Source organism: Nostoc favosum CHAB5714 (assembly GCF_020829495.1).
Lineage (GTDB): Bacteria > Cyanobacteriota > Cyanobacteriia > Cyanobacteriales > Nostocaceae > Nostoc > Nostoc favosum.
Window position 1 is genome coordinate 1 of record NZ_JAIVFQ010000004.1, and the last position, 57,671, is coordinate 57,671.

Annotated in this window: 59 protein-coding genes and 2 pseudogenes (1 of these 61 running past the window's edge); 34 read left to right on the plus strand and 27 right to left on the minus strand. The window is 42.1% G+C overall.

Going from position 1 to position 57,671, the window contains the following annotated elements; genetic code table 11:
- The first annotated feature begins 678 nt into the window (after nt 1–678).
- A complete protein-coding gene (locus tag LC586_RS04245) occupies nt 679–1,398 on the plus strand; it encodes a PPC domain-containing protein (protein WP_229483246.1) in 720 nt (239 codons plus the stop codon).
- 419 nt (nt 1,399–1,817) lie between these two features.
- Here LC586_RS04245 and LC586_RS04250 read toward each other — a convergent pair whose 3' ends face one another.
- Together LC586_RS04250 and LC586_RS04255 are read right to left on the minus strand one after the other, a co-directional pair.
- Nucleotides 1,818–2,948, minus strand: a complete 1,131-nt coding sequence (locus LC586_RS04250; protein ID WP_229483247.1) for an aldo/keto reductase — start codon at nt 2,946–2,948, stop codon at nt 1,818–1,820.
- Nucleotides 2,949–3,123: 175 nt separating this feature from the next.
- Nucleotides 3,124–3,621, minus strand: coding sequence for a bifunctional nuclease family protein (locus LC586_RS04255; protein ID WP_012406891.1), 498 nt, complete (start codon nt 3,619–3,621; stop codon nt 3,124–3,126).
- Between the two features lie 340 nt (nt 3,622–3,961).
- On the opposite strand from LC586_RS04255, the gene LC586_RS04260 reads away from it, so the two are divergent.
- Complete coding sequence (locus tag LC586_RS04260; RefSeq protein ID WP_229483248.1) at nt 3,962–4,642, plus strand: riboflavin synthase; 681 nt, start codon at nt 3,962–3,964, stop codon at nt 4,640–4,642.
- 106 nt (nt 4,643–4,748) lie between these two features.
- On the opposite strand, the gene LC586_RS04265 is transcribed toward LC586_RS04260, so the two are convergent.
- Together LC586_RS04265 and LC586_RS04270 are read right to left on the minus strand one after the other, a co-directional pair.
- Nucleotides 4,749–6,314: a M23 family metallopeptidase gene (locus LC586_RS04265; RefSeq protein ID WP_229483249.1), complete on the minus strand. Its 1,566-nt coding sequence runs from the start codon at nt 6,312–6,314 to the stop codon at nt 4,749–4,751.
- Between the two features lie 90 nt (nt 6,315–6,404).
- Entirely contained in the window at nt 6,405–7,223 is an 819-nt protein-coding gene (locus tag LC586_RS04270) for a biotin--[acetyl-CoA-carboxylase] ligase (protein ID WP_229483251.1), read from the minus strand.
- 77 nt (nt 7,224–7,300) lie between these two features.
- On the opposite strand from LC586_RS04270, the gene pgeF reads away from it, so the two are divergent.
- Nucleotides 7,301–8,086: a peptidoglycan editing factor PgeF gene (gene pgeF, locus LC586_RS04275; RefSeq protein ID WP_229483253.1), complete on the plus strand. Its 786-nt coding sequence runs from the start codon at nt 7,301–7,303 to the stop codon at nt 8,084–8,086.
- 92 nt (nt 8,087–8,178) lie between these two features.
- Here pgeF and LC586_RS04280 read toward each other — a convergent pair whose 3' ends face one another.
- The 4 genes from LC586_RS04280 to csaB form a co-directional block, all read right to left on the minus strand.
- Nucleotides 8,179–8,562 carry an aspartyl protease gene (locus LC586_RS04280; RefSeq protein WP_229483254.1) on the minus strand — a complete coding sequence of 128 codons (384 nt, stop codon included), beginning with the start codon at nt 8,560–8,562 and terminating at the stop codon, nt 8,179–8,181.
- Nucleotides 8,559–8,876, minus strand: coding sequence for a hypothetical protein (locus LC586_RS04285; protein ID WP_229483256.1), 318 nt, complete (start codon nt 8,874–8,876; stop codon nt 8,559–8,561). The genes LC586_RS04280 and LC586_RS04285 overlap by 4 nt, the downstream gene beginning before the upstream one ends.
- Nucleotides 8,877–9,140: 264 nt before the next feature.
- Nucleotides 9,141–10,595 (minus strand): glycosyltransferase family 87 protein, encoded by a 1,455-nt coding sequence (locus LC586_RS04290; RefSeq protein WP_229483258.1) that lies wholly within the window; start codon nt 10,593–10,595, stop codon nt 9,141–9,143.
- Nucleotides 10,596–10,778: 183 nt separating this feature from the next.
- Nucleotides 10,779–11,825 (minus strand): polysaccharide pyruvyl transferase CsaB, encoded by a 1,047-nt coding sequence (gene csaB, locus LC586_RS04295; protein WP_229483516.1) that lies wholly within the window; start codon nt 11,823–11,825, stop codon nt 10,779–10,781.
- 156 nt (nt 11,826–11,981) lie between these two features.
- On the opposite strand from csaB, the gene LC586_RS04300 reads away from it, so the two are divergent.
- The 5 genes from LC586_RS04300 (at nt 11,982) to LC586_RS04320 (ending at nt 15,003) form a co-directional block, all read left to right on the plus strand.
- Nucleotides 11,982–12,281, plus strand: a complete 300-nt coding sequence (locus LC586_RS04300; protein ID WP_229483259.1) for a coiled-coil domain-containing protein — start codon at nt 11,982–11,984, stop codon at nt 12,279–12,281.
- A 137-nt stretch (nt 12,282–12,418) separates the two neighbouring features.
- Entirely contained in the window at nt 12,419–12,754 is a 336-nt protein-coding gene (locus LC586_RS04305; RefSeq protein ID WP_229483261.1) for a DUF2499 domain-containing protein, read from the plus strand.
- Nucleotides 12,751–13,035 (plus strand): DUF3593 domain-containing protein, encoded by a 285-nt coding sequence (locus LC586_RS04310; RefSeq protein WP_229483263.1) that lies wholly within the window; start codon nt 12,751–12,753, stop codon nt 13,033–13,035. Before LC586_RS04305 ends, LC586_RS04310 begins: the two co-directional genes overlap by 4 nt.
- A gap of 303 nt (nt 13,036–13,338) precedes the next feature.
- The gene (gene hisA, locus LC586_RS04315) at nt 13,339–14,112 is read left to right on the plus strand and encodes a 1-(5-phosphoribosyl)-5-[(5-phosphoribosylamino)methylideneamino]imidazole-4-carboxamide isomerase (protein WP_229483265.1); all 774 of its coding nucleotides are present in this window, start codon (nt 13,339–13,341) and stop codon (nt 14,110–14,112) included.
- A gap of 240 nt (nt 14,113–14,352) precedes the next feature.
- Nucleotides 14,353–15,003, plus strand: a complete 651-nt coding sequence (locus LC586_RS04320) for a Uma2 family endonuclease (protein ID WP_229483267.1) — start codon at nt 14,353–14,355, stop codon at nt 15,001–15,003.
- 663 nt (nt 15,004–15,666) lie between these two features.
- On the opposite strand, the gene LC586_RS04325 is transcribed toward LC586_RS04320, so the two are convergent.
- Together LC586_RS04325 and LC586_RS04330 are read right to left on the minus strand one after the other, a co-directional pair.
- Complete coding sequence (locus tag LC586_RS04325) at nt 15,667–16,746, minus strand: coiled-coil domain-containing protein (protein WP_229483268.1); 1,080 nt, start codon at nt 16,744–16,746, stop codon at nt 15,667–15,669.
- Between the two features lie 53 nt (nt 16,747–16,799).
- Nucleotides 16,800–17,783 carry a coiled-coil domain-containing protein gene (locus tag LC586_RS04330; RefSeq protein WP_229483270.1) on the minus strand — a complete coding sequence of 328 codons (984 nt, stop codon included), beginning with the start codon at nt 17,781–17,783 and terminating at the stop codon, nt 16,800–16,802.
- A 668-nt stretch (nt 17,784–18,451) separates the two neighbouring features.
- Between LC586_RS04330 and LC586_RS04335 the strand changes: the two genes are divergently transcribed.
- The 5 genes from LC586_RS04335 to LC586_RS04355 all read left to right on the plus strand — a co-directional run bounded on the left by LC586_RS04335 (nt 18,452) and on the right by LC586_RS04355 (nt 24,863).
- A complete protein-coding gene (locus LC586_RS04335) occupies nt 18,452–19,204 on the plus strand; it encodes a winged helix-turn-helix domain-containing protein (protein ID WP_229483272.1) in 753 nt (250 codons plus the stop codon).
- Between the two features lie 52 nt (nt 19,205–19,256).
- Nucleotides 19,257–20,573, plus strand: a complete 1,317-nt coding sequence (locus tag LC586_RS04340; RefSeq protein WP_229483273.1) for a sensor histidine kinase — start codon at nt 19,257–19,259, stop codon at nt 20,571–20,573.
- A 26-nt stretch (nt 20,574–20,599) separates the two neighbouring features.
- Nucleotides 20,600–21,268 (plus strand): phosphate signaling complex protein PhoU, encoded by a 669-nt coding sequence (gene phoU, locus LC586_RS04345; protein ID WP_229483275.1) that lies wholly within the window; start codon nt 20,600–20,602, stop codon nt 21,266–21,268.
- A 1,164-nt stretch (nt 21,269–22,432) separates the two neighbouring features.
- Nucleotides 22,433–23,062, plus strand: coding sequence for a Crp/Fnr family transcriptional regulator (locus LC586_RS04350; protein ID WP_229483277.1), 630 nt, complete (start codon nt 22,433–22,435; stop codon nt 23,060–23,062).
- 127 nt (nt 23,063–23,189) lie between these two features.
- Nucleotides 23,190–24,863 (plus strand): iron uptake porin, encoded by a 1,674-nt coding sequence (locus LC586_RS04355; RefSeq protein ID WP_229483279.1) that lies wholly within the window; start codon nt 23,190–23,192, stop codon nt 24,861–24,863.
- A 104-nt stretch (nt 24,864–24,967) separates the two neighbouring features.
- Here LC586_RS04355 and LC586_RS04360 read toward each other — a convergent pair whose 3' ends face one another.
- The gene (locus tag LC586_RS04360; protein ID WP_229483281.1) at nt 24,968–25,228 is read right to left on the minus strand and encodes a hypothetical protein; all 261 of its coding nucleotides are present in this window, start codon (nt 25,226–25,228) and stop codon (nt 24,968–24,970) included.
- A gap of 261 nt (nt 25,229–25,489) precedes the next feature.
- Here LC586_RS04360 and LC586_RS04365 point away from each other — a divergent pair, with 261 nt between their 5' ends.
- From LC586_RS04365 to LC586_RS04375, 3 genes are all read left to right on the plus strand, one after another.
- A complete protein-coding gene (locus LC586_RS04365; protein WP_229483283.1) occupies nt 25,490–26,092 on the plus strand; it encodes a DUF3318 domain-containing protein in 603 nt (200 codons plus the stop codon).
- A gap of 111 nt (nt 26,093–26,203) precedes the next feature.
- Nucleotides 26,204–27,748, plus strand: coding sequence for a hypothetical protein (locus LC586_RS04370; protein ID WP_229483285.1), 1,545 nt, complete (start codon nt 26,204–26,206; stop codon nt 27,746–27,748).
- Nucleotides 27,749–28,769: 1,021 nt separating this feature from the next.
- A complete protein-coding gene (locus LC586_RS04375) occupies nt 28,770–28,961 on the plus strand; it encodes a hypothetical protein (RefSeq protein ID WP_118167650.1) in 192 nt (63 codons plus the stop codon).
- Nucleotides 28,962–29,175: 214 nt separating this feature from the next.
- On the opposite strand, the gene LC586_RS04380 is transcribed toward LC586_RS04375, so the two are convergent.
- The 8 genes and pseudogenes from LC586_RS04380 to acpP all read right to left on the minus strand — a co-directional run bounded on the left by LC586_RS04380 (nt 29,176) and on the right by acpP (nt 35,471).
- Nucleotides 29,176–29,574, minus strand: coding sequence for a hypothetical protein (locus tag LC586_RS04380; protein ID WP_229483287.1), 399 nt, complete (start codon nt 29,572–29,574; stop codon nt 29,176–29,178).
- Nucleotides 29,575–29,929: 355 nt separating this feature from the next.
- Nucleotides 29,930–30,106 (minus strand): hypothetical protein, encoded by a 177-nt coding sequence (locus tag LC586_RS04385; protein WP_229483289.1) that lies wholly within the window; start codon nt 30,104–30,106, stop codon nt 29,930–29,932.
- A gap of 304 nt (nt 30,107–30,410) precedes the next feature.
- Nucleotides 30,411–30,821: pseudogene (locus LC586_RS04390) on the minus strand (type II toxin-antitoxin system VapC family toxin).
- Nucleotides 30,818–31,120 (minus strand): hypothetical protein, encoded by a 303-nt coding sequence (locus LC586_RS04395; protein WP_229483291.1) that lies wholly within the window; start codon nt 31,118–31,120, stop codon nt 30,818–30,820. Before LC586_RS04395 ends, LC586_RS04390 begins: the two are co-directional and overlap by 4 nt.
- 125 nt (nt 31,121–31,245) lie before the next feature.
- The gene (gene tkt / locus LC586_RS04400; RefSeq protein WP_229483292.1) at nt 31,246–33,273 is read right to left on the minus strand and encodes a transketolase; all 2,028 of its coding nucleotides are present in this window, start codon (nt 33,271–33,273) and stop codon (nt 31,246–31,248) included.
- Nucleotides 33,274–33,447: 174 nt separating this feature from the next.
- Nucleotides 33,448–33,594 (minus strand): hypothetical protein, encoded by a 147-nt coding sequence (locus LC586_RS04405; RefSeq protein ID WP_229483294.1) that lies wholly within the window; start codon nt 33,592–33,594, stop codon nt 33,448–33,450.
- A 112-nt stretch (nt 33,595–33,706) separates the two neighbouring features.
- The gene (gene fabF / locus LC586_RS04410) at nt 33,707–34,957 is read right to left on the minus strand and encodes a beta-ketoacyl-ACP synthase II (protein ID WP_229483296.1); all 1,251 of its coding nucleotides are present in this window, start codon (nt 34,955–34,957) and stop codon (nt 33,707–33,709) included.
- A gap of 259 nt (nt 34,958–35,216) precedes the next feature.
- Nucleotides 35,217–35,471: an acyl carrier protein gene (gene acpP, locus LC586_RS04415; protein ID WP_229483298.1), complete on the minus strand. Its 255-nt coding sequence runs from the start codon at nt 35,469–35,471 to the stop codon at nt 35,217–35,219.
- A 422-nt stretch (nt 35,472–35,893) separates the two neighbouring features.
- Between acpP and LC586_RS04420 the strand changes: the two genes are divergently transcribed.
- Both LC586_RS04420 and lpxD read left to right on the plus strand, forming a co-directional pair.
- Nucleotides 35,894–36,799 (plus strand): CoB--CoM heterodisulfide reductase iron-sulfur subunit B family protein, encoded by a 906-nt coding sequence (locus LC586_RS04420; protein WP_229483300.1) that lies wholly within the window; start codon nt 35,894–35,896, stop codon nt 36,797–36,799.
- Between the two features lie 413 nt (nt 36,800–37,212).
- On the plus strand, nt 37,213–38,265 hold the full coding sequence (gene lpxD, locus LC586_RS04425) for a UDP-3-O-(3-hydroxymyristoyl)glucosamine N-acyltransferase (protein ID WP_229483301.1): 1,053 nt from the start codon (nt 37,213–37,215) through the stop codon (nt 38,263–38,265).
- A gap of 676 nt (nt 38,266–38,941) precedes the next feature.
- Here lpxD and LC586_RS04430 read toward each other — a convergent pair.
- The 3 genes from LC586_RS04430 to LC586_RS04440 all read right to left on the minus strand — a co-directional run bounded on the left by LC586_RS04430 (nt 38,942) and on the right by LC586_RS04440 (nt 40,893).
- Entirely contained in the window at nt 38,942–40,177 is a 1,236-nt protein-coding gene (locus tag LC586_RS04430; RefSeq protein WP_229483302.1) for a BaiN/RdsA family NAD(P)/FAD-dependent oxidoreductase, read from the minus strand.
- 49 nt (nt 40,178–40,226) lie between these two features.
- Entirely contained in the window at nt 40,227–40,391 is a 165-nt protein-coding gene (gene rd, locus LC586_RS04435) for a rubredoxin (RefSeq protein ID WP_229483303.1), read from the minus strand.
- Between the two features lie 307 nt (nt 40,392–40,698).
- Nucleotides 40,699–40,893, minus strand: a complete 195-nt coding sequence (locus tag LC586_RS04440; RefSeq protein WP_100901319.1) for a hypothetical protein — start codon at nt 40,891–40,893, stop codon at nt 40,699–40,701.
- A gap of 421 nt (nt 40,894–41,314) precedes the next feature.
- Between LC586_RS04440 and LC586_RS04445 the strand changes: the two genes are divergently transcribed.
- Nucleotides 41,315–41,881: an SRPBCC family protein gene (locus tag LC586_RS04445; protein WP_229483518.1), complete on the plus strand. Its 567-nt coding sequence runs from the start codon at nt 41,315–41,317 to the stop codon at nt 41,879–41,881.
- A 109-nt stretch (nt 41,882–41,990) separates the two neighbouring features.
- Here the strand turns inward: LC586_RS04445 and clpB are convergent, their stop codons facing one another.
- Together clpB and LC586_RS04455 are read right to left on the minus strand one after the other, a co-directional pair.
- The gene (gene clpB, locus LC586_RS04450; protein WP_229483304.1) at nt 41,991–44,609 is read right to left on the minus strand and encodes an ATP-dependent chaperone ClpB; all 2,619 of its coding nucleotides are present in this window, start codon (nt 44,607–44,609) and stop codon (nt 41,991–41,993) included.
- Nucleotides 44,610–44,779: 170 nt separating this feature from the next.
- Complete coding sequence (locus LC586_RS04455; protein ID WP_229483305.1) at nt 44,780–45,211, minus strand: hypothetical protein; 432 nt, start codon at nt 45,209–45,211, stop codon at nt 44,780–44,782.
- A 184-nt stretch (nt 45,212–45,395) separates the two neighbouring features.
- On the opposite strand from LC586_RS04455, the gene LC586_RS04460 reads away from it, so the two are divergent.
- The 13 genes and pseudogenes from LC586_RS04460 to LC586_RS04520 all read left to right on the plus strand — a co-directional run bounded on the left by LC586_RS04460 (nt 45,396) and on the right by LC586_RS04520 (nt 52,580).
- Nucleotides 45,396–45,542, plus strand: a complete 147-nt coding sequence (locus tag LC586_RS04460; RefSeq protein ID WP_229483306.1) for a hypothetical protein — start codon at nt 45,396–45,398, stop codon at nt 45,540–45,542.
- A 120-nt stretch (nt 45,543–45,662) separates the two neighbouring features.
- Nucleotides 45,663–45,977, plus strand: coding sequence for a helix-turn-helix domain-containing protein (locus LC586_RS04465; protein ID WP_229483307.1), 315 nt, complete (start codon nt 45,663–45,665; stop codon nt 45,975–45,977).
- Between the two features lie 109 nt (nt 45,978–46,086).
- Nucleotides 46,087–46,461: a hypothetical protein gene (locus LC586_RS04470; protein ID WP_229483308.1), complete on the plus strand. Its 375-nt coding sequence runs from the start codon at nt 46,087–46,089 to the stop codon at nt 46,459–46,461.
- Between the two features lie 178 nt (nt 46,462–46,639).
- On the plus strand, nt 46,640–46,894 hold the full coding sequence (locus LC586_RS04475) for a TIGR02450 family Trp-rich protein (RefSeq protein ID WP_229483309.1): 255 nt from the start codon (nt 46,640–46,642) through the stop codon (nt 46,892–46,894).
- Between the two features lie 625 nt (nt 46,895–47,519).
- Nucleotides 47,520–48,386, plus strand: coding sequence for a ferredoxin:protochlorophyllide reductase (ATP-dependent) iron-sulfur ATP-binding protein (gene bchL, locus LC586_RS04480; protein WP_012410753.1), 867 nt, complete (start codon nt 47,520–47,522; stop codon nt 48,384–48,386).
- A 32-nt stretch (nt 48,387–48,418) separates the two neighbouring features.
- Complete coding sequence (locus LC586_RS04485; RefSeq protein WP_229483310.1) at nt 48,419–49,204, plus strand: DUF5331 domain-containing protein; 786 nt, start codon at nt 48,419–48,421, stop codon at nt 49,202–49,204.
- A 192-nt stretch (nt 49,205–49,396) separates the two neighbouring features.
- Complete coding sequence (locus LC586_RS04490; RefSeq protein ID WP_229483311.1) at nt 49,397–50,800, plus strand: ferredoxin:protochlorophyllide reductase (ATP-dependent) subunit N; 1,404 nt, start codon at nt 49,397–49,399, stop codon at nt 50,798–50,800.
- A 154-nt stretch (nt 50,801–50,954) separates the two neighbouring features.
- Nucleotides 50,955–51,215 (plus strand): DUF4160 domain-containing protein, encoded by a 261-nt coding sequence (locus LC586_RS04495; protein WP_229483313.1) that lies wholly within the window; start codon nt 50,955–50,957, stop codon nt 51,213–51,215.
- Nucleotides 51,216–51,218: 3 nt separating this feature from the next.
- Nucleotides 51,219–51,512 carry a DUF2442 domain-containing protein gene (locus LC586_RS04500; RefSeq protein WP_229483314.1) on the plus strand — a complete coding sequence of 98 codons (294 nt, stop codon included), beginning with the start codon at nt 51,219–51,221 and terminating at the stop codon, nt 51,510–51,512.
- Between the two features lie 22 nt (nt 51,513–51,534).
- Nucleotides 51,535–51,672, plus strand: a pseudogene (locus tag LC586_RS04505) (AbrB/MazE/SpoVT family DNA-binding domain-containing protein); the annotation flags it as partial.
- Between the two features lie 238 nt (nt 51,673–51,910).
- Nucleotides 51,911–52,063, plus strand: coding sequence for a hypothetical protein (locus LC586_RS04510; RefSeq protein ID WP_229483318.1), 153 nt, complete (start codon nt 51,911–51,913; stop codon nt 52,061–52,063).
- A 21-nt stretch (nt 52,064–52,084) separates the two neighbouring features.
- Nucleotides 52,085–52,336: a hypothetical protein gene (locus LC586_RS04515; RefSeq protein WP_229483320.1), complete on the plus strand. Its 252-nt coding sequence runs from the start codon at nt 52,085–52,087 to the stop codon at nt 52,334–52,336.
- The gene (locus LC586_RS04520) at nt 52,317–52,580 is read left to right on the plus strand and encodes a Txe/YoeB family addiction module toxin (protein ID WP_194042817.1); all 264 of its coding nucleotides are present in this window, start codon (nt 52,317–52,319) and stop codon (nt 52,578–52,580) included. The genes LC586_RS04515 and LC586_RS04520 overlap by 20 nt, the downstream gene beginning before the upstream one ends.
- 144 nt (nt 52,581–52,724) lie before the next feature.
- On the opposite strand, the gene LC586_RS04525 is transcribed toward LC586_RS04520, so the two are convergent.
- Nucleotides 52,725–53,609, minus strand: a complete 885-nt coding sequence (locus tag LC586_RS04525) for a LysR family transcriptional regulator (RefSeq protein WP_229483322.1) — start codon at nt 53,607–53,609, stop codon at nt 52,725–52,727.
- A gap of 103 nt (nt 53,610–53,712) precedes the next feature.
- Between LC586_RS04525 and LC586_RS04530 the strand changes: the two genes are divergently transcribed.
- Complete coding sequence (locus LC586_RS04530; protein ID WP_229483324.1) at nt 53,713–54,534, plus strand: methyltransferase domain-containing protein; 822 nt, start codon at nt 53,713–53,715, stop codon at nt 54,532–54,534.
- A gap of 50 nt (nt 54,535–54,584) precedes the next feature.
- On the opposite strand, the gene LC586_RS04535 is transcribed toward LC586_RS04530, so the two are convergent.
- On the minus strand, nt 54,585–55,328 hold the full coding sequence (locus LC586_RS04535; protein ID WP_309143363.1) for an amino acid ABC transporter ATP-binding protein: 744 nt from the start codon (nt 55,326–55,328) through the stop codon (nt 54,585–54,587).
- A gap of 286 nt (nt 55,329–55,614) precedes the next feature.
- Between LC586_RS04535 and LC586_RS04540 the strand changes: the two genes are divergently transcribed.
- Nucleotides 55,615–56,478, plus strand: a complete 864-nt coding sequence (locus tag LC586_RS04540) for an Rpn family recombination-promoting nuclease/putative transposase (protein ID WP_229483325.1) — start codon at nt 55,615–55,617, stop codon at nt 56,476–56,478.
- A gap of 120 nt (nt 56,479–56,598) precedes the next feature.
- Here LC586_RS04540 and LC586_RS04545 read toward each other — a convergent pair whose 3' ends face one another.
- Nucleotides 56,599–57,671 carry the 3' portion of an amino acid ABC transporter permease gene (locus LC586_RS04545; protein WP_229483326.1) on the minus strand. The gene runs 79 nt beyond the window's last position, so only the last 1,073 of its 1,152 coding nucleotides appear in the window; its start codon lies beyond the right edge, outside the window; the stop codon is at nt 56,599–56,601.

Here is a 57,671-nt window from a genome sequence, read left to right on the forward strand (position 1 = left end):
ACACTGACCCCCTCCCTGTCAATCCTGCGGATTGAATTGGTTGGAGGTCGCGTTAATTTTAACCGCCTTATATCTCACCACTAAACGGAGTACCGTTTTAGTGGGAGGCTTACGGCGTAATAGCTAACTCTTTTAATCTTTATATAATTTTAACAACAAAGAACTCAGAAGCCAGGAGTCAGAATGACAAGTGTACGACTGGGTGGTGACTCCCATGCTTAGGTTAGGGACTTCAAAAAAATAAAATAATTATCTGTATACTTTATTTTCTGGAAGTCCCTTATTGATTTCATTCATGGGTATTGGGGGTAAATGAGCAATCGTATAGATAGTTACGAGTATTAAGCAATAATTAATTTTTGAAGAAAAAATAAATGCTTCTTTATAGCTTGAAATAACTCTAGAAAAGTTTAATTAACTCATAAGCAAAACTTAATCTTAATCTAACTCACACTTATTAAATTTTATCATGAACTGTAGAGCGTAGGTAGAGTATTGCAGTTTTAAATGAACGCCAAGATTTGAGAATTACTTACAGCACATATCATGCTATAATTATTCAGCTAACACTCTAGTTAGCGGGAGCAGTGCTTCGGGAGCAGTGCTTCAAAGTGAGTTTTCCTATCTGCTTGGTATTCTGTATCAAAAATCATTTAGAATATCTCAGGAAGTAAGAAAATGGCAGCAGAATTTAGCCTTGGTACACTCAGTAATACCCCAGCCGTTATTAGCAACTTTGTTGGCGACCTCGACCCGCAAGACACCTTTAGTTTCAGCCTACCTAGTAGCGGTGGTAATATCAACTTGGCTCTCACTGGCTTAAGCGGTAATGCTGATGTCAAAGTGTTTAAGGATTTGAACAGTAATGGAATTGTTGATGGTGTTGACACAGAGGTTGGTACTTCATCTCGTAGTGGCACCTTTGATGAAGGAATTAACATTGCAAACCAGGCAGCAGGACCTTACGTAGCTCAAGTTGATCCGTTTTCTAGTAATAGTGGATATGATTTGAGGCTATCAACCACTGCCTTGAACTCACCCAGTAACCTCCTGAGCAGCGATGTCCTGCTTGGCGTTCTAACGAGTTCAAGAAACTTTAAGGACTCCTTGAGTAACAATGATACCTCTGATATCTATAATTTCGTTGTGGACACGGCTGGCAGTTTCAGGTTTACCCTCGATCCGGTCGAGTCTCTTGATCCTGATCTCCGACTTATTCAGGATATTAATAGCAATTTAGTGGTTGATCCTGGCGAGGTTATTGCCGCTTCATCTGCTGGTCCTGGTGTAAATGATGTAATTACCAATTTTTTGAATCCTGGTGATAACTACTTTGTCCAGGTCTATCAATTCTCCGGCGACCCCATCAACTATAGCCTGAATGCAACTCCTGTATAGCTAACTGTGAGATGATGTTTGAAAAGTAATAAAAAAGCCCATTGGAATCATCTATTTACACCTCAAACATCACAAAATTGAATCATCATTGAATTTACTACAAAAAGGGAGAGGTTGCCGTTGCCAACCTCTCCCTTCCCCATAATTAATAATGATTATCATTTTAATTATCTTAGGACTAGCCCTTTCAAGATGGGTGGAAATTTTAGTCCATAAATTCTTCTTTAATCTCTTATCTCTGTGTTATCTGTGGTCTGCGGTTAAATAAATTACTTTAAAACAGATATTGGCACAGAGAGCGCTGAGAAAAACAATCTTATTTTACGAGTCACCTTGAAAGGGCTAGTCCTATATCTGTATATTTTATTTTCTGGAAGTCCCTTAACGGATATTCTGAATTCTGACTCCTGTTTACATTTTCATCCCCACAATCTCCTACCTGTTTTCCCACTTAATTTTTGGTGAGCATCTTCCAACAAAGCTGGAATATCTAACTTTTCTGGACACCGAGGCAAACAGTCACCACATTCTGTACAACGGTTGGCTTTCATTCCAGGGAACCAATGACCAGCATTTTCAAACATTCCGTAACGATATTGCCCATAGTCAGTCATATCGTATGCCACTGCAAGATTTCGTAACCGTAACACCTCTGGAATATTGATATTTTCTGGACAGGGCAAACAAGCATAACACTGGCTACACTTATCAGTTTCTAAAGCAACTTTTTGGTGATTTTCTAATCGCTCAAAAGCAGAATTTTCTGCTAATGTTAACTCTTCATCATAGTCAGCGATTCGTAAAGGTTCTCTTAATTCATCTGGGTTTGCTGGGCCGATACTCAAAGTATTAATACGGGTGTCAGCAAGTAAAAATCGATAATTTAACTCTAGGGGTGAATACGGGTAACATAGGTCTTTGAGAGTTTGCGGTGGTGTATAGAGCCGTCCCCCCTTATCAGCAGGGGAAATAATGAAAATGCCCATGTCCTTTTCGGCAGCTAGTTGAATCGCTGGTGCGTGCCGTTGGAAAAAATAGTAATAATGCAAATTGACAAATTCAAAAAAATCTGTATTAATTGCTGCCTGAATTACCTCTAATGACCCGTGGCTGGAAAAACCAACGTGTCGCACTCGACCATCAGCAACAGCTTCCTCTACGGCTTGCATACAGCCATTTTTGGCTTGCACCCACTCTAAATGTTGCCAGGTGTTCAAGCCATGAACTCCCAAGCAATCCAAATAATCTAGCTGTAATCGTTCTAGAGATTCGTCGATGCACCGACGCATGGTGTCAGCATCTGCTGTGGCTGAGATTTTGGTAGTGACATAAAGCCTCGTTCGGGGTACTGACAACCCAGCTTTTAGCGCCCTACCAAGATACTCCTCACTTTTGCCGTAACCTCTGGCGGTTTCTAGATGATTAATTCCTAGCGCTAAGGCTTGTTCAATGGTCTGGTGAGCATTTTCAAAAGAAGCCAGGTAGCGCATTGTTCCCAAGGAAAAAACCGAGAGGCGCAGATTCGTTTTCCCAAAGCGTCGGTATTGCATCTTTAACAAGGAGTTAGGAGTTAGGGAGTTAGGAGTTAGGAGTTAGAAGTTAGGAGTTGAAGGAAGTAATTCATAACTCTTAACTCCTAGCTTTTTTTGCTTAGGAGTTAGGAGTTGAAGCAAAATCACTCATAATTCCTAACTCATAACTCATAACTCATAACTCATAACTTTTTTAACTGTCGCCATTACCAAAGCGCTTAATCAAATCTTCAGGACGGAGATTGGAAATAAATTCACGGAAGGCTTGCTGTTCGGCTTCATCTGCATCGCGATCGACAGGAATAGAAGCATCGGCAATCACTTCTTCCATTACCCAGATGGGGGTATTTGTACGGAGGGCAATGGCGATCGCATCGCTAGGACGCGCATCAATTTCTTTTTTGACCTCGCCTTGCTGGACAATTAAAGCCGCATAAAATGTATCCTTTTGCAGGGAATGAATAATTACCTTTTCTAGAGTCATATTCCAAGTCTCTAGAAGATTCACAATCAGGTCGTGGGTTAAGGGTCTGGGAGGCTTCTGATTCTCCAGCGCACCCATAATTGCCCTAGCCTGTTCCTGACCGATGTAAATTGGCAAAGCCCGCCGATCTGAAGAATCTTTCAAAAGTACGATCGGGCTGCGGGTTATGGCATCTAATGCTATGCCAGCGACTTTCATTTCAATCATTGCCTAAGCCTCTACAATGCTTCGAGAGCCTTGGATGCTGTGTAACAAATAGTACCCCTTTTTTGGCGGTTTGGCGACAGTAATAAACATAAGCATTCGTTCTCTATAATTGCTTCTATTAAACTCCGAACTTGTGGTGAAAACCAGAGTAAGTCAAATTGGTCTTCTAAGACAATAACCTTCTTACCCAAGTATGCCTTGTGAAGGATGCTAATGTGTTAATATCCCTATGCGAAAAAAAGTCAGAAAATATACTTGAATGTTCGAGATTTCTGTGATAATTACCAATTGATTTTAAGCAAAAATAGACAATAAATAGAGTTAGTTTGACAAAAAAGCCGTGTTTACAGGATTAATCCAGGCATTAGGAACGATGGAACCCTTAGGGGGCGATTCTTGGCAAATTACTTGTGTAAGCCATTCGTGTGAAGTAATTATGCAAGATTTGGCTTATGGTGACAGTGTTGCAGTAGATGGCGTTTGCTTGACAGTAGAAAAAGTTTTAAAAGACGGGTTTATTGCCACTGCTTCACCGGAAACTCTACGCCGCACAACTCTCTTAGGTGAGCAAACGCAACAGAGATATGTCAATTTAGAAGCGTCGCTAAGGGTGGGCAGTAAAGTTGGCGGTCATTTTGTGATGGGTCATGTAGACGGCATCGGTCGATTGCTAGTAGCAGAACAAACGGCTAGTTCTTGGGAAATGACCTTTATTGCATCCGAGGCGATCGCACGGTATATTGTCCCCAAAGGTAGCATAGCTGTCAATGGCATCAGTCTTACTGTAGCCGCTTATGAGCCAGAACTCTCTCAATTCAAGGTGGCAGTAATTCCCCTCACATACAGCGATACAAATCTTCGCTATTTGGTTTCTGGAAGTCTGGTGAATCTAGAAGGGGATATTCTCGGCAAATACGTCGAAAAATTCGTTTACCCTGGAAACTCACAGACCACAGCCCCTGATGAAACTAGTATGGATGGCATTACACCCGCATTCCTAGCAGAACACGGGTATTTGTAACTAAAGAAGTTAGGAGTTAGAAGACGCGATTAATCGCGTCTGTACAGGAGTTAGAAGTTTGGAGTTTTAAATTCATAACTCTTCACTCCTCACTCCTAACTTTCTTCTAGCTACCTGGTTCTTGGCTTACCTGAGCAGTTTGCAAGCCTCGTACTACCTGGCTGAGGGCGCTTTGTAATTGCACGCCTGGGTCAGTAGCAACCCACCCGCTCGCTGTCAGATGGCGAACTTCAAAGTGCAAGTGAGGGCCTGTGGAGTTCCCGGTACTACCAACTCTCCCGATGACAGTTCCAGGTTGTACCCACTGACCAGGTTGAACAAAAATTTCTGACATGTGGCCGTAAAGAGTTTGTTCAGCCGATTTGTGATTCAGAGTAACGGTTAAACCATAACCGCCCAACCAGTTAGCAGTTTCCACTTGACCGGCGGCGGCGGCCAAAACTGGCGTACCCGTAGGCGCACCTATGTCTGTACCAGCATGGAAACGTTGATTACCTGTGATTGGATGAACTCGCCAACCAAATACAGAAGTAATGGCACCAGGTATAGACAATGGATACATCATTCCCGTACCACTATAGGCAACTCTCCCCGTGTAGGGGATTTGTGGCAATACTGATGCTAGTGAGAAGTCGTAAGCGACGTTGCTGGGACGGGGTGCAATGTTGCCATCTGCCATTGGTGCAGGTAAAGTACCGCCACTGGGTGCGATGGGAGTTACACTTACTCTCGTGGGGCTGAACTCGCCGGGACTTGGGATAAACCGATTAGGGCGAAATCCGCTCTTGGTGACACCGCTAGAACCAGTTTGAGTTGGAGTACTACGCCATCTGCTGATCTTGCCAGTAGAAGATGCAATCTGCCGCACAGGTGGAACTACTGGTAATTGGGCATTTTGACTTCTTCTAAGCCAAGTAGGTGCTGGTTTACTATTAGAATCAGCTACACTCCTTTGCGGTACTTTGGCGCAAACGCCGCCTAATACACTTTGCCCTGATGGCAAAATGGCTCGACAACCACTGGAGCGTTCTGTGAGAATTACAGAATTTGGTGCTTGATAAGTAGCTGTTGCACCACTGTCATAACTATTAGGATCAATATAGGCGTTATTATAATCCTTGGTTTTTTCCGCCGTTGCACTGACAGGGCTGTTCAAGTTATTTGATGGTTGAGCAACTTCTGGAAGTTTTTCAGGTAAAGAGCGGAAAGGGGTATTGGGTTTTTCCTGTCTCACCCGTGCAGGAGTAACCTGGGATGCTTCTACCTTGGGTTTTGACTGTCTGATAATCACAACAGGTTGAGCAGCTTCGATTTTGGATGTAGACTGCCTAACTGGCTCTTTTGATTGAGCAACCTCTGGCTTGCCTAATCTCTTTCTGAGTCTGGCTCGCCGTTGGGAAAATTCCGGTTGCGCTTGAGCGGCTTCCGGCGCAACAGCCTGCTTTTTAACTGGATTTGTAACTGCTGTTGGCTGGGAACTTTCAACTGTGGGAACTATGTTGTCTATTTGTGTTTCCGTTTGAGCAAACACAAAGCCGCCGCTAAGGAGACTGACGCTACTCAGCCAACAGAGGCTCTGAGCTGGTAGTGTTGAGGCAAAACGTTTTTTTGTTAGACCTTGCTGCCATAAGTAATGCAAACGATGAGGGGCAGAATTATTGCGCTGCGTCATTTGTTCTCTCAGTTGTGTGTAATTAGCCTAAAGAGATGATGCTAGTGGTTTGTCTTGCCCAAAGAGCGGAATTTTGAACAAACCTCAAATTTAAACGGAAGATTTATGGTACCCCAAACTGATTGTACCGGGTTCAATATAAATTTCCGGTGTAATTAGTTCCTTTGTGTCATGTGTTTCTAAATCAACTCGTAAATTTCCTTGAGGAGTCACCCCAACTACTTTACCTGAAAGATTGTTGACGTAGACGCGATCGCCCATATTTATAAGCAAATCTAAATAGCGAGACAAGAGTACCTTTACTCCTTCTCGGCAAAGGCACTCCATACCGGATTCTATTCCCAGCAAGACTGTAGAGGTGAGCATTTCCAGACAAGAAATTGGTCTGAAATCTTGGGAAGCTTGCCACGATTCCAGATTTATTCCAGTTTCGGGTACTGGGTTTGTCCAGTTAATACCAACACCAATTACTGCTTGGGTGATTTGTCCTTTGTTTACTTTGGTTTCTGTCAAAATGCCGCCTAGTTTGCGACCATTTAAAACTAAATCATTGGGCCATTTTATCCCAACATCTACACCGCATTGGCGCAATTGAGACGCAATTCCCCAAGCAGTAGCAAAAGTTAGCTGGTAGCTGTCAGTAGCCTCTATTTTGTGGTCTAAAGAAATCGCCACGGAAACATATAATCCCCCAACCGGAGAAATCCACTCACGTCCCCATTGTCCCCGCCCAGCAGTCTGCACAGTTGCGATTACTACTGTTCCTGAAATAGCCCCTTGGTTGAGTAAGTTCCAGAGGGTTTGGTTAGTTGAAGAGACGCTTTCAAAAAAGTGGAGGGAAAATGGTAAATATGTATACTTACGCCCTGCTTTCAAGGCTGCTTCCAAGTTTTGCAAATTAAATCCCACAGCAGTTAACCCAAATTCCGTTGTTCAAGTTAGCATTGATTGGCTAATGAGTGATTTCTGTTTAGGTTTGGTTGAAGATGCACACTTGGCACTGGCGCAATTGGGAAGGACTGCCCTATCTAACTTGTAGTATTCTGGAACGTTGGCATCATGGCTTCTTTACCCAGCAGTTTTGGCCGCGATCGCCACAAGTTATCACAGAAGTATTGCAACCAGAGGCATCAGTCTATCGCTTAAAGCAGGTTCATGGCAATACTGTTCTCACCCCTCAACAAGTTGAGAGCTTCTTAAGCACTGCTGAGGAAGATTTAGCATCGGCGGATGGTTTAGTTAGCGAACAGCCTCTACAAGCCGTTTGGGTAGCTAGTGCAGATTGTACACCCGTGTTGATTGGGGATGTGCAAACTGGACGGGTGGCAGCATTACACGCAGGCTGGCGGGGGACTGCCAAGAAGATTGTCCCCTTAGCGATCGCTCGATTACAATCTCAAGGCAGCAAACTCGATAATTTACGCATTGCGATGGGCCCGGCGATCGCTGGTGAGGTTTACCAAGTCTCCGTAGAGGTGGCTGCCGAAATTGGGGCTAGTATTATACCATATAACGACGAACAAAAAATTGTTCAAGCATTACATGAATTACCAAATTCACCCTTACTGGAAGACCCCAATCCTGGAAAGGTACGGCTTGATGTGCGGCGAGTGAATACTTTACAACTGGAAAACATGGGGATCAGTGCAGAACAAATTGCGATCGCACCTTATTGTACTTTCCAAACTCCAGAGCATTTCTTTTCTTACCGCCGGGAGAAAGAGAAAAAAGTTCAATGGTCAGGGATTGTTAGCGGCAAAACGAATCAGTAACCCCTATTTTCAAATTAGATTCTCATCTAAGATCGGAACTTGGAGAATGGAAAATATTCTTGCTAAGTCTTGACTGAATTGGTTTAGGGAACTTAACTGCTCACCAATATCTCAAGGGTTAATAAACATTTCGGTTTGTTAACGACCAACTGCATGATGTCCAGCCACAAGGAACCTATGATGGTATCAGGGATATCATCTCCAACATGAACGGGAATTACAAATTCAGTTCCGTTAATGATGAGTTTGCCTTCATAGATATCAAATCGTGCTTCCCCTCGCGCTGTCTGCATCTCGATTTGTGCGCTCATTAATGACCACTCCAATACTTCCAAGTCTTGAGTATTGATGGCTAACCACCCATCTGTAAACCCGGTATCGAATAAAGCTTCAACATAAAATTTCTCATCATTAGCAGCAACAAGCTCAATTTCAAATAGTAGCTCGCCATTATCCCCAAACGAACCTACAATCATAACCTGCCGCAGGTTCCTGTATCGTTGAGTCGGAATATGGTGAGTTTTACTTCGTTAGTGTTGCCATAAGAATCATGAATTTTTTGCATTATCCCCAAGAATGTTGGGTCAATGAGATACTGTTCTGTTTTAGGATCGATGGCAATATGCCAGTTGTAATGCGTTTCAATCAGAGTTGGACGTAAGCGCTCGAAAACAGCACGACACTTTATAGCAAAAGCATCACGTTGTTCCTGACAGTGGGGTACTTCTTCAGATGCTAAGGTTGATGCTTGTATAATGCGGGTGCGTCGTGGGTGCGATACCTGTGTCATATCAATAAAATGTACGCGCTTGTGTGATTTTATTATGGCGTGATTTCGAGTACTTCCCACAGACTATCTAGATTTAGGTTTTCTTCCTCTACTCAAACCACTAGCGCTGTGTTTGAGTAAGGTAATAGACTTTTAGCTGTTAGCCATTCACATATATTTTATATGCCATTTTCCCTGTTCATATCTAGACAAAAACTTAACTCAAGGCTTCACTCAACAACTCACAGTGCATTAAAGCACCATCCACCAAAGATTGCATTTTCTCTAATCATATTTCATCACCTGTTTTTGACGAAGGGAACTAATTGCTAAGACTAAAATACTCAGAGTTATTCCTAAAACCGCATAACTCGGTAGAGCGAAGATAGTTATTTTCATAATGTATGGCAATTCCCCTGCTTTCACGTTCCAGCGATTTGCTAGAGAGCCGATGAGCCAGCCATGAATAACTGCTGTTTGCACTGCAAGACAGCAAACCCCTGCTAACCAAATAGACATTCTTCTCCTAGAGAATTTACAATGCCTGATCTGATAGAGCAAATCATTTAGCAAAAAAATAACAGCAGGTATTAACATCACAGAACTAGTTTCCTGTGAATAGTTTATGCCAATACTCAAGCAACAAACTAGTACCATTTCTGCTAAATATATATTTTTTGACCAGTCGGTGAGAGATTGTTGTAGATACCAATACCAACCGACAAAACCAACAAGTATCAGAACAATTAAGTTTGAAAAAAGCTTGGCAAAGAATGGGTTATTGGGAAGTAATCTCGGGCCCACAACCATCAAATCCAGGCGACTAATCGAAATATAAGGGCTAACTGAGGGATCATTTTGCCAGAGTGAAAATCCACGAGATGCATCCGACAGGAATTGTGTCAAAGAATTATCTGTCAAGGCTAGACCTAAAAATGCTAGAGCAGTTACTGTGACAACTGATACAAAAACCAGAGAAAACCGTCTTTTAAGTAGAAAATATAAAACGAATAATGCAGCTAATGTTGGTTTACAAAGGGCAAGCCCCAAGCAAACTCCTGCTGGAATATCCTGATGTTTTCTAGCCCAGATAAACATCCATAAGATCAGAACTGCAATAAAAATTGCAACATTACCAACTTGAAGATCGCGAACTACGCCATAAATCAAGACAACCGAGATTGTGCAAATAGTTCTCAAAGCTAGTGACTTCGACTCCAGCAGGATATTCGCCCCCCATAAAGCCAAACCGATTGCTAATATATGCATTACAAGCCAGATTGTAAATGCAGTATTGATCGAAAAATAAGCGAGAAACCAGATGAGAGGAATAACATTAGGTGGATAGACAAACGGCGGAATAAAGCCACACACCTTAGTTATGGTACAAAAACTTTGATTAAAAATCTCGAAATTAAAAGGACTCAAATGCTGATGAGCCAATTTACTCGCCACATAATACCATTTAAAATCCCATAAAGGTGGATCTGGCTGGTTTAGAAAATAAACTAGCCAACCTGTATAACAGAGGAATCTTGTAACGACTAATACAACACATGCTTGGAGGAGGAAGTTAACAATTGGTTGACTAAAAAATTGTATCAACCGTTGCATCAGTGAAGATTTTAAGAATAAAGAATTTTTCCAGGCTGCCTTTTCATCATCTAATCGCCAATTATTTTTGAGAACTAAAGCAACTAAAATTACTATAATTAGGTTCCAAAAGCCAAAGCTTATCATCGGAATAATCTCAAGATTTATGTCTGTATATTTTACACAATATGACTGGTATATGAACTTGTGAAAATTACTGATTTTTTACCGTAATCAATTTACAAAATTTTGACCAAAAACCCCGCTTCCATTGATTACCATAGCGGTTATCGGTTGCGTGCAATCCGCCCGCTTATTGGGGTTTTAGTCTTAATTATTATTACAAAAAGCTTGGCTCAATAACTCGCGGTGCATTAATGCTCTATCTACTAAAGATTGTATTTGCTCTGGTGATAACGGATCACCATTAGCGTAATGCTCCATCCAAGTTAGACTAATCAAATTGGGGTCATCTGGTAAACTAGCTAAATCCCATCCAGGCATTTCCAAGTCTTCCATGAGACGATTTACTTTAGGATCATAACTGAGAGCAAAGCAGCGACAACCAACAGATGCTGCCATAATCAAGCTGTGTAGGCGCATCCCAATTGCCATTTCCACGCCGCGAAACACACCTTTCAAAAGTTGCGGATCTTCCAAACACAAAATCTTGCTGACATCTTTAAGGTGTGGTTGAATGGCTTCGACAATACTTAAATCTTCACTTTTTTGAAATGGCAGTAGTAAAATAAAAGCCTGCGTAGCTTTTTGAAAGTCAACCAAAGCACGAGTTAAGTTTGCTAGGCGTGTTTCTGTAAGTTGAGGATGCGATCGCAACGTTACCGCAACTCTCGGCGCAGGTAAATCCCAAAGTCCTGGAACTGGTTTAGATTCCAACGCCCAAACCGGGTCAGGAGCTATAATACAAGGAATTTGCCAATCAGATAATAAAGCAGCACTGGCGCGATCGCGGACACTAATTTTGGTACAATTACCAAAGGTTTGCCGTGCCAACCAACGAGTTTGCGGACGCACTAATGGGCCAATACCCTGCGCCCAAGCAACAGTTTTCAAACCCATTTTCTGCGCCAATGCCATCAGTCCCCCATAATATAATGGGCTGATGGTACTGGTAACATCCTGAATGAGACTCCCGCCGCCCCAAATCAAGGCATCACTTGAGCGTAAAGCTTGTAGTACAGGTAAGGGAGCCATGCGATCGCAGGTTTCTACATTGTAGCGATCGCGCGTTTCCTCTGGATTCCCCGAAAGTACCACAGGGGTTACGTGAGATGGTAACATTTGCAAAAGCGTTGCCAACAAAGCTTCGTCACCACCATTACCTTTACCGTAATATCCAGACAATAACGCCCGCATCTTGACCATTTTGGATTTTAGATTTTGGATTTTAGATTAATAGTTATTATTAAATGAATCTCTGTCCCTGATACAGATGGTAAACTCATTGCCAAGTTCTACTTTAAATAGTGCAGAAGATAGTTAGAACCTCCTCTGAACTCGGAAGTTGAGCCTTTGAACTCGGACGTTGAGCCTCTGAACTCGGACGTTGAGCCTTTGAACTCGGACGTTGAGCCTCTGAACTCGACACTTGAGCCTTTGAACTCGGACGTTGAGCCTCTGAACTCGGACGTTGAGCCTTTGAACTCGGACGTTGAGCCTTTGAACTCGAACGTTGAGCCTCTGAACTCGAACGTTGAGCCTTTGAACTCGGAAGTTGAGCCTTTGAACTCGAACGTTGAGCCTTTGAACTCGGACGTTGAGCCTTTGAACTCGACACTTGAGCCTTTGAACTCGGAATCTTTAAAATTCTAAAAGAACAAGTAAAGATTTTGTTTAAACAAATATAAAATTCAAGCTACATATCACCTTAACAGCGCTACTCCTAACTTCTAACTTATAATTCCCAACTCCCAACTCCTAACTCCTAACTCCTAACTCCTAACTTTCTTATGCACGCCCTTTCGATTCCCACCTGGATTATTCATATTTCTAGCGTTATTGAGTGGATTGTCGCCATTTGGTTAATTTGGACTTACGGCGAACTCACTGGTAATCGCAATTGGTGGGGATTATCCCTTGCCATGTTACCAGCTTTAGTCAGCGCGATGTGTGCTTGTACCTGGCATTATTTCGACAACGCCGAATCTCTAGAATGGTTGGTAACGCTTCAAGCTACCATGACCTTAGTTGGTAATTTTACGCTTTGGGTAGCAGCGTATTTGATTTGGCGTTCTACCAAGTCTCCTAACACTGTCGAACCAAAACCTATTAAATCAGAGCAATGATTTCTAAAGAAACCCTGTTTGCACTTTCACTGTTTCCCTATTTGGGTTTCTTGTGGTTTCTCAGCCGCAGTCCGCAAATGCCGCGTTTAGCGCTGTATGGATTTTACGGCACTCTCGTCTTTGTTGCCATCACCATCCCAGCCGGAATTTATGCTCAATTGCATTATGGCGAGTCTTTGGCCAATGTAGATTGGTTGCACGGTGGTGCAGAAGTATTTTTGACCCTTTCTAATATCTTGCTTGTGCTGGGTTTTGGGCAAGCTGTAAGGCAATTAAAATAATTCGTAATTCGTAATTCGTAATGGGCTTCTCTTCGAGACGCTAAACGCGAACGCCCCGCTGCGAAGACAGTAAATTTTGTTTTGCATTAGCGAACGCGAGTGCGTCTCCAAGAGTTGCTCTCTTCGAGTCCGCGTTCGCTTTTAGCGTCTCTTCGAGAGCGTCTGGGGATTTTAACCCCACCGCAAAACTTGTCGCGATTTAGAAGCGAGGGACTTAGACCCCTCAAAAATGTTAAAAATGAAAAACTAAAGATAATAAACCCAGCTATAGCTAGGGTTTTAATTGCAATGAGGAAGAAGTAAATGGATGTAATTCCAGCAATTGATTTACTAGAAGGTCGCTGTGTGCGACTATATCAGGGAGACTACGATCGCTCACAAGTTTTTAGCGAAAATCCTGCTGATGTTGCCAAACAGTGGGTAGATCAAGGTGCTACCAGATTACATATAGTTGATTTAGATGGTGCTAAAGCAGGTAAAGTAGTAAACCTGGGGGCAATTGAAGCGATCGCACAAGCGGTGTCAGTGCCGATTGAAATTGGTGGAGGATTGCGCGATCGCACCAGCGTGCAACAAGTATTCAATCTAGGCATACAGTGGGCAATTCTTGGAACCATCGCCGTAGAACAACCCCAGCTAGTGCAAGAACTCTGCCAAGAATTTCCCGAACAGATTATCATCGGTATTGATGCTCGTAATGGCCGCGTAGCAACTCGCGGTTGGTTAGAAACCTCAGAAGTTTTAGCAACCCAACTGGCTGTACAAATGCAAGAATTGGGTGCAGCCGCCATAATTTACACAGATATCCACCGAGATGGTACACTTATCGGCCCCAATTTAGAAGCTTTGCGAGAACTTGCAGCAGTAATTTCCATCCCGATAATTGCTTCTGGCGGGGTAAGTTCTGTCACCGATTTGTTGAGTTTGTTGGCGTTAGAACCTCAAGGCGTGACTGGTGTCATTGTCGGACGTGCCTTGTATACTGGGGATATTTTACTCAAAGAAGCGTTGCGAGCGATCGGGCCTGGCCGGATTCAGGATATCCCCCCCAATCTAGATTTTTCTACCTTTGCTTGACATTTTCTGTCTTTGGTGGAAAACTTCACACACTGTACTTGGTACTCCGAGTACAGTAGCGGCTCTCTTAACAAATTCTGGGGGTTTAAGTAAAGAGCTTCTAACAAGCGGTAAGTTTTGTGGCGGGGTATAAATCCCCGTTGCAAAACTTAATTACGAATTACGAATTACGAATTACGAATTATTTTAACCAGTCCGGCTATTTGTTTTAGCTAAAGAGTGAACGGTACGGAGGATGAAATGGTTGTTACACTGCAACTGCGCCAGATTGACGTTCAACCGGGACAGTACTTGACATTGCGCGAGATCAGTTGGGCAGAGTTTGAAGCAGTTCTAGAGGAACTTGGAGAACATCGCGCTTCACGAGTTGCTTACTATCAAGGGCTGTTAGAGATTCGGATGCCTTCACCAGAACATGAAGTTGACAAAGAATTAATCGGCGACATGGTTAAAATTGTACTGGATGAGTTAGAGCTTGACTGGGAACCTTACGGCTCGACAACATTTAAGCGATCGCAAATGGCAGCAGGTGTAGAACCGGATACCTGTTTTTATATCCAAAATGCTCGCCAAATGATCGGCAAGCGACGGTTAGATTTGTCAGTTGATCCACCACCAGATTTAGCAATTGAAATCGATGTTACCTCAAAGACCCAGCTTAGTGCTTATGTGGCGTTGGGTGTACCTGAACTTTGGTGTTACGGAGGTGGCAAGTTGCAAGTATTTGTCTTAAATCAAACAGAATACGTTGAGATGGAAACTAGCCCCACATTTGGGAATTTGCCTGTGATTGAAGGAATATTGCAGTTTTTGCAATTCAGCCTCACAGAAGGATCTAGTACAGCGCGACGAGCATTTAGGCAGTGGGTGCGTGAGGCATTAGCGCAGTAATATCAAGTTTGGTTAAATTGCCCACCCAATACACTTAAACTTAGGGCTATTTCGTTCTAGACATAAACCGCCCAGAACTAAAGTTTCTCTCTTATAGCTAAAGTCCGTTTTAACGGACTATAACCTTTCCTCAGTCCTCTGTAGATGACTTTCGCTATTAGACTGGTGAATTCATTTTGAGGCGGGCTATATGAGAATGAAATAGCCCTGCACTTAAACTCGCTGACTCATATATTAAGATTTGTATTTATTCCGTTAAAAGTGAAGCTTCCTACAGATGTAACATTATTTACTAACTTTTTCTAGTTAAACTTAAATTTTCTGTGATATATTTCTGTAATCAACAATACCCGTGATGTAGATAATATAGTAGTAAATTTTAAAATTTAGTATTATGTCTAGTCAAGAACCAAATTCCAATCAAGCATTTAAGCAAACACAAGTTACCGGAACAAAGAAGAAGAAACCACAGCCTCCGTCAGACATCAAAAAACCAAAGAAAACCGAATAAAAAGCATCATATAAGTGTACATCATAGCCCCCTCTCGAAGAGCGGGGAGGGGGTTGGGGGTGGGGTTCAGTACCTACTCAACCGAGAATCGCTATACTTCCTTGTAGAGACTTAATTTAAGTCTCTACAATTCTCATCAAAAATAAATGAGCTTATTTGTTTTTCGCTTGAGTCTTTGCTTGCTCTAAAGCTATTTCTTTAATAGCCTGATATGAATTAACATTTGAAGTACCTTCAATAGCTTTAACTGCCAAATCTTGAACTTGTTTCAAGGCAGATTCAAGTTGTTTAGAAAGATTTTGAATCCGCGTCTCTTGATTAGTAATAGTTTGTTCTAGAGATTGCAGTCTTTGTTCATAGAAACGCTTTTGCCCTTCCACTTCTTTAGAATATAAATCTAATTTTACTTTAGCTTGGTACTGGGCGATGCCTTTACCTTCTTCTGTAGCTTTTTTGATAGCTGCTTCTTTATCTTTCGGAAAAGCCTCTACCTTTGCTTTTAATTCTTCAAATTGTTTTTCTCTCTCAGAAATCGCTTTCTCTCGTTCAGCCCACTGTTTTTCTGTTTCTTGTAGTAATTCTTCCAGTTGCTTATATAGCGCTTTCTGCTCTTGTTCGTATTCGTCACTTTGCAATTGTCGCTGGAGTTCTAAATTATACTTATACTCTGACGCATCGCGTTGGCGAGTTTTATTCAAGTTTTCATTCCGTTCTTTTATCGCCCGTTGCTGTTCCTCTTGTTCTTTTCCCCAAGTATTCCTTTGCTCTAATATTTCTTGAAATAACACTTCAGAACGCTGGCTATATTCTTCCTGATAAGCTTTAGTATTATCTTCATAAGCTTGGATGAGAGTATCCAAAATATCATCAGAAATTTCTAAATTGTGCAGTTGTGTTAATTGTTGAATTTCTTCTTCTAAAGTTCGCCTGATTTCTTCTAACTTAGAAGCTTTTGTGGTTAGCTGTTCTGATAATTCATTAGCAGCACTGCCAAAACCTAATTGAATCTTCGCCAAGCTTTCAATTGTATTGTTCATCTTCTGTTGGACACTAGAAAGCTGAGTCATAGCTGTTTTTTGTTCTAATTTAGGCTGTTCTTGAGTTCCAGACTGGTTTTCTTTTGCAACTTGTTCGAGTTGCGATTTCAGCGCTGCTTTTTCTTTAGCTAACTCCTCATACGCCTGAAGAATTTCTACTTTAGTATTCTTATCAGTCGGCTTTTTCACCACCACAACAAACCTCCTCTTCAGGAATTCAAAATGATTAAGATGCTACAGACTAATAACTACTTAGGATTAGAACTACCAAAAGCCTTCATAGCTAAGTCTTGTGCTTGTTTTAATGCAGTTTGCAATTGAGCAGAAATACCTTCTATTTGTTCAGACTGTTTCTTAATTGTTTCTTCCAAAAATTGAATTTTTTGTTCATAACTTTGTTTATTAGCTTCCCATTCTTTTTCAAATAAATCAGCCTCAATTTTAGCTTTTTGGCTTGTTTCTTTAATTGCTTCTTCCCTAGCTTTCTTAATGGCTTCTTCCAGTTCGTTAGGAAATTTAGTTACCTTTTGTTCATAGTCTGCAAAGAGTGGTTGACGTTCTGCCGATATCTTTTCTCGTTCTGCCCAATTTTTCTCTTTATTTTGAGAATTTTCTTGTATTTCCCTTTGTTGTTGGCGCTTTATCGCTTCGTAGCTATCTGTATTGAGTTTACGAGTAGTTTCTAACTTATACTGAGATTCTTCTTGTTCTTGCTGGCGATCTTTGGCTAATAAATCATTATATACTTGGAGCTTTTCTTCATACTCTGCTTGCTCTTTTTGCCATTCTTTCCGCCTGATTGTAATTTCTTTCTCTAGTGTTTCCCTTTTGCTGATAGTATCTTGTTCTAGGGTTTTTAATTTTTCTTGGTGTTCTTGACTTAAAATGTCTAGAGTATCCGCTACAACTCTGATTTGTTGAAGCTCTAGTAGGCGTTGAGTTTCAATTTCTATAGCTCGGTTTAATTCATCTAACTTGGAATTTTCCTGAGCTAGTTTTTCAGATAATCCATTTAGAATACTGCCAAACTCCAATTGTAAATCAGCTAAACCTTTGACAATACTATCAACCGTATATGCAGAAGCTGTTTGCAGAATTTCTTGACTTTTTGCCTTTTCTGCTTCCTCTTGTTTGGTTGCTATTTTAGATTCCAGCTTTTTTCTTTGGATAATAATTTGTTGAAATGCTTGCATTAGTTGTTGTTTGCTGTCCTTGACTCCAACTGTAGTCATTTTCCAACTCCCTTCAATAGGCAATGATTTATTGGGTAGCAAGCCATACCAATGACTACCCTATGCAGACATCAGAATAACTTTAAAATCAACATTTTTAACGCAGTGTAAACACGGAAAGATCGGCAGAGGACACTTAGGTAGTACGAATTTTCCACATATATATATATATGTATGTCCTTATGTTTTTCAGGTATGTAGGGTTTCTCAGTTGAGTCCAATAGTAACCTACCTCTCCCTAACCCTCTCCTCTTACGAGAGGGAAGTGGAAAAACTTTTGTTGCTGGAAGGGGAGTAAAATTCAAACCTAGAGAGAGGCCGGAGTGTATTACATACAAACGAAAAGTGCTATAGTTTTCCCTTTGAGACCGCATAGTACTTTTGTACTAAAGTAAATATACCCAACTTAATCTCCTCTTGTCAAGACAATCCTTCATCTAATTGCGTCACACAACAAAAGATGAAAATGTCTTTTGCGATCGCCTGCTTCTTATTGTCCTATTGTTAAGAGTGATTTTTGATTTAGCAGGGTGCTGTGGCTTATGTTACTTTTTGTAAAGAAAATCTAAAAGAATCAACCCTAGTAGAAGCGTGGTTGCAGTAAGGCTAGATAATAGATTTAATCATCCTAATTGATACAAGCACAGTCCCAGACTTTTGTGATATCAATGTATACCACTGAATCGACCAAATACTCTGCTAGAACGGACATTGGACAAACCAGCCGAATTCTAGTAGTAGAAGATGAAGAATTAATCCAGGAAATGCTAGCTGTAGCCCTTGAAGAGGAAGGTTATGGGGTGACAACAGCACCCGATGGGCGGTCTGCTATAGAGTATCTCAAAAGTTTTGAAACCAATTCAGGAGAACTTCCCTTTGATTTGCTCATACTTGATTTGATGCTGCCTCAAATCAATGGGCTAGATATTTGCCGTTTGCTGCGTCATCAAGGAAACCCAGTACCAATTTTAATGCTGAGTGCTAAAGGTAGTGAAACTGACCGCGTGCTGGGGTTAGAGGTGGGAGCAGATGACTACCTGACCAAACCCTTTAGTATGCGCGAGTTAGTGGCTCGTTGTCGTGCTCTACTCCGCCGCCAACGCCTAAGTAATTTACCACAAGTACCAGTATTAAAATTTAAGGATATCACCTTGAATCCCCAAGAATGCCGCGTGCTAGTTCGTGGTCTAGAGGTGAATCTTTCCCCCAAAGAGTTCCGTTTGCTGGAACTGTTTATGAGTTACGCCCGCAGGGTATGGTCACGCGAACAATTGCTAGATCAGGTTTGGGGGCCAGATTTCGTTGGCGATAGTAAAACTGTAGACGTTCACATTCGGTGGTTGCGGGAAAAATTAGAGCAAGACCCCAGTCATCCCGAATATATTGTGACTGTACGAGGTTTTGGCTATAGGTTTGGATAATTAGTTGGGATGTTGTTAGTTTTTAGTAGTCACCAAGAAACTAACAACTTAAATGCTTTTATTGGGATTTTTTCTGGGTTTAGCGGTAGGCATTGGGTTTTGGGTTTGGCAACAGGTTCAGCTTAACCGCTACCTGAGGCACTTACTCCGACCGTTAACCTCGCATTCTTACAAGATGGGACTGTTGCTGATTCCTGGGTTGCGGCAGGAAATAGCGATGGTGAAGCAGAATCGGCAAGATTTGCAGCAGTCATTGCAAACTTACCAAGACCTGCTAGATTTTGCACCAGTGGGATATTTGCAGGTGGATGAGGAAAATCAACTGCTGTGGTGCAATCAACAGGCGCAGGAAATTTTGTATCTGCACTGGCAACCAGAACAGGTGCGCTTGTTACTGGAGTTGGTAAGGTCTTATGAACTTGACCATTTAATTGAGCAAACTCGTGATTTGCAAAAACCACAGACGGGAGAATGGATATTTCATCCATCTTGTGATGATGCGGCAGAGATGGCAACAATAAAATCTTTGGCTTTGCGGGCATCTAGCTTGCCTTTACCCAATGGACAAGTGGGAGTCTTTTTAGAAAATCGTCAACCCCTATTAGATATAAATCAAGTACGCGATCGCTATTTTTCTGATTTAGCACACGAACTTAGAACGCCGCTAACCTCGATTCGCTTGGTTGCGGAAACTTTACAAACCCGCTTGGAACCACCTTTAAATCGCTGGGTTAACCGCCTAATGCAAGAAGTTGACCGGCTGATTAACTTGGTGCAAAGCTGGCTAGACCTCACCCAAATGGAAGCAAACCCAAACATGCAATTGCAAGCCAAAGCTGTAGAATTGCGATCGCTAATTACATCCGTTTGGGAAACACTAGAACCCTTGGCAGGGCGCCAACATCTGTCTCTTTCTTATTCTGGCCCAGAAAATCTTTGGATTAAGGCAGATCAAGCCCGTATTTACCAAGTTTTTCTCAACTTGCTAGACAATAGCATTAAATACAGTCTTCCTAGTACAAGTATTCACGTTGAAGCGAAAATCTTATCAACAAAGGATAATGATGCTGCTTCTCCAATTCTGGAAATAAATCTTATTGATTCTGGAGTCGGGTTTTCTGAGGCAGATTTACCCCACGTTTTTGAGCGATTTTATCGAGGAGATAAGGCGCGAACCCATTCCCCACAAGATGGTAACTCCATAGGGGCGATCGTTGGCAATGGATTAGGATTAGCGATCGTTGAGCAAATTATTCTCGCCCACGGTGGTTCAATCAAAGCTATGAACCATCCAGAAACTGGTGGTGCGTGGATGCAACTCCAATTTTGTGAAGTTATGGCAAACTCCTTAAGCCAAGACTATAGTTAATAATATTCACGTTTGAGATAACAAGTGTGAAAGCTGTTGATTATAGTCCTAATCCTCAAAGACCCGAACTCGCACGCGCCATTAGGCGCTTAGAACGGGATGTCTTACGCATGGGTGCTTTGGTAGAACAATCATTTCGCCTCAGCCACCAAGCGTTATTTGCTCGTAACTTAACAGCAGCTGAGGAACTTCCCCGATTAGATAAAAAGATCGATCGCTTTTATAGACAAATCGAATCAGACTGTACGGCGATTATGACGCTGCAAGCGCCTACAGCTCAAGATTTGCGCTGCTTGAGTGCCTTTATGCAGCTGGTGCGCGACTTAGAGCGCATTGGCGATTATGCTGAGGATTTAGCTGAGATTGCAATTAAAATTTTTCCTTACGCGCCTCATTCGTCAATGCCCGACATTGAAACTATGTCTCTTCACGCGCAGTCGATGCTAGCAACTAGCTTGAAGGCTTTGGGAGATTTCGATGAAGCCGGTGGACGGCGTTTAAAGCACTTAGATGATACTGTAGACGATGCCTATGATCGCGTTTATCAGACTTTAGCCCAACAACGCGATGTACCTGGTGTAGTCGAGCCTATTGTACTGCTAGCACTGGCAATTCGTTGTCTGGAACGCATGGCAGATCATGCCACTAATATCGGTCAAAGGGTAGCATATATTGTCACCGGTCAACGCTCTTAATTGAAGGTTCATCAGTCCACAGGCTTTAGCCACTACCTCTACAAATAAAGGCTGACGACTCAAGCGACTTAGTACAGCTAGCTTTGGGTAAAGCTGTGGCGAATTAGTTAAATGCTCCAGGAGCGCAGACTTTATTAAAATTGATTCGCTACGAATTGATGAAATCCTGTAATATCATGTCCGCATAATTAGTTATGATTCCCATAGTCATTGCACCCCACCCCCAGCCCCTCCCGAAGAGCGGGGAGGGGAGACAAAGCGACGATTGTCGGGGTGGGGTTCTTCGGGTTTAATAAGTAATCAAGCGGACATGATATAAGAGATCATTTAGAAAGTAAGAATAAAACTGTAGGGTGTGTTAGGTGCATGTTTCGATATGATTTGTCAGTAAAAACATGATGTGAGCACCTAATGCACCATGTTATACCAATTCATTAAAACCCTGATACATATAGATTTTTCGTAGGGGCATGGCAATGCCCCTAGGTGTCAAATTAAGCTCAAATGCTTATCCCACAGGCGTTTTACCCCCCTTAATCCCCCCGATATATTGGGGGGAAACAAGAAAATCCAGTTCCCTCTCCAATGCATCGGGGAGCCACTGCGGTCTTGGGGTTTCCCCAAGTGGAGCAAGTGGCGTGAGGGTTAGGGTGGGGTAACGCGGATCGTGATGGGAAGCCATAGAACTGAATATCACGTTTTGACAAGGGTTTCACGTTAAGTTGACACCAATGGGCAATGCCATGCCGCTACCAGCATATTTGTATCATTATTAAATAAAGTGAAATGATATTACATAGGGGTGCGTTAGGCTAAAGCCGTAACACACCCTACTCTCTTCATAATTATTTGTGCCTACGTATTTCCTGGATCTTAAGAAAATACTAAATACTTAAAAGTAAGTTAACTAAATATTTTACTAAAAGCTTACCTATTCTTAAACTTGCACAATTAAAGTAACAGATAAACAACTTAAAAATTCCGGTCTATCTTACTGATAGCTCAATGTATAAGTTGTTTCTATAAAAAAATTTTGAGTTAGTCTCTAGCTCTAATGAAGAATACACTCTCAACTACTATATAGGTAAAATTTGATACAAATTATTAGAGTTTCTTAATGGTTGTAAATAGCGAGATTCCCTGATAATTATGTAGTTACGGTTAATGATGTATTCCCCAACTCCTACTTCAAACTCTTCTGCCCTGTTAAATAGCTCTGTTTTGGGCGGACAATTACCCCAGCAGATATTTACCCGTAGGGAAGTAATTCCACTTCAAAATGATGTACTTTGGCGGATTGAACACGGTGCAGTTCGTACCTTAACATGGAGTGAAGATGGAACATTCATCACTCTCGGCTATTGGGGACTAGGGGATCTGATTGGCTATCCTTTGTCTAGGGTCAAGCCCTACCAGATTGAATGTCTCACAGGCGTGGAAATAAGCATTGTACCACCTCATTTGTGGTATCAAGATATTAATGCTTTGTTGTCTCATATTCAACAGGCAGAAAATCTACTAAGCATTGTACATAGAAAACCAATTTCGCTACGCTTATGGCAGTTTTTAGTGTGGCTAAGTGAAAAATTTGGACGTGATGTAGAGAAGGGTAAGCTAATTGATTTAAATGTTACCCATCAAGATATTGCTGAAGTGTTAAATACCACGCGAGTAACAGTTACCAGGCTCCTACAACAGTTGGAGGAAGAAGGAACAGTTTTACGTCATAAACGCCGCATTATTTTGCGGCTACCAAATAAATTAATTCAAAATTATAGTTCAGCACTATATTAAAGGACTTGTATTTATCACAGTATAAATGTATAATCATTACTGTGATTGTGTGTAAAATTCCTGAAAGTAAAGTGTTTTAAGCATTTTATCATGACTGGATTATCTAGGTGTGAGTGAGAGTAATAACATGACAAAACGATTCTGGAATCTTTGTAAGGTTAGTCCGGTTGTTGTAGCTGCTACATTTTTTGTTGCTAATAGCGCCTTAGCTGCTGAAGTCAACGAACAGGTAACAAATGTTGCCCAGTTATCTGAAGCTCAAGATTCTAACAACATCGGTCAGGTAACATCAGTTTCGCAATTTTCGGATGTGCAACCCACAGATTGGGCATTCCAAGCTTTACAATCTCTAGTTGAGCGCTACGGCTGTATTGCAGGTTATCCCAACAGTACTTATCGTGGGAACCGTGCTTTGACCCGTTATGAATTTGCCGCAGGTTTGAATTCCTGTTTAGACCGGGTTAACGAACTGATTGCTACAGCTACTGCCGATTTGGTCAGTAAACAAGACCTGGCTACTTTACAGCGCTTACAAGAAGAATTTTCTGCTGAACTAGCAACCCTGCGCGGTCGCGTGGATGGACTAGAAGCCCGCACTGCTGAGTTGGAAGCTAATCAGTTCTCTACTACTACCAAGCTGGTTGGGGAAGCTATTTTCAATGTGTCTCAGCCTTTTGGTGAACAAAGAGCTGATACAGATACTAACCCTGACAATAACCCCGACTTAGATAGCAATACCACTTTTTCTAACCGCGTTCGTTTGAACTTGTATAGCAGTTTCACTGGTAAAGACCAGTTGCAAATTCGGTTAAATGCTGGGAATATCTTCAATAATAATACTTCTGGTAATACGGGTGCGACAGGTACTAACATGACCCGCTTGGGTTATGACGTAAGTACTACAGACAATAGCGTTAGCATCGATAAAATCAACTATGCTTTCAACTTGACTGATGCAGTGCGTGTTAAGGTTGACGCTAGTGGTGGTGAATTATACGAAAACGTAAACACCTTCAACCCTGATTTTGCTAGCTCTGGTAGAGGTGCGCTCTCTCGCTATGGACGTTTTAGCCCCATTTATCGTCAAGGTCAAAATGGTGCTGGTCTGACTGTTACTTTCAATCCTGGCGGCCCTATCAGTTTGACTGGTGCTTATTTAGCACCTACAAGTGGTACTGGTGGTATCTTTGGTGCTAATAATCCCGGTCTTAATAATGGACTGTTGAATGGTGATAACACCATCTTTGGTCAGTTATCTTTCCAACCCAGCAAAGCCTTCAATATTGGTTTAACCTACGCCCGTAGTTACTTCGCTGGCAATGCTGCCAACAGCCTCTTCCAAGGTACAGGTAGCGCTTTTGCAAATAATCCCTTTGGGACTGGTACTCGCACTGAATCCAACAACTACGGTGTAGAAGCTACCTTCCAACTTAGCTCTGCGTTGGCTATTAGTGGTTGGGGAGGTTACACAACTGCTGATACTAGGACTGGTGCTAATGCAGATGCAGATATTTGGTACTGGGCTGGATCACTTGCTTTGAAAGACTTTGGTGGAGAAGGCAATGTCTTAGGTGTTATCTTTGGTCAACCACCCAAAGTTACTGGTGGTAGCATCAAAGATGTCGCCACCAATGTTGACCGAGACGATGATACATCTTATCACTTAGAGGGTCTTTACAAGTTCAAGCTTTCCGATAATATTCAGGTAACTCCTGGCGTATTGGTAATCTTCAATCCAGAGCATAACGACGCTAACGATACCATCTATGTAGGTACTCTACGTACTACCTTCAGCTTCTAAAATTGGTGATGAAATTTGACTCCTGAATTGTGTTTCGATGAAGCTGAGAATTAGATGAACAAAACCCCACGTAAATGTGGGGTTTTGTTTAGGAAGAAAATTAGCTATGTAGGATTATAATCTGGCTGATTGGATATATCTTTTGGGGGGCGATCGCTACTCCAAGCCCACCACACAGAGCCACAGTGACAGTAGTAAAACTCTTGCCATTTGCGACGACGGTCTTCTGTAAGTACAGGCGATCGCCGATTTAGCCAAACTTTTTCAGCTTCTCGGCTACTTGAGTGGCAATTAGGACAGCAAAAATTGTATGCATGTATTGCCTTATTCGTCCATTCAGGCGGGAGGGTAGCAAAAGCGTCCATGTTGTTACAAGTGTAGTAGCAATGGTTATCCAAAACTTTGAGGTTTTGAATTTAGCGGCAAACGGATACTATAAAATCCCGCCACACTATCAAACTGCTGAATCAATATTCTTATGGCTTGATCTGAATCTATTCACTTTCTCGCCATTTACCAATAGAACAACCATTTAGAAAGACTGCGATCGCATCTCACAAATCAAAGGTTAACACGAATGACAACTAAAATAGTTACCATGCACATTATGGCTAATAATTAAATTTATGGAGCCAAATGTTGAAATTCGTCGTTTGTTAGATGTGATGCCTGCCTCTGGTCGGATGACGACAAAAATCGTTAGTAAGCCAGAACAGGCAAAAGTGATTGACGCCTCCTTTCCCCAACCCTGGAATCAGGCGCGACCGATATATATTAATTTCGATTTGTGGCGTCGTCTGACCAAGCCGCAACGAGACTTGCTGCTGTTGCAGATGGTTAGCTGGTTGACGGGGGTGAAGTGGTTTAAACCCAACATTTATCAAGGCGTAGTACTGGCGGGGCTGTTAGGCGGATTATTAGAAGCAGCACAGTCAGATGTAGTGGGTGTAGCCGTAGCCGGGGGATTAAGTGCGATCGCCACTTTTCGGATCTGGCGCACTAATAAGTCTCAAGAGTCAGAGTTAAATGCCGATGCAGCAGCAATTCGCATAGCACAACGGCGTGGTTATTCAGAAGCTGAAGCAGCGCAGCACCTGTTATCTGCAATTGAAGCGGTAGCCAAAATTGAAGGGCGTTCCAGTTTAGATTTTACCGAGTTGATTCGTTGCCAAAACTTACGAGCGATCGCAGGTTTATCAGCAGTAGGTATGCCAGAAAGTTACAAGTAGAAATCAGGAAGAATCTATTCGTCTAAATAGTTAAAGAATCAAGATAATATTTTGATGAATAAGTTTTGTCTCATATTGTGATAGCATTTTTAGAAAGATTTTTAACTAACAATGCTAAACAAAAAAATCAACAAATATACTTCGAGATTACCTTTTCATTCTCCTTGGTTTATTATCATTATTTTTTCTTTTCTTGGTTTAATAGGTATCCTCAACCATTCCATGTGGCGAGATGAACTAAATCCCTGGCTCATTGTCAGAGATAGTGAATCTTTAGGGGATTTAATTGCAAATATTCGTTATGAAGGTCATCCTCTTCTATGGTATTTTTCTCTGGAACTTCTGAGAAGAATAGTCGATAATCCGATTATTATGCAAATTTTTCATTTGGCAATTACTGTTGTTTCGGTTACTCTTTTTTGCCTATATAGTCCTTTTAGCTATCAACAAAAGTTTCTTTTTTCTTTTGGTTTTTTTCCTTTTTATGAATATCTTTTAATTTCTCGAAACTATGCCTTTAGTATGTTATTTTTTTTTGCATTCTGTACAGTTTTTTCATCCAGAAAAATCACTTATACTTATTTGGCAATTTTATTGGGTTTACTAGCAAATAGTAGTGCTTATGGTTTATTGGTATCATTCTCTTTATCATTGACTTTGCTAGCTGAATTTTGTTTTGATAGTGAACATCGCCAGCAGTATTTTAGTCAAAGCCAAAAATACGACTTATTTTTAAGTATTGTAATTATCACATTTTCTTTTATTTTATGCATTTATATTATTACTCCTCCAACAGATAGTTATCTTCATGGTGGGTTAAATAATGGTTGGTTAACAAAATTAGATATCCGTCATTTATTGAGAAGTATAAGTAGAATATTTGGTGCTTATTTATTAATTATTCCTCAACATAAAAAATGGCTGGATTTAATTATTTGTGCGACAATTGCTTTATTAATTGTAATTTTAACCTTAATTAAATTATCTAAAAAGCCAGTAACATTGTTTTTCTACATTATAGGTAATTCTGTAATATTTGCCTTTACATACTTCAGATTTATAGGTATGCCTCGGCATTTTGGACATTTCTATTTAGTTCTGATAGCGGCTTTATGGCTGGGAAGTTATTATCAAGAGTCTCTAGTTATACTCAATAAATTTTCTGTTCGTCCAAATTCAATTATATTTATTCATAAATGGCATCATATCGCTTTGATGCTAATTCTTTATGTCCAGTTTTTGGGAGGTATTTATAGTTTTTCAAGAGATTTAGTTGTCCCATTTTCTGCCAGTCGGGAAACAGTTCAATATATTCAAAAAGCTGGGTTATCTAATGAGTTTATGGTTGCCAGTCGAGATGCAAATATGGCTCCTTTATCGGGTTATCTCAATCGAAAGTTTTACTATCCTGAACTTAAAAAAATGGGAAGCTTTACCCTATTTAAAACTGGTCGTAAAGATGTCGAACAAGCTGAGATATTAAGCCAAATTAATTCTCTACTCAAAAATCAAGATGAGCAAAAGAAAATTTTGCTAATCTTAAATCGGAAACTTAATGTCAACCACAATGATTTGAAAATTGTTCCAATCAAAGATTTTCAGAGAGGCTGGGTGGATACTGAACGATATTATCTTTATTGGGTAGATGAACCATAAGGATAATCTGCCGAATTATGCAGTTCTCAGGGAGATTGGAGTCATTTTCGAGGTAAAGAGAAGTACAAAATTTTATTCATAAATATAGGATAGACTTTTTTGTACTGAAGCAATCAGCATTTACACCGGAATATATCGCTATGAATCCTTGGTTTATCCAGTAGTAATCGATAGCAAAAGATATTTCATTAAAGCTACACTAAGAGGTTGTTTGAAAAGTGGTTGGCTGTGATTTTAGGCACTTTTAGATCCCCCCTAACCCCCCTTAAAAAGGGGGGAACCAGAATCAAAGTCCCCCAATTTATCAGGGGATTTAGAGGTATTTAGAACTTTTGATACCAACAAGAGGACTTTTCAAACATCCTCTAAGAAACTAATCTTACTCTTTTAGGCATTTTAAAGCAATACGGTTCACTTAAGGCTAGCACTCTTTGTCAAAGTCGTTTTTTTTTACGTAGACGCGGAGCGGCTTGCCGCAGGCTACCTTATTAGGCGCAGAGGACACAGAGAGAGAAGAAAGAGAAGGAAAAATTGCTTAACTGAACTGTATTGCATTTTAAAGTGCTGTTCTGTCTTAGAAACTAAAGGCTTGATTGTTATACAAGCAACATGTATCGCCCAAACACCCCATAAATAAGGCTTTTACGCCCTTTGAGTTAGCTTACCACCAGTGATAACTAGCTGCGATGCGTGAGGCTAATCTACACTGGAATAACAGGATGTTTGAAAAGTCGTAAAGTATACTAGAAACCCCGCTTCCATTCCTCTCCCCGAAACGGAGAGAGGCTTTGAAACCCCCATTCCCTTGTAGGGAAGGGGGGCTGGGGGGGTTAGGTTTCTAAGGCTTAGATGTTACCAAAAATACTTTTCAAACATCCTCTAAGAGAATGTGTGTTTAACTAACTTAGATGTTCGAGGCTAAGGAGTTTAGTCATACCTTCTTGGTGTTGGTTATGATGTGCTTACCTCATGTGGTAAAACTTAACTTAAATTCTGTCAGTTACTAACGGAGTTGATAGGAATGGGTAACTTTATTATTTTTGCCTTGATAGTAGTTTACGGAGGCGGCGTTTGGAAGTTTTGGAATGGGTTTGGACGGACTAATTTTAATCCAACTTTGACCAATCGCATTGGTTTATCTTTGCTATGGCCAGCTTTGTTTATTACAAATCAATCCTATCGTCGAAACTTTAGAAAGGCGTTGAAGGGCTAGAGTTTACTATTAAGTTTAAAGTCATCTGAACCTGATGGTGGCATATATCCCAATATAAATCTAACCCACCAACCCCCTTTCCCTAGTAGGGAAAGGGGGTTGTGTTTGCTCATCCAAAAAGGAGAGGAATTAGGAGAGGGATGAGTTCGTAGTTTTTACAAGTGCAACCCGTTAGCAGTTGGGAAGTATTGTAGGTGATGAATTTACGAATTATTTATTTGGTTAGCAGATGGATTGCTGCACCTACAGCTGCACCATCAACAGCATTCCCAAGGGTATCTCTGCTATCGCCTGTAATTACGCCAGTTACTGCGCTAGCGCCTGCACCGACTCCAACATCTTGAGTAATATTGCGGTTACGGCGATTGCGAGTGTTTCTCAAACCATTTGCACCATTGACAGCTGCACCAGTGACACCACCTTTAACAGCATTGTCTAATACACGACCATTTCCCCTAATAGCTCCGGTGACGACATTGGTAACAGCCCCAATACCTGCATCTCTTAATACTTGGTCATCAGCAGCAGCCGGTTTAGCGGGAACTAATGTGACACCAGCTAAACTTGCAGCCATGAGGCTGGGTAGAAGTGTGCGTTTTAGGATATTATTCATTGTGTTACCTTCTCAAAACATCAAACAATTGGATAAATCTAAAGTTACTGGAGTCAGAGAAAATCATATTTTTTCAATTGGACAACAGCAACTATCTATTGTTTGAGGACATATATATAATCGCATTTATAAAGTCATAACTGCATCACCTGAAAGCATGAATATAGATTAAGCCTTGAGAAGGCCTTGCTGATTTATTAGGTGATACTAAAGATTACACATTGACAAAATCAACTAAAGATGCGATGTAGATTTTTAGGTATGAAAGTTTGATTTTTTCAGTACTAGCAAGCGATTTCTGATGAGAAATCGCGTACTGTTTACCCTATCTATCTAAAGGTAGTTGCTAAAATCACTAAACTAACTGGTCTTGGTTAATATTTAATTCTCTTAGTTTAGCAGCCAAGCGTTGCGATCGCGCTTCTGCTTGCTGCGATCGCTCCCATCCTGTTTGTAACAAATTACCCTGATTATTCCACCAGCGCAACCAGGATAATTCTAGATTTTGATAGCGGACTTGCCAAATTCCCAATTTCCGGATTTCTCACAAAGCTGGAAAAAAGAGGGGTCAAAAACTGCCAAAATGTATATAGAGAAAATGTTACAAGTTGAATTACAATACGAAATTATTAATCAAACATTATTTGAACTAATTGCGTTGACAGATAGGTACATAAATTCTCCTCCTTCATTATCAATCAATACAATTGTAAAACAAAAAGAGTTCGTTACATATTTACTAGAAAACGTGAATTTCTCTACTATTAAGTAATTAACAAACTCCCCATTAATCTTGCATTTCTCAGACTGATCGCTTTGTTGTCACTACACCCAACTCAAGGTTCTATTCTTGCCCAATTCTCTAAATTAATCCCCTGCACTCTCAGCAAATCAGAATCATTGGAAACCAAAATTAAACCGCGTGCGATCGCTGTAGCCGCTATCAATATATCTTGTTCTTGGATAGTAAAACCCCTGCGTTGTAAGTCCACATATATTTCACACGCTAGCTCAATAATCTCTAAATCATCTATTAATAAAATTTTATAGGTTTGACAAAATTTATTAAACTCAGCTAACTGTCTAGTTGCATTGATAGCTCAAAGACCTCGTTTTACTTCATAGTAAGTTATACAACTAATAAAAACATCTTGCTTCAGACGACGGACTTCTCGAAACTTCTGGTCTACAATTACATTTCTCTTCAAAATATAACTAACAATATTTGAATCTAGTAAATAACTCACCTTATTGGTCTTCCTTCTACTGCTGCATCAAAAATAGCTATTTGCTCCGGTGTTAAATCATTTAACGTACCTGAAACTGCCTCGAAAACTAAAATACTATCAATTCTGTCTATTAAATCATCATCTTTAATTTCTCTCATTTCTTCTGGTGAGAATTTCCCAAATAGTTCAACTAACATTTGGATAATTTCCCGTTGGTTTAACTTTACTTGATATAAACTATTACCTTTAAATAAATTTTCCACAATTGGCGATATCCGATTGATAAGTTCCTGATGATAGCTAAAAACTTCTTGCATAACTTCCTACCAATATTTAATCAATTACCTCAATTATAAACAATCTCCCTCAGCCCTCCTCTGTGCGAAAAAAAAGGCGGGCTTTTCAGCCCACCCGACACTATTTTGAGAATATTCTGTTGCTATTAACCCAACAATTGTTTAGCTTTAGCTAACACATTATCAACGCTAAAGCCAAACTTCTCTAAACAAACACCACCTGGAGCCGAAGCACCAAAGCGATCAATACTAACACAATCGCCTTCAGTACCCACATATTTGTGCCAACCGAAACTAGCGCCAGCTTCTACAGATAAACGCTTGGTGACAGCTTTCGGCAAAATGGACTCTTTATAAGCCGCATCCTGTGCTTCAAACAGTTCCCATGAAGGTAGCGAGACGACACGAACTTTCTTACCTTCAGCCTTAAGTTTTTCGGCTGCGCTGACGGCAAGGCTCAATTCTGAACCAGTACCAATCAAGATGATATCAGGTGTACCTTCGCTATCAACCACGGTGTATCCACCCTTCGCCACACCCTCAACCGATGTACCTGCCAAGTTGGGAACGTTTTGACGGGTGAACGCCAACAGAGACGGAGCGTTTTGCTTCGCTTTCTCGATCGCTATTTTATAAGCGCCAGAGGTTTCGTTACCGTCTGCGGGACGAAACACGGTTAAATTAGGAATAGCTCTCAAGGAAGCTAGAGTTTCAATGGGTTGGTGTGTCGGCCCATCTTCACCTTGTCCAATGGAATCGTGAGTCATCACCCAAATCGCCCCAGCTTGGGAAAGGGCAGATAAGCGGATAGCAGCACGCATGTAATCTGTGAAGATCAAGAAGGTAGCACCGTAGGGAATTAATCCCGAAGCGTGTAGCGCTATACCATTACAGATTGCGCCCATAGCATGTTCCCGCACACCAAAGTGGATGTTGGGGTTTTCGTATTGCCCTTTTTGGAAGTCGCCTTTGCCCTTGATTTCGGTCAAGTTGGAGTGGGTTAAGTCAGCCGAACCACCAATCAATTCAGGTAAAACTGTCGCTAGTTTGTTGAGGCAGGTTTCTGAGTGTTTGCGGGTGGGCAGTCCTTTGTCTTCGGGGGTGTAGGTGGGTAGTACCTTATCCCAACCGTCGGGTAGTTTGCTGCTTAGGTAACGTTCAAATTCAGCCGCTTCTTGGCCATACTTAGCTTTGTAGTCGGCAAAGGTTTTGTTCCATTCGGTTTCGTAGTTTGCGCCGCGCTCAACTGCTTTGCGTGTGTGGTTGAGGGCTTCTTCGGGTACTACGAAAGGCTCGTATTCCCAACCCAAATTTTTCCGAGTCAATGCTATTTCGTCTCCACCAAGGGCAGCGCCGTGAACGCCAGCAGTGTTTGCTTTATTGGGGGAACCGTAACCAATAATGGTTGTTACTTTGATGAAAGAAGGCTTATCGGTGACAGCTTTAGCCGCTTCAATTGCTTTGGCGATCGCTTCTAAATCGGTATTGCCATCCTCGACGTGTTGGACGTGCCAACCGTAAGCTTCAAACCGCTTGGAAACATCTTCGGTGAATGCCACATCTGTGGAACCGTCGATGGAAATGTGGTTGTCGTCGTACAGAGCGATGAGTTTGCCTAATCCCAAGTGTCCTGCAAAAGAACAAGCTTCACCGGAAATTCCTTCCATGTTGCAACCGTCACCTAAAATTACGTAGGTGTAATGGTCAACAATCTTGGTATCGGGTTTGTTGTATTTAGCGGCAAGGTGTGCTTCGGCGATCGCTAAACCAACTCCATTGGCGATTCCTTGACCCAAGGGGCCAGTTGTGACTTCCACGCCTGGGGTCATGAAGTTTTCGGGGTGTCCTGGGGTTTTGGATTCCCATTGACGGAATTGTTTGATATCTTCAATGGTGACGCTATCGTAGCCTGCCAGGTACAGTAGGGCGTACTGCAACATTGAGCCATGACCGGCTGATAAGACAAAGCGATCGCGGTTAAACCATTTGGGATTCTTGGGATTAAACTTCATAAAGCGATCCCAGAGGACAAAAGCCATCGGAGCCGCGCCCATTGGTAGTCCTGGGTGTCCCGATTTTGCTTTTTCTACGGCATCAATAGCCAAGAAGCGGATCGAGTTAATAGCCAGTTCTTCGACGGACAATTCTTTGGCGGATTGGGTTGCAACAGTCATAATCTCTTGTTTTTAACGACGGGTTAGCACTCTTCGTAGCTTCTCTTGTTGGGGTTATTTTAGATTCCCCACAGTATCCTCATCATCCCATTCCCGCTTGTCGATGGACAAGCGGGATCTCCTGAGTTTCTGGTGATAAATCAAGCTGATAATTGGGTCATGCTGAACGCTTAGTTATATCGGAATGATATCTATGATACTTTGGGCAGGGGGCATGGGGCATGGGGCATTGGGCATTGGGCATTGGGCATTGGGCATTGGGCATTGGGCATTGGGCATTGGGCATGGGGCATTGGGCATGGGGCATTGGGCATTGAGCATTGGTTATTAATTCTTGTCCCTCACTTCCTCACTCCCTCATCCCTCTCATCCCCCTCATCCCCCTCATCTCCCCCTGCTCCCTGCTCCCTGCTCCCCTGCCTCCTGAATTCTTTTAAACGTATTTCTTAAAGGCCAGTGTGACATTATGACCGCCAAACCCAAAAGAATTGGATATTGCTACCTCAACTTTTTGAGCGCGGCTAAAGTTAGGCACGTAATCTAAGTCACACTCTGGATCGGGATTTTCCAGATTTATTGTCGGTGGAATTTGGTCATTAGCGATCGCCAGTACTGTTGCGACTGCTTCAATACCTCCAGAACCGCCCAATAAATGACCTGTCATAGATTTGGTGGAGCTAATTGCCACCTTATAGGCATGTTCTCCCAAAGCTTTTTTGATTGCTGAGGTTTCAGTTGAATCATTAGCTGGGGTACTAGTGCCGTGAGCATTAATATAGCTAATCTGTTCAGGAGTTATGTTGGCATCTTTGAGTGCTAGTTCTATTGCTCTAGCGGCTCCAAGTCCACCAGGGACAGGGGAAGTGATATGGTAAGCGTCACAGGTCATACCATAGCCGATCATTTCGGCATAAATGTGAGCGCCGCGACTGAGGGCGTGTTGCAGTTCTTCGAGAATTAAAATTCCTGAACCTTCACCCAAGACAAATCCATCGCGATCGCGGTCAAAGGGACGGCAAGCATGAGCCGGATCGTCATTGCGAAAAGAGAGGGCTTTGCAAGCGGCAAACCCAGCCATCGATAATGGTGTCACAGCTGCCTCTGTTCCGCCGCAAATCATCGCCTGGGCATATCCCCCTTGAATTAAGCGAAAAGCATCGCCTACAGCGTTAGAGCCAGCAGCGCAGGCAGTTACTGGGCAGGAATTTGGCCCTTTAGCACCCGTGTGAATTGCCGTTAATCCTGCTGCCATATTGGCGATCATCATCGGTATCATGAATGGACTACAGCGATCAGGCCCACGGTTGAGGTAGATAGTTTGCTGGTCTTCTAATACCTTAATGCCACCAACGCCAGAACCGATCATGACACCTACCTGTTCTGCATTCAGTTCATTAATAACTAACTGCGCGTTAGCTAAAGCCTGTTTTGCTGCCGCAACCCCAAATTGGGCAAATCGATCCATGCGCTTGGCCTCTTTGCGCTCCAAGTAATCATGTGGATCGAAGTTTTTTACTTCACCAGCAAGGCGGCAATCATGGCGAGACGCATCAAAAAATGTGATGTAGTCAATGCCATTGCGTCCACTCAATAATCCATCCCAATATTCTGTTGCTGTGTTACCGATAGGTGTAATCGCGCCAACACCAGTTACAACAACGCGTTTACGTGTATAATCTGTCATGATTCAGTTAAAGGTGGCGAAAAAGCAGCAGGCATTAAACAGTGCTGAGTTCTGAGTCTGAGTTCTGAGTTTTGGAAGCACCCAAAGATGGAGAAAACTCCGAACTTTTGCCTCCTAAAACTCTAACTCCTAAACCCTGTACAGACAAGGGTTAATCGCGTCTCTCAGCACTCAGTGAAAAGTTAAAGCAGTGGTTTTTGCCTAGATGCCCAGAGGGGGCATGGCATTGCCATCTAAACTTCAAAGACTCAAAACTTTTTTAAGCTGATGCGGTAACTTTGTTATTGATGTAATCTACTGCGTCTTGAACCGTTAAAATCTGCTCGGCAGCTTCGTCGGGAATTTCGATATCAAATTCTTCTTCCAAGGCCATCACCAGTTCAACAGTATCCAAGGAATCTGCTCCTAAATCTTCCATAAATTTGGACTGGGGAGTGATTTTGTCAGCATCTTCAACACTCAGTTGTTCGGTGACGATTTTCTTGACCTTATCAAAAAGTTCCGTTTGGCTCATAAATAATAAAAGTCCTTAACCAGTTGCTAGGTTCTGCTCTTTATGGGAGACATTGTTTTGAGCATATACATCTTATCGTCAAGCGCGATCGCCCGTATACTACTAAGGGTTTTTCTGTTAGAAAACTCCTCCCGTTCCTCAAAAGAGTGGGGGTAAATTTTCTTAGAATTGGGTATAGGAGCGGACTATGCCATTGCCAACAGGATGTAAATGTTTCGGTTGTCCAATTATTACTAACTTTTTTTACAATGTCTCGCTCAGTATTTACAGCCTTGCTAGCAATCAGAATATACAGACGCTGCGGCTTTGAACCTAGACGGTTAAAGAGACGGTGAACGTCAAACATCAGAGCTTAAATGCTAACAAGGAATAATAAAACAGTTATTGTTTTAGAGCGATCGCTCTAACCCAAACATACCTCTATGCTATCTCAGACACTCAAATACGCTTATTTTCCTGGATGTGTTGCTCAAGGGGCCTGTCGGGAACTTTACCAGTCAACTCAAGCGCTTACCCAAGCACTGGGTATTGAACTAGTTGAACTTAAAAAAGCTGCCTGCTGCGGTTCTGGCACATTTAAAGAAGATTCGCAACTGCTGGAAGATACAGTCAACGCCAGAAATATTGCCCTAGCAGAAGAATTAAATTTGCCCTTACTTACCCATTGCAGCACTTGTCAAGGCGTTATCGGTCATGTGAACGAACACCTGAAAGAATGTAAGACTTCTGACCCGGCGTACATTCAACAGGTTAATGGCTTACTGGATAAAGAAGGCTGTTCACCTTATCGCGGCAGTACCGACGTTAAACATCTTCTCTACGCTTTGGTGACAGATTACGGTTTAGAGGAAATTACCAAACGTGTCACCCGGAAGTTAACTGGATTAAAATGCGCGGCTTTTTATGGCTGTTATCTCCTCCGCGCCCAAAAATCTATGCCCTATGATGACCCGTTCAAACCGGAAGCGATGGAAAATATGTTTCGGGCGGTGGGTGCAACACCAATTTATTACCGAGGCCGGACACAATGTTGTGGTTGGCCCCTTGCTAGTTATGCCACTACCCAATCTTTCAAGATGGCGGGGATGCATATTCAGGACGCTTTGACATCTGGTGCTGACTGTATAGTTACACCTTGTCCTTTGTGCCACTTAAATTTAGATTCGCGTCAGCCAGAGGTGGAAAAGGTGATTGAGCAAAAGTTAGGTTTACCAGTACTGCATTTATCCCAGTTGATTGCTTTGGCACTTGGGGTTAGTCCAAAAGAACTGGGTTTAGATCGCCACGTTGTTTCTACAAAGCCAGTATTGGAGAAATTAGGATTTTAGTAGGACTAGCCCTTTGAAGATGACTCGTAAAATAAGATTGTTTTTTCTCAGCGCTCTCTGCGCCTAATAAGGTTAAATAAATTATTTTTAAACCGCAGAGGCGCAGAGGACACAGAGTAAAGAGCTTAAAGAGGAATTTATTAACCAAAATTTTTACCCACCTTGAAAGGGCTAGTACCGCTACGCAAAAGTCAAAAGTCATTTATTTTAGGGCTTTGAACGATTGAGAATGGTATCTTCATTTCCGCCACGCTCTACTAGTACTATTTAGTTTGTGTTTGCCAGTTGCTACAACGGGGAGGCAGCGCAGTCTTGGGGGTTTCCCCCATGAGCGACTGCCGTGGGAACCCCAGCAACGCGCTCGCTTCCACTATGCTATGCGTCTACGAAATTACTTTTGAATATACCCAACAATGAAATTCAGCGAAATCCTCGGCCAATTTGGTGATGCCGCTACCAATCATAGCTTGACTAGCAACCCAGACCATGACCCAGAAATTATAGGGGTAGCAGCTATTGATGAAGCTGCTATCGGTACTCTCAGCTATGTAGAAGGGGCAAAGTTTGGGTCTTTTATCGGCAAGACCAATGCTAGTGCTTTAATTTTGCCCCAGGATGAAAAATTACAGGTGCTTGCACAAGAGAGCGGTATTGTCTGGCTAGCAACGTCAGATCCGCGATTATTGTTTGCCAAAGCGATCGCACTTTTTTATCAACCATATCGCCCTATCCCAGAAATTCATCCCACTGCTGTGATTCACTCCACCGCAAAAGTTGGTAGTGATGTTTACATTGGCCCCCATGCTGTGATTCAACAAGGGGTAGAAATTGGCGATGGGGCAATTATTCATCCCAACGTGGTGATTTATCCAGATGCTAAAATAGGCGATCGCACCACCTTACACGCTAACTGTACCATCCACGAACGCACCCGCATCGGTGCAGATTGTGTAATTCACAGTGGTGCTGTCATTGGTGCAGAAGGCTTTGGTTTTGTTCCTACTCGTACTGGTTGGTTGAAAATGGAACAATCTGGCTATACAGTCTTAGAAGATGGCGTGGAGGTTGGCTGCAACAGTGCTATTGACCGCCCAGCCGTTGGAGAAACACGGGTAGGCTGCAATACAGTAATTGATAACTTAGTGCAAATAGGTCACGGTTGCCAAATTGGTGCGGGCTGTGCGATCGCAGGTCAGGTTGGCATGGCCGGAGGTGTGAAGTTGGGAAATCGCGTTATTTTGGCTGGACAAACAGGAATAGCCAATCAAGTGAAGATAGGAGATGGAGCGATAACATCTGCTCAAACTGGAATTCACAGCGATGTTGCACCAGGAGAAATTGTCTGCGGATCTCCAGCCATTCCTTACAAACTATATCTCAAGGTATGTGCTGTTTATAATCGCCTGCCAGATATGTATCAATCGCTAAAACAATTGCAACGTAAATCCAAAAATAGCAATGAGTGAGGTTGTAATTACCCACATTTTTGTAACAGTTAAAGTATTATACTGACCCAATACCGTTCGGTTAAGGAATTTATTGGTTGAGGCAGGCTCTTGAAGCAGTTCGGCAAGAGAAGCTGTTCTTGAGAAAAGAATTACTGAACAAGAACCCTCTTTCCTCAAGCGCCTCCCCTGCCTCCCCTTTATTTCCAGGGCTATTTCATTCTCATCTAGTCCGCCTCAGAATGAATTCTGAGTCTAATAGCGAAAGTCGTCTTTAGACGACTAAGTACAGCATTTCATTAATTCGTAGCGAATTCTCCCTGTGCCTCTGCGCCCCTCTGCGTTTAAACTTTAACCCTCAAATCGCCACGAATTTACGCAAAGCTGTACTAAGAAAACGTTATAAGCTAATGAGCATTTAAGTTGCATAAAAGCAGGACTGAAGTCCTTACTACAAGCGAATCAATCTAGAAAAATAAATGACGATTAGCTTAGTCCGTTTTAACGGACTTTAGCTATGAGCCGCTGAACTTCAGTTCTGGGCGGTTTCTGTCTAGAACGAAATAGCCCTGCCTTCAATTCACAGGGATAACGATACCTGCCCACGGAAGTGTCCTCCTCTTTGCGTCCTACCCTGCGGGAAGCCGCTTTGCGTGCGGTTCGTTCCTTTACCCTTCAAACTTCGCTTGACGGACTACTAGTCGCTAGTTGCCATTGCTATGCCTGCTAAATAACCGGTTGTCCAAGCGCTTTGGAAGTTAAACCCACCGGTGACGCCATCAATATCTAAGATTTCTCCGGCAAAATAAAGACCAGGAACTAACCTACTTTCCATCGTCTTAAAGTTGACTTCTTTGAGGTTGACACCCCCACAGGTAACAAATTCTTCTTTAAAGGCTCCTTTGCCACTGATTAAATATTGTCCCTGAGTAAGTTCCTGCACCAGTTGATTTAACGTTTTACTAGATATTTCCGCCCAACGGTCTTCTGTGGTAATGCCTACACGGGCAATGATATATTGCCAGAGACGATGAGGGAGATCAACGCCGCGATGCAATGCGATCGCTTTCTTTCCCCATTCATCTTTAACTGCTAAAACTTTTTCTCGCACTTGTTCTTGGTGCAAATCAGGCAACCAATTAATCAATAATGTGGCTTGATAGCGCCTTTCGTGTAGAACTCTCGCACCCCAAGCAGAAAGCTTCAGAACTGCGGGGCCACTCAAACCCCAGTGAGTAATTAGCAATGGCCCAGTTTGTTGTAATTGGGATTTTCCGCCCGCAGATAACCGCAATTGTACAGGGTTAACACTAACTCCAGCTAAAGCCCGCAATTGAGGATCAGCAATGTTAAAGGTAAATAAAGAGGGTACTGGCGGTTCTATTTGATGACCTAACTCTTTGACAATTTTATAACCTACCAGGCTGCTGCCGGTCGCAAGAAGTAGGCGATCGCATTGAATCGTCTCTCCCGATTTCAGAAGAATATCAAACCCCCCATCTGCTCCGGTTCTCACTGAAGTTACGTGTGTACCGATACGGAGTTTGACACCAGATGTCGCCACCGCTTTTATCAGACATTCCACAATAGTTTCTGAAGTATTGGTGACAGGAAACATCCGGCCATCGGCTTCAGTTTTTAGATAGACTCCACCAGCAGCAAACCAAGCTACTGTGTCTTGAGTCCCAAACCGAGTCAAAGCACCCCGCAAAGCTTTTGCACCTCTAGGGTAATTTTGCACTAACTCCTCAGGCAAAAAGCAAGCGTGAGTAACGTTGCAGCGTCCGCCACCAGAAATTAGCACTTTCGCTAGGGGTTGGCGACTGGCTTCAAGTAAAGTAACTTGGGCATCAGGATTGGCTTTAGCACAAGCGATCGCGCCAAAAAATCCTGCTGCCCCACCCCCAATAACTACGATTCGTAACGGTAGCAAGTTCTAAAATTTCTCAATAGCACGTACTTTACTAGGCTAGCCGTTATCTTCACTCTTCAACTAGTTCAAATTGATCTTTTGTGGCACCACAAGTCGGACATACCCAATCATCTGGTATATTTTCAAAGGCTGTTCCTGGCGCTATATCGCTATCTGGATCGCCTACTTCTGGGTCATATTCATAGCCGCAAACAGTACATATATACTTTGCCATGTTCGTTTCCTCTAGTAAATTGTTGGCTTTGCTTCAGTATTAAATACTTCTGGTAGTTAGTCAAAATAGGCTTAGTCATTAGTCCAAGAGAAACCACGCCCACCCAACGCCAATACGGTTCGGTTAAGCCCGAAAAATGAAAATGTGTAGGTTGGGTTGAGGAACGAAACCCAACATATTGTGGGATTTGTTGGGTAACACGAATGTTCAACCCAACCTACAAATATTCTTAACCGAACCGTATTGGGAGTGGCGCAGTATATACCAAAAACTCTTGTATCTTAGACCAATGACAAATGACAAATGACTAAAAACGCCACCAAGTCCTTTGGACGTAACTGATAATTGCGATCGCGATCGCCCCTAGTAGCAGTAGCCAAATTATTCCACCTGGAATAAAAGTGAGAATACCAAAACCTCTCAGTACCCAGACGGCTACGCTAATGCCGAGAAGGATACCGAAAATCTGGATTAATCTACGATTTAAAGAAGATTGACTCACCTACTTTTCCTCTCAACTCAACAGAGATTACACTTGATATTGACAATAAAATATGAAGTTACGATGAAGTTGCAGTTTCATCAGAAATAACACGTAAAAATCGAGATATCCTATCCAAACGTTGGGGTAAAGTACTTGATATTAGGTCGTGTCTGTGCCATTCTAGCTGTTAATAACTTAGTTTTTAATTTATAAATACCGCTATTATCAAGTTTACTTAAATATTGATTGTGTTAATTGTGATAATAACTACAGTTTTTCCAGTAATATAACTGAAATAATTACCAAAAACTCGCCGTTACTGTAAAGGATAGGCATTACACTGGAACTAAAATTTAATGGGTTGGATCTAAATCAAGTTTTATGGCTTGTAGTTTCAACTCTATTTAGGTGGATGAGTTGAGGAGTAACTAAAATCATGATGTCTGCGTCTCATATCTCAGACTCAATTATTGCAGGTTCAGATATGGCTTGGAGTCAAGACAAGCAAAAGTTGCTGGTACAGGGTGAAATTTTAATAGAAACGCGATCGCACAAAAGCTGGGGTGGCGCGGTGACAGCCTGGATGTATGTGCCGATGGTGCGATCGCAAGTCTGGCAGCAATTAACTGATTACCCCCGGTGGGTGCAATATTTTCCCGATATCACTAAAAGCGAGATATTACACAAAGGCGAAGTCAAACGCCTGTATCAAGCAGCACAAAAAGCCTTTTTCTTTTTCACAGCTCAAGTTGAAATTTACCTCAACGTTGTAGAGGTGCTGGGGCAACAAATCCAATTTCGCATGGAAAAAGGGACTTTTGAGGATTTTAACGCCAATTTAGAACTCAAAGATTGCGGTAACGGTACCTTACTCGCTTATACTGTGCAAGCTACACCTCTTATTCCAATTCCATCAATTTTTATTCAACAAGCAATGAATTTAGAGTTACCTGCAAATATGCGTAAAATGCGACAAGTACTTTGTAAGGGTCAACGTAATTCGTAATTCGTAATTCGTAATTCGTAGTTCGTAATTATACACCCTACTAATGTTTCACAAAAAACGCCAAGACGCTCTTGCTGGACTTGGCGTTTTGGCGTGAGATAATCTTGAATTAGCTGGTAAACACCTCAGCAGGTAAGCGACTAAAAGAAAGACGCTCATTTTGCACATCTACAAAGATGGTGTTGCCGTCGGTGAATTCACCGCGCAAGATGGCTTTGGCAATTTGAGTTTCTAACTCTCGCTGAATCGCCCGCTTCAGTGGACGCGCCCCATACACGGGGTCATACCCTACTTCTGCTAAAAAGTCAAGGGCAGTATCCGAGAGTTTGAGGGATATTTTGCGATCGCTCAATCTTTGCCGCAATCTTTCCACTTGCAATAGCACAATATGCCGCAATTCTTTCTTATCTAAACCGTGGAAGATGATGATTTCGTCAATCCGGTTCAGGAACTCTGGACGGAAGCTATTCCGCATTGCTTCCATTACTCGACGGCGCATTTCGTCGTAGTGGGTGTTATCTCCGGCGACATCCAGAATATACTGCGAACCGATGTTGCTGGTCATGATGATAATAGCGTTCTTGAAGTCCACCTTATGACCTTGGGCATCCGTGACGCGACCATCATCAAGAATTTGCAAGAAGATATTAAATACATCGGGGTGTGCTTTCTCGATTTCGTCGAAAAGAATCACTGAGTAAGGACGGCGACGAATCGCTTCTGTAAGTTGTCCGCCTTCTTCATAACCCACGTATCCTGGAGGCGCACCGATTAAGCGAGAGACGGCGTGTTTCTCCATATACTCCGACATATCGATTCGCACCAGCGCATCTTCGCTATCGAACATATACGCCGCCAGCGCTTTCGCCAACTCGGTTTTACCCACACCTGTAGGCCCAAGGAAAATAAAGCTAGCAATGGGACGATTGGGATCAGCCAGTCCAGCCCGCGATCGCTGAATTGCATCGGCTACAGCTGTGACTGCTTCTTCTTGTCCAACCACCCGACGGTGCAGTTCATCTTCTAAATGCAGCAGTTTTTCTTTCTCAGATTCCACTAACTTGCTGATGGGAATTCCTGTCCATTTAGAAATAATTTCGGCAATATCAGCTTCTGTGACTTCTTCCCGTAATAGTGATTTACCACTTCTTTGAGCGTTTGCCAATTCAGATTCTACTGTTTCCAATTGGCGATGCAAACTGGTTAAATTGCCGTATTTCAACTCCGCAGCGCGGTTAAGGTCGTAGTCGCGTTCTGCTTGCTGAATCTCTAAGTTGACCCGTTCAATCTCTTTTTTAACAGACTGAATTTTGTCAATGATATCTTTTTCAGACTGCCATTGACTATTCAGGGTTCTTTGTTCTTCTTTGAGATCAGCAATTTCTTTTTCCAATTTTTCTAGACGTTCACGAGAAGCTGCATCACTTTCCTTTTTCAGCGAAAGCTTCTCCATTTCCAATTGCAGAATCTTGCGATCAATTTCGTCGAGTTCTTCAGGTTTGGAGGTAATCTCCATTTTTAATCTAGCGGCGGCTTCGTCTACCAAGTCAATGGCTTTATCAGGAAGGAAGCGATCGCTAATATAACGACTCGACAATACGGCTGCTGCAACTAAAGCACTATCAGAAATCTTCACCCCGTGGTGGTTTTCATAACGTTCTCTCAACCCGCGCAAAATCGAAATACTATCTTCTACACTGGGCTGATCAACATAAACCTGTTGGAAGCGTCTTTCTAGTGCGGCATCTTTTTCGATATGTTTGCGGTATTCATCTAGGGTTGTCGCCCCAATACAGCGCAATTCGCCCCGCGCCAACATCGGTTTTAACAAGTTACCAGCATCCATCGCACCTTGGGTTGCACCAGCGCCGACAACGGTGTGAATTTCATCAATAAATAAAACAATATTGCCGCCAGATTCAGTAACTTCTTTTAATACTGCTTTCAGGCGTTCTTCAAATTCACCCCGGAATTTTGCCCCTGCAATCAAAGCACCCATATCTAAAGAAATTAGCTTGCGGTCTTTGAGGGATTGGGGTACATCACCTGCGATAATGCGCTGTGCTAACCCTTCGGCGATCGCAGTTTTACCAACACCTGGTTCACCAATTAGCACAGGGTTATTTTTGGTGCGGCGAGAGAGAATTTGGACAGTGCGACGAATCTCATCATCTCGCCCAATCACTGGATCGAGTTGACCTTTACGTGCAGCTTCCGTAAGGTCACGCCCGTACTTTTCCAGTGCTTCGTATTTGCCTTCTGGATTTTGGTCGGTCACTTTTTGGCTCCCCCGAACTTGTTTAATAATATTTTTTAGCTTGCCTTCGTCTAAACCAAACTCTTGGAATAAAGCTTTGCCAAAGCGGTCATCTTTAGCGTAAGCCAGCAATAAGTGTTCAATTGAAATATATTCGTCTTGAAACTCTTTGCGATATCCGTCTGCCCGATCTAGAAGTGTATCTAAACTGCGTCCTAAGTAGACAGAACTGCTGCTACCGGATACTTTCGGCTGACGTTGGAAAAATTGTTCAGTGCGATCGCGCAATTTTTGGAGGTTAACACCCGCCTTAGTGAGAATCCCAGTTGCTAGACCATCTTGTTCTAGCAGCGCTTTCATCAGGTGTTCACTTTCAATTTGCTGTTGTTGATATTGTTTAACAATATCCGGGGTATGGGCGATCGCTTCCCAGGCTTTTTCTGTAAATTGGTTAGGATTAGTAGGTTGCATAGGCTTTTTCAGGAACGTAGAGGCGCAGTGGCTTGTTGCAGGCTACCACTAGAACACCAAGTAAATAAAATTTCTGTTCTCAATAGATATTGTATGAACAGCAGAGCGATCGCCTAGATCGGTGTTCACGTCTTGTAAAAGTCGTATTTTCCCGTAGTTGCGATTTCCTATTAGTTCAGGGGCTTGGCATTACTCACAACGATGGTTGGCTCGTTGTGTGATCGCAGCGTAATACCGATTTCCAAACTCTCTTGCTGTATCAATGCAGCTGTTCGGGCTGCTGCTGCTTTTAATTCAGCCTCAACCAAAGTATCCAACTCTGCTTGTTGCTCTGGTGGTAATGCTTGCCCCTGATCTCGTGCTGATCGCCATAAACTCATCAATTCCGATAACCGTTTTTGTTGTTTAGCGCTAAAAAACGGGTCAGGGCTAAAATTTTGAATGACAAGCAGTGCGCTGAACTCCGTTTCACCCAACTGAGTAGTTAACGCATCTAGGGCTTGCCCCGCAGTTTTGCCAACAGAGTGCTTATCCCCTGCAATGGCGCGATAAGTTTTTTCACCATCAGCATCAAAGATTGGCAAGATTGCGACTGTTGTCATGCTTCCAGTTTGGAATCCTTTGCCTCAAATTATAGCTCTACGCGACCCAACCTTTGAACTCACCGGAGGCGATCGCATCTGAACTATTCCAAATACCGTTCTTATAAAAGATTGATAATAGTTAAGTAATCAAATCTTATTCAGCAGCCCGTGTCCCTGAAGATTATGAGGAACTAAAAAAATCATGTCTGGGGTTCAAGTTTGGCGCGTGCCTGCGATCGTCAGTCCTCTTTCTGTGGGGGCGATCATTGCTTTTTCATTAGATGCTGAAGTCATACTCCTTGCCTCTCAAAAGCTTATAACATCTTACCTTAGTCATTTATCGAATTGATGACGATGCCATTTTGATTGTCGAAGTGTTCAATAAAACTACGCGAACAACACCTGAGCAAGTGATTGAAAATTGTAAAAAGCGATTGAGTAAATACGATATAGATACACAGTATTAGTCATGGATCAACTTAAAAAGGAACGTCTAGAAGCAAGGGGTTGGAAGGTTGGCACAGTTTCAGAATTTTTGGAACTAACGCCAGAAGAAAATGCTCTGATTGGAATCAAACTAGCACTCAGCCGGAGTTTAAAAGCACGACGACAAAAAGTAATGACACAAGTTGAATTAGCCGAGAGAATTCACTCAAGTCAACCGCGTGTTGCTAAGGCAGAGAATGGTGATGCTTCAGTTTCAATTGAACTGTTGATACGTGCGATGCTGGCAACAGGTGCAACCCTTCAAGAAATTGGCAAGCTTATTGCCGAAGCTGGCTGAACCTCAGCATAAATCTAAATACCTACACCAAGCATGACGTATTAAAGTTCTTCTACCTTGCCTCCACACAGAGTTACCATAATCCCAGGTCGCCTAGTGGATGCTGAAAATGATTGACCCCTACGACTTTGAAGATGATGACTTTGATTTTGAGGATGAAGATTTCTTGAAAATAAAACCCATCAGCCAAATGACTGAAGGGGAAAAGCTACAACGATTTAAGCGGTTCTTCGACAGCAGTAGCCGTGCTATGTTGCAAGACTGTCTATTTCGCATTGTCGATTACGAAGATGGTACAGGCACGTTAGAAATTCTTTGCCCTAATGAAGTTGTAAGGCAACGACTTTCCAAGAAAAAGCGCAAAATTACTAACAACATCAACACCTGCTGGAGCCATATTAGATGGTTTTCGCTATGTGTTCAGCAAGATAATGAGTTGAATTGTCAGAAGTTTACCCGTAATGGTGATTTGGTGACATCTTAAAAGAGGGGGAGTGGGGAGTGGGGAGTGGGGAGTGGGGGAGCAGGGGAAGAATAACAATGCCCAATACTTCGGCTCCCTTCTCCTGTCGGAGACGCTAACGCGAACGACTGCGCTCAGGGCAAGTCGCTCAGTACAAGTGCCCAATGACTAATGACTAATGACTAATGACTAATGACTAATGACTAAAAAACAAAAATTTCCTTACCTAGTTGGTTCTAAGTGGACGGCACAGCAAAAAGTTGATGGCTGGCGGCACTTCCAAGTTGTTAATCGTAAAAATCAGGCTAAGTGGGTTTACGCCGAAATGGTTGCTGCTTGTGATCCTCAAGTCCGTTTTTGGATAAATGCCAAATTATTACAAGATAACTCCCAGTGGCAAGCTGGCTGGCAAACATTACAGGAAATCCACGGACTTGAAACTGAGGTGTCCTAATTAGCCTCGTTCCCAGTCTCTGACTGGGAATGCCCATCAAGAGGGCTGCCGCCTCCTAAATTTGGGAATTTAATAATTTTTTACAAAACCAGACTAACTTACTCTCAAGCAGCAATTAAATGGTTGTGACTATCGACTGAAAACTGGCAATTTATCTGCGATACCTTCTCTACGAGACGCTACGCGAACGGTGAGCTACGCTAACGCAAATTCCAGTAGTATTTCCAGCATAAGGCTGCATATACCTCTCTTTACCCTTGACTCTGTGCCCCAATGCCTTGAAAACACGTTGTCCGACCATCAGCTAATTCTATGAAAAGCATTAAAAAAAGCCGATTTCAGCTTTTTTTATTTTGTAACTCTTTTTATAAAAATAAGTAATAAAAACTTTTTATTTATGGTTTTTAGAGCTAATAAAGTCTTTAAACCTCATAAAACCCCAAATAAATATAATTGTGACTTAATTCATCACATAAGACCGTTTTCCAAATTAAGAGCCACTTTCTTTTCTAGGTAATTTGCCCAATAATGACATTCACAGACCTCACGCATCGCCATCTCAGGACAGGTGAAGGCAAATGTTTGAGCCACAAGTTTGACAAGTAGCTATAAGAGGCAAATAAAAGTGAAACTAGCAGTCTACGGAAAAGGTGGTATCGGTAAATCCACAACTAGCTGTAACATATCAGTCGCCCTAGCTAAACGTGGCAAAAAAGTGCTGCAAATTGGCTGCGACCCCAAACATGACAGTACCTTTACCCTGACTGGGTTTTTGATTCCCACAATTATCGACACCCTCCAAGAAAAGGACTATCACTACGAAGATGTCTGGCCTGAAGATGTAATTTATAAAGGCTACGGCGGTGTGGATTGCGTAGAAGCTGGTGGGCCTCCTGCGGGTGCTGGGTGCGGTGGATACGTAGTCGGTGAAACCGTAAAATTACTTAAAGAACTGAACGCCTTTGATGAATACGATGTAATTCTCTTTGACGTTCTGGGTGACGTAGTTTGCGGTGGTTTTGCAGCACCACTCAACTATGCTGATTACTGCCTGATCGTTACAGATAACGGCTTTGATGCTTTATTTGCAGCAAATCGGATTGCGGCTTCAGTCCGTGAAAAAGCACGAACTCACCCACTGCGTCTAGCTGGGTTAATTGGCAACCGCACCTCCAAGCGCGACTTGATTGAAAAATATATAGAAGCAGTGCCAATGCCAGTTCTAGAAGTTTTACCTTTAATTGAAGATATCCGTGTTTCCCGTGTGAAAGGTAAGACTTTGTTTGAAATGGCAGAGCAAGATCCTTCCCTAGACTACGTTTGCGACTACTATCTCAACATCGCTGACCAAATTCTGGCGCGTCCAGAAGGTGTTGTACCTAACGACACACCAGATCGTGAGTTGTTCTCTTTGTTATCCGATTTTTATCTAAATCCGGGAAAACCCCAGGTTCCTAATTCAGAAGAGGAACTAGACTTGATGATTGTATAAATCACCAAGTTCTCAGGATGAGGGACAATAACATGGCATTCTTTGACAGCTTTACAGACTCATTAAAGCAAAAATGGTTGCAATTTTTCCAGAACAATCGGGACTGGATTACGCTCCACATGCAAGTGGAATCGGTGTACACACCTGATGGCGGGAAGCGACCACCTTCTTACCTCATCCTGGGAGTTGTTAACGCCCTAGAGCCAAAACTAGCGCAGTTAATGTTGCCCTTTGCCAAACTCAATCCTGATGCTGATACCCTGATTGAAGTGCTGGATTTGCATTTTGACCCAGATTTCGCTCTTGGTAATCGCTTCGTCAACCCAGAAGTAGAGAGATTCGTAGAAGAAGCAGCAGCTGTCATTGACGAAAAGCCTGAATATGAAACATTGACACATTCTCATACAAATAGCTTTGCGGCGGTGGCGGTAATTCAAGAAGTCACAATTGGGGATTCTGAGGAGCAAAGCCTAGAACTCAGTGATTTAGAGGAAACCGAAGATGCCTTTGGTGATATTTCCTTATCCAACGGACACGACTCAAAAGAAGAGTCTCTCGAAACCTCTACTTTAGAAGCAGATGAGTTTGGGGAAATTGCCTTCGATACAACAGCTGTAATGGAAGTAAAGCTGGATGAAGACGAGGCGCTTGAAGATAGTTCACTAGATGAGAATGCGTTTAAAGACGTGTTGTCAGATGTCTGGGGTGATGAAACAGCTTTGCAAAAGGCTGAAGAAAGTAACAATTTTTTAGGGGAAGAACTGCCAGCAGGCGTTTTTGATGAATCAGAAATTGCCCGTCTCTTCCCCAACGCTTAATTAATAAGTTAGGAGTTAGGAGTTAAGAGTTAGGAGTTAAGAAAAGTTAAAAGTTAAGAGTTAAAAGAAAGTGAGGAGTTAAGAGTTAAGAGTTAGTAATAAAAACTCATAATTCATTACTCATAATTCATAAATTCATAACTCATCACTCCTAACTCCTAACTTTAAAAATCAAGGGGAGAAAAAACCAAAATGACTGTCGCTCAACAACCAGAAGCTTTAAGCTTTGAATGTGAAACTGGAAATTACCATACCTTTTGCCCAATTAGCTGCGTGGCTTGGTTATACCAAAAAATTGAAGATAGCTTCTTTTTGGTGATTGGGACAAAAACTTGTGGCTACTTCCTGCAAAATGCGATGGGGGTGATGATTTTTGCTGAACCCCGCTATGCAATGGCAGAGTTGGAAGAAGGCGATATTTCGGCACAGCTGAATGATTATGAAGAGTTAAAGCGGTTGTGCTTGCAGATTAAACGCGATCGCAATCCTAGTGTAATTGTCTGGATTGGCACTTGCACTACCGAAATTATCAAAACAGATTTGGAAGGTTTAGCACCGAAACTGGAATCCGAAATCGGTATTCCCATCGTTGTAGCGCGTGCAAATGGTCTAGATTATGCCTTTACTCAAGGGGAAGACACCGTATTAGCAGCAATGGCTAACCGTTGCCCTGATAAGGCTCCGGTAGCGGAAACAGAGAAAAGTGAACGCAATGCGATCGCTAAATTGCTCAACTTCGGTAAAAAGAAAGAAGATGTCGCCCAAGATGAATCTGAGTACGTGGATCATCCACCACTGGTTCTCTTTGGCTCCCTTCCCGACCCCGTGGTTACTCAGTTAACCTTGGAACTGAAGAAACAAGGCATCAAAGTTTCCGGCTGGCTACCCGCGAAGCGCTTCACTGAACTGCCAGTACTGGAAGAAGGGTATTATGTCGCTGGTGTCAACCCCTTCCTCAGCCGCACAGCTACCACCTTAATGCGCCGCCGCAAGTGTAAACTCATTAGCGCACCCTTCCCCATTGGCCCCGATGGCACCCGCGCTTGGATTGAGAAAATCTGCTCGGTGTTCGGTATTGCTCCTAAAGGTTTGGATGAACGGGAAGCACAAATTTGGGCAGGCTTGGAAGATTACGTGAAACTGATTCGCGGTAAATCTGTATTCTTCATGGGTGATAACTTACTGGAAGTCTCCCAAGCAAGATTCTTAATCCGTTGTGGGATGACTGTTCACGAAATCGGTATTCCCTACATGGATAAGCGCTATCAAGCTGCTGAGTTGGCATTGTTGGAGAAAACTTGCCAGGAAATGAATTCACCCCTGCCAAGAATTGTGGAGAAGCCGGATAATTACAATCAACTTCAGCGAATTTATGAGTTGAAACCAGATTTGGTAATTACTGGTATGGCTCACGCTAATCCGTTGGAAGCACGGGGTATTAATACAAAGTGGTCTGTGGAGTTCACTTTTGCTCAAATTCACGGCTTTACGAATGCGCGTGACATGTTAGAGTTGGTGACTCGTCCGTTGCGTCGGAATAATAATTTGAAAGATTTGGGTTGGGATAAGTTGGTGAGAGAAGAAGCGAAGATTTAGATTTTGGTTTGGATTTAGCAACAGCATATAATAAAGGCGAACTTTTTGGGTTCGCCTTTTTTTGTCTCACAGAGGCGCAAAGGAAGAGCTACTAAAAATAGTTATAATCAGGTGGGTATGGCTGAATAGACAGGATAATTGAGCAGGTGATGTGATGCCTGAAATTTGTCGTTTTTTAGGAATTATCATTACTATGTACTATAACGACCATCCGCCCCCTCATTTCCATGTCCGCTACAATCAGCAAAAGGCAATTATTGATATAGAAACCTTATCAATTTTAGAAGGTCAACTCACTCCTAGAGTTCTTGGTTTAGTAATTGAATGGGCAGCTATGCACAAATCAGAACTTAGAGAAAACTGGCAACTGGCAAGACAAAATAATCCTTTAGAAACAATTCAACCATTAGAGTGAATTATGCTTAAAGACATTATAGAAGTTATTCCTCACGATAACTATCAACTCTATTTGAAGTTTGAAGACGGAAAAGAAGGTATTGTTGATGTTAACCAGTTAATCGAATTTACAGGAATTTTTGAACCTTTAAAAGATTTAAACTATTTTAAAACTGTTAAAATTAACGCTGAATGGGGAACAATTCACTGGGATAATGGCGCAGATTTAGACCCAGATGTTCTTTATTCTGTGGTTACTAACCAATCTATTCCCAGCTATAGAAATCTGGAAGAATATGAAAAAAGTTGGAGTTAAAACAGAAGTAACTCAAGAAGTCGGTGATTTATTAAAGCCTAGTAATTTTTTTTTAGTAACTAAATTAGATGATGTAGCAGGTTGCTTAAAATATTTAGGAAAAGCTAAAACTCTTGAGGATATGGAGAATGCGATTCGCCAAGGTGTAGAGGAATCGTAGCGTTTTTAAACGCAAAGGGACGCGGAGTAAGTGCAGAGGGGCGCAGAGTCTTGCTAAATTTAATTGGCTACGAATCAATGAGGTGCTGTACTTAGTTCACATTGAAGTTTGTAATTCTAAGCTGTAACCGTTTCCATAATTTTCTCTCATTTGCTAAAATTTCAACAGCGTGATGTCTGCTAGCTAGTCACTTCGATTCTGCACAGCAAATACCTGCGCTTTACTCAGTATTCCCAATTTGAGTTTTATTCTGTCTAATAGCGATCACTCTTTTTTAACGAACCGCGATCGCGCAGTGTCTCGCAGAGAAGACGCCAAGTACGCCAAGAAAGAAAACCGAGCGATCGCCCAAATTTCATCTAAGTCAGATACAGTTACAATATGGTGGTAAAGATGGGAGTAAATAGGAATTATGCTTAGTGGGATTAAACAAAAAGCTATTGTCGGAAAAGATGGCAAGATTGAACTGTCTGCAACGGAATTACCAGAAGGAACTCTTGTAGAAGTCATCGTGCTAGTTGAAATACCAACTGAAGAAGATGAAACTACCTATCTTCTGAAATCAAAAACTAACAAGAAACATCTACTCACAGCTTTGGAGAATGTAGAAAAAAGAAACCTGATTTATGTTGATTTAGATGAATATGAAAAAAGTTGCCTTTGAACCAGAAGCTTTTGAACAATTAGGTCAGTGGGCGACAGAAGACAAAAAAATATTCAAAAAAATCTTGGAACTGATTAGAGATATACAAAGAGATCCTTTTGCAGGAATAGGGAAGCCAGAACCATTAAAATATGAATTACAAGGTTACTGGTCAAGGCGGATCACAGATGAACATAGATTAGTTTACAAAGTGCAAGAAGATTTATTGATTATTTTGACTTGTAAATATCATTATGAGCAATAAAGTTTATTGAGGCGGGGATATTGTTTTAATTCAGATGAACGCTCTTTTTAACCAGAAGATGCAAAGCGATCGTAGATACAATCATAAGTTAAAGGCAAGCTGATGAACAAATTATTTTTACGTGGCGTGGAGACAGCTAATTAGTTAACTACAGATACTCCTGACAACTTGCAGAAATTCCCTTAGTACAGGTGTCATATCCTCTTGTTGCCATACGACAGCCGTTTCTACTAATGGTGTTTTCTCCTCGAAAGCGCGATAAACTACACCAGACCTCTGAAGATTTTGCAATGAAGATGGTGCGATCGCAATCCCCATTCCTGCTGAAACCAATCCGATAATTGTCTGCATCTGAATCGCTTCTTGAGTCACTTTCGGGCTGAAATTTCCTTGCTGACAAAGACTTACGATTTGGTCGTAAAGTCCGGGGCCCAAATGGCGAGGGAACATGATAAAGTTTTCGTTTACTAGCGATCGCACTGAAATCTTTTCTTGTTCAGCTAAGGGATGAGTTTCTAACATAGCCACAATTAAAGCTTCTCGCTGAATGCACTCTTGATTGAGTGTGTTGTCTTCTAACGGTGGATGGGCAAAGCCTACATGGATGCGACGTTCTTGTAGCGCTTGCTCTTGTTGAGTTGTGGTTAATTCCTGCAAAATCAACTCTACTTCTGGAAACTGTTCTCGAAACCGTCGCAAAATTAAAGGAAGCAAATCGTAAGTTACCAAACTGGTAAACCCAATTTGTAGTTGTCCTTTCTCACCTCTTCCCGTCCGTTGGGTTAGTTCAATTGCCTTGGACAGTTGAGCTAAAAGTTGATAAGCTTCTTGCAAAAATACTTGTCCAGCTTCCGTTAACTGCACCTGTCGCTTGGTTTTACGGTGAAACAGTTCTACCCCCAATTGCGCCTCTAGTTGCTGAATTTGCTGGCTTAAGGGCGGTTGAGCAATGTGCAATCGCTCGGCGGCTCTACTGAAGTGCAGTTCTTCAGCGACAGCAATAAAGTAGCGCAGGTGTCGCAGTTCCATTTTTTTGATATTTTATAAGTTTCAATTTTATTTAAATATATATTGGACATCTGAAAAGTACCTGCTTATGATACTCATACAAATATCGCAGGGAATCAGAGCAATGCAGGAAAAGTATACTCCAGGCTATTCAAGTAATGCGACGAATTTCATGGCAAAACGCAGCTTAGATACTCATGGTGCGTTTTTCAAGCCTTATTTACGTCCAGGGATGAAATTGTTAGATTGTGGTTGCGGGCCTGGGACGATCACTTTGGGTTTAGCAAAAGCAATTTTCCCTGGTATGCTTACGGGTATCGATCGCGAAGCTTCTCAAATCCAGATAGCTGCTGAGGCTGCTTTTACCCAAGGTGTTAGTAATGCTAATTTTCTGGAGGCGAATATTTATGCTTTACCCTTCCCAGATAACTCATTTGATGCAATCTTCTCTCATGCACTATTTGAACATCTTAAAGAACCAGTGCAGGCGTTACGGGAATTGTGGCGAGTTTTGAAACCGGGGGGAATTGTTGGGCTTCGTAGTCCTGACTGGGGCGGGTTTTTGATTGCACCGTCTACACCAGAACTGGAAAAAGCATTTTCTTATTACAAGTGGCTCCAGCAACGGAATTCTGGTAATCCTGACGTAGGTAGAGAGTTACGCGCTCTGGTACGCCAAAGTGGGTTTACTAATATCAAAGCTTCGGCTTCTTATCAATGTTATGAGCCGCTGAGTGAAGCTACAGAATATTTGGCGCTGCGAATTGAGGCTTCTGCAAAGGTGGATGGAGCTGTAGAGAAAGGTTGGACTGGGACTGATGAGCGATGCCTGCGGCGGGCTACGCCTACGCTTATAGCAATGAGTAATGGTTTGCGGGAATGGAGTCAGCACCCAGATGGATTTTTTGCTCAAGCTTGGTGTGAAGTTGTGGGACAAAAGGGTTAGGAGTGAAACGCAGAGGGGCGCAAAGTTAAGCGCAAAGTAGCGCAGAGGTTTTAGAGAATTTGTGACAAAAACTTGCGTGTTCTTTCTTCTTTGGGGTTGCTGAAAAAGTTGTCAGGGGTGGCTGACTCGATGAGAGTACCGCTATCCATGAGAATAACTCGGTCGGCAACTTCGCGGGCGAATCCAACTTCGTGGGTGACGACTACCATTGTCATCCCATCACGGGCAAGACCTCGCATTACATCTAAAACTTCTCGTACCATTTCTGGATCTAAGGCTGAGGTGGGTTCGTCAAACAGCATAATTTTGGGTTGCATGGCTAAAGCACGAGCGATCGCTACTCGTTGCTGTTGTCCACCAGATAACTGTCCTGGATATTTTTGCGCCTGTTCTAAAATTCCCACTCTTTCTAATAGTTGCATTGCCAATTCTTCAGCTTTTGCCTTTTGCGATCGCCGTACCCAAATTGGTGCTAAAGAGATATTTTGCAATACTGTAAGATGAGGAAATAAATTAAATTGCTGAAATACCATTCCCACTTCTCGGCGAATCGTTTCAATATTTCGCAAGTCATGGCTAAGGGTAATGCCGTCAATTTCAATTTTTCCCTTTTGGTATTCTTCTAGAGCGTTAAATGTGCGGATAAAGGTAGATTTACCTGAACCAGACGGCCCCATCAATACTACTACTTCTCCACGATTGACTGTCAAGCTCACACCCTGAAGAGCATGGAACTTTCCATACCACTTGTGAACATCTTCAGCAATAATTATCGGTGCTTGTTTTCTTGTCACGGATTTGCAACTCCGAATTTTTTAGTAAATTAGCGATACCTATCGATAAGCTGATGGAATGACTATCAAGTAATTGCTGATTTTCGATAGCGATAAGAAATTTTTACCATAGCGATCGCTTATCAATAATAACCTTAATTAATCAGATTTTACAGCGCGATCGTCTATCTAAGATTTTGCCAGGGAATAATACCACCACATCACAAAACCAGTCATAAATAAAATTTGTGGTATAAGCCCTCTGAAGATATATTATGAGTTCAAATAAATTTTTCGCAACCCCTACATGCGCCGAGACTCAATTTTCTACAAACTATTTCAACAATCCCCAAGCCTATTATTTGAATTGTTGACAAATCCCCCAGCCAATGCTGATAATTATCGTTTTGATTCCGTAGCTGTCAAGGAACCAAAATTTGAAATTGATGGTGTGTTTCTTCCACCTGATACTGCTGATGCCGGGGTTGTATATTTCAGCGAAGTTCAATTTCAGAGAGATGAAATGCTCTACGAAAGGCTATTTGCCGAGTCGTTATTGTATTTCTATCGCAACCGTATGAGATACAGTGATTGGCAAGCGGTGGTAATCTACCCATCCCGCAGTACCGAACAAAGTAATAGCTATCCCTACCGCGCATTCCTTAATAGCGAACAATTATATCGCGTTTACTTGGACGAGTTAGGAGATATTCGTGAATTACCTTTGGGTTTAGCACTCATGGTACTGACTACGATAGAAGAAGACCAAGCACCAGAAGAAGCTAGGTATTTGTTGAGCAGAACATATCAAGAAGTACCCGAAGTATCAAGTCGCGCCATAATAGAATTGGTAACGACCATAATGGTGTACAAATTTGAGCAATTAAGCAGAGCCGAGGTGGAAATCATGTTAGGGATAACTTTAGAGCAAACGAGAGTTTATCGAGAAATTAAGGAAGAAGGACGACAAGAAGGACGACAGGAAGGAGAACAAGAAGCAACTGTTAAATTGATTGTTCGACTCTTAACTAAGCGTCTTGGGCAAGAACTGTCTGAAGAAATGCAAGCAACGATTTCTCATTTACCCTTAACAGTCCTTGAGAATCTAAGTGTTGCTCTGTTGGATTTTACTAGCTTGGCGGATTTACAAGCTTGGTTAGATGCACAATAAATTACACAACTGACCAAACAAGGCAAAAGTTAAAAGATTAAAAGGAGTCATAATACTAGAATCATTCTAAAGTATGGCTCCTGAGTTCTTCTTAGGTAATTTATTTTTTAAATCTCCCAACTACTGATTTAACTGTCTCTCTAACCGTCGAGAAGCTAACGACATTGAGTAACAAAATACCCAGTAAATAAACCCAATAAATAGATAAACTTCTGCATAGCGTCCGAGAAACTGTGGTTGGGCTAATATGGAACGCGCAATACCTGTGAGTTCCACCAATCCCACTAAAGATAATAGTGAAGTATCTTTAAATAAGCCGATAAACTGTCCAACGATCGCAGGAATAACGTTACGCAATGCTTGAGGTAAGACGATTAACAAAACCACCAAGGCTGTATTTAATCCTAGCGCTTTCGCTGCTTCAATTTGCCCGCGAGAAACTGATTGGAGTCCACCGCGCACGTTTTCTGCCATGTATGCAGCACTAAATAAAACTAATCCAGCAATTGCTCGCAATACCCGATCTAGACGCACATCTGCTGATAAAAATAAGGGAAGCATTACCTGAGCGAGGAACAAAATCCCAATCAGTGGTACTCCCCTGACAATTTCAATGTACAGGATGGAAAACCAACGTACTACGGGCAATTTGCTTGTACGCCCTAAAGCAAGTAAAACTCCAATGGGAAAGGAAAGCACAATACTGACTGCTGCCATTAGTAGGGTAAGTAGCAAACCGTTCCATAAATTTGTAGATACAGGCTGCAATCCAAATCCACCGCCAATTAGCCAGAGAATAACGGGGAAAGACAGTAACCATAGTAGGGAGAGCCAAGGAGTTAGTACTTTAGTAAAGTTTCCTCCAAGCCAAAAACCTACAAATAGTAAAACTGCAATTAACAGTAACCAAAGGCGGTATGTAAAATCTAGTGGTAAAACAACTAACAAAACGCCGATGATGAAAGCAAACAAAGCAATTCCACGCTTTATTAACTGTTGCTTACCAAAGAATACACCCGCAGTTATAGCGCCTAAAGTCGAAGCGATCGCCAGCACAATCCAAGTTCGCCAATATAGCGTTTGCGGAAATCTACCAACTAAAAATAAACGTAAATTGACCTGAATTACCGCCCATTGTGCTTGAGTAGTTGCCCAAGTTATAACTCCTCGCAGTATCCAAAACAGTAACACTA

Coding starts and splice junctions, on each gene's coding strand:
- LC586_RS04370 (WP_229483285.1), top strand. CDS start 26,204: ATGCTAAACAAAAAAATCAACAAATATACTTCGAGATTACCTTTTCAT.
- LC586_RS04465 (WP_229483307.1), top strand. CDS start 45,663: ATGGATCAACTTAAAAAGGAACGTCTAGAAGCAAGGGGTTGGAAGGTT.
- LC586_RS04285 (WP_229483256.1), bottom strand. CDS start 8,876: ATGACACAGGTATCGCACCCACGACGCACCCGCATTATACAAGCATCA.
- LC586_RS04405 (WP_229483294.1), bottom strand. CDS start 33,594: ATGCTCAATGCCCAATGCCCCATGCCCAATGCCCCATGCCCAATGCCC.
- LC586_RS04490 (WP_229483311.1), top strand. CDS start 49,397: ATGACTGTCGCTCAACAACCAGAAGCTTTAAGCTTTGAATGTGAAACT.
- LC586_RS04350 (WP_229483277.1), top strand. CDS start 22,433: ATGATGTATTCCCCAACTCCTACTTCAAACTCTTCTGCCCTGTTAAAT.
- LC586_RS04420 (WP_229483300.1), top strand. CDS start 35,894: ATGCTATCTCAGACACTCAAATACGCTTATTTTCCTGGATGTGTTGCT.
- LC586_RS04365 (WP_229483283.1), top strand. CDS start 25,490: ATGGAGCCAAATGTTGAAATTCGTCGTTTGTTAGATGTGATGCCTGCC.
- LC586_RS04255 (WP_012406891.1), bottom strand. CDS start 3,621: ATGATTGAAATGAAAGTCGCTGGCATAGCATTAGATGCCATAACCCGC.
- fabF (WP_229483296.1), bottom strand. CDS start 34,957: ATGACAGATTATACACGTAAACGCGTTGTTGTAACTGGTGTTGGCGCG.
- LC586_RS04445 (WP_229483518.1), top strand. CDS start 41,315: ATGTCTGCGTCTCATATCTCAGACTCAATTATTGCAGGTTCAGATATG.
- LC586_RS04310 (WP_229483263.1), top strand. CDS start 12,751: ATGATTTCTAAAGAAACCCTGTTTGCACTTTCACTGTTTCCCTATTTG.
- hisA (WP_229483265.1), top strand. CDS start 13,339: ATGGATGTAATTCCAGCAATTGATTTACTAGAAGGTCGCTGTGTGCGA.
- acpP (WP_229483298.1), bottom strand. CDS start 35,471: ATGAGCCAAACGGAACTTTTTGATAAGGTCAAGAAAATCGTCACCGAA.
- LC586_RS04460 (WP_229483306.1), top strand. CDS start 45,396: ATGTCTGGGGTTCAAGTTTGGCGCGTGCCTGCGATCGTCAGTCCTCTT.
- LC586_RS04495 (WP_229483313.1), top strand. CDS start 50,955: ATGCCTGAAATTTGTCGTTTTTTAGGAATTATCATTACTATGTACTAT.
- LC586_RS04360 (WP_229483281.1), bottom strand. CDS start 25,228: ATGGACGCTTTTGCTACCCTCCCGCCTGAATGGACGAATAAGGCAATA.
- LC586_RS04340 (WP_229483273.1), top strand. CDS start 19,257: ATGCTTTTATTGGGATTTTTTCTGGGTTTAGCGGTAGGCATTGGGTTT.
- csaB (WP_229483516.1), bottom strand. CDS start 11,825: ATGCGGGCGTTATTGTCTGGATATTACGGTAAAGGTAATGGTGGTGAC.
- LC586_RS04355 (WP_229483279.1), top strand. CDS start 23,190: ATGACAAAACGATTCTGGAATCTTTGTAAGGTTAGTCCGGTTGTTGTA.
- clpB (WP_229483304.1), bottom strand. CDS start 44,609: ATGCAACCTACTAATCCTAACCAATTTACAGAAAAAGCCTGGGAAGCG.
- LC586_RS04530 (WP_229483324.1), top strand. CDS start 53,713: ATGCAGGAAAAGTATACTCCAGGCTATTCAAGTAATGCGACGAATTTC.
- LC586_RS04520 (WP_194042817.1), top strand. CDS start 52,317: ATGAAAAAAGTTGCCTTTGAACCAGAAGCTTTTGAACAATTAGGTCAG.
- LC586_RS04245 (WP_229483246.1), top strand. CDS start 679: ATGGCAGCAGAATTTAGCCTTGGTACACTCAGTAATACCCCAGCCGTT.
- LC586_RS04330 (WP_229483270.1), bottom strand. CDS start 17,783: ATGACTACAGTTGGAGTCAAGGACAGCAAACAACAACTAATGCAAGCA.
- rd (WP_229483303.1), bottom strand. CDS start 40,391: ATGGCAAAGTATATATGTACTGTTTGCGGCTATGAATATGACCCAGAA.
- LC586_RS04485 (WP_229483310.1), top strand. CDS start 48,419: ATGGCATTCTTTGACAGCTTTACAGACTCATTAAAGCAAAAATGGTTG.
- LC586_RS04515 (WP_229483320.1), top strand. CDS start 52,085: ATGCTTAGTGGGATTAAACAAAAAGCTATTGTCGGAAAAGATGGCAAG.
- lpxD (WP_229483301.1), top strand. CDS start 37,213: ATGAAATTCAGCGAAATCCTCGGCCAATTTGGTGATGCCGCTACCAAT.
- LC586_RS04290 (WP_229483258.1), bottom strand. CDS start 10,595: ATGATAAGCTTTGGCTTTTGGAACCTAATTATAGTAATTTTAGTTGCT.
- LC586_RS04455 (WP_229483305.1), bottom strand. CDS start 45,211: ATGACAACAGTCGCAATCTTGCCAATCTTTGATGCTGATGGTGAAAAA.
- LC586_RS04280 (WP_229483254.1), bottom strand. CDS start 8,562: ATGATTGTAGGTTCGTTTGGGGATAATGGCGAGCTACTATTTGAAATT.
- LC586_RS04500 (WP_229483314.1), top strand. CDS start 51,219: ATGCTTAAAGACATTATAGAAGTTATTCCTCACGATAACTATCAACTC.
- LC586_RS04525 (WP_229483322.1), bottom strand. CDS start 53,609: ATGGAACTGCGACACCTGCGCTACTTTATTGCTGTCGCTGAAGAACTG.
- LC586_RS04320 (WP_229483267.1), top strand. CDS start 14,353: ATGGTTGTTACACTGCAACTGCGCCAGATTGACGTTCAACCGGGACAG.
- LC586_RS04335 (WP_229483272.1), top strand. CDS start 18,452: ATGTATACCACTGAATCGACCAAATACTCTGCTAGAACGGACATTGGA.
- LC586_RS04475 (WP_229483309.1), top strand. CDS start 46,640: ATGACTAAAAAACAAAAATTTCCTTACCTAGTTGGTTCTAAGTGGACG.
- LC586_RS04265 (WP_229483249.1), bottom strand. CDS start 6,314: ATGACGCAGCGCAATAATTCTGCCCCTCATCGTTTGCATTACTTATGG.
- pgeF (WP_229483253.1), top strand. CDS start 7,301: ATGCACACTTGGCACTGGCGCAATTGGGAAGGACTGCCCTATCTAACT.
- LC586_RS04470 (WP_229483308.1), top strand. CDS start 46,087: ATGATTGACCCCTACGACTTTGAAGATGATGACTTTGATTTTGAGGAT.
- LC586_RS04395 (WP_229483291.1), bottom strand. CDS start 31,120: ATGCAAGAAGTTTTTAGCTATCATCAGGAACTTATCAATCGGATATCG.
- LC586_RS04540 (WP_229483325.1), top strand. CDS start 55,615: ATGCGCCGAGACTCAATTTTCTACAAACTATTTCAACAATCCCCAAGC.
- LC586_RS04380 (WP_229483287.1), bottom strand. CDS start 29,574: ATGAATAATATCCTAAAACGCACACTTCTACCCAGCCTCATGGCTGCA.
- LC586_RS04375 (WP_118167650.1), top strand. CDS start 28,770: ATGGGTAACTTTATTATTTTTGCCTTGATAGTAGTTTACGGAGGCGGC.
- tkt (WP_229483292.1), bottom strand. CDS start 33,273: ATGACTGTTGCAACCCAATCCGCCAAAGAATTGTCCGTCGAAGAACTG.
- LC586_RS04305 (WP_229483261.1), top strand. CDS start 12,419: ATGCACGCCCTTTCGATTCCCACCTGGATTATTCATATTTCTAGCGTT.
- LC586_RS04250 (WP_229483247.1), bottom strand. CDS start 2,948: ATGCAATACCGACGCTTTGGGAAAACGAATCTGCGCCTCTCGGTTTTT.